The sequence below is a fragment of the Leucobacter sp. CX169 genome, assembly GCF_017161405.1.
GTDB lineage: Bacteria > Actinomycetota > Actinomycetes > Actinomycetales > Microbacteriaceae > Cx-87.
Genome location: NZ_CP071051.1, coordinates 1 through 57,391, shown reverse-complemented (window position 1 = coordinate 57,391; position 57,391 = coordinate 1). Strand labels below are relative to the sequence as shown.

At 62.4% G+C, this 57,391-nt stretch carries 55 protein-coding genes, 3 tRNA genes, 1 pseudogene and 1 riboswitch (1 of these 60 cut by a window edge); of the genes and pseudogenes, 26 read left to right on the top strand and 33 right to left on the bottom strand.

Annotated elements, in window-relative coordinates; genetic code table 11:
- Positions 1–739, bottom strand: partial view of an MFS transporter gene (locus JW030_RS00295; RefSeq protein WP_241095478.1) — the 5' portion only. Its footprint begins 641 nt before the window's first position; 739 of the gene's 1,380 nt are visible here — the first part of the coding sequence; it begins with the start codon at positions 737–739; its stop codon lies off the left edge, out of view.
- Positions 740–868: 129 nt separating this feature from the next.
- Between JW030_RS00295 and JW030_RS00290 the strand changes: the two genes are divergently transcribed.
- Entirely contained in the window at positions 869–1,861 is a 993-nt protein-coding gene (locus JW030_RS00290) for a LysR substrate-binding domain-containing protein (RefSeq protein WP_188045934.1), read from the top strand.
- Between the two features lie 142 nt (positions 1,862–2,003).
- Complete coding sequence (locus tag JW030_RS00285) at positions 2,004–3,242, top strand: YibE/F family protein (protein WP_188045935.1); 1,239 nt, start codon at positions 2,004–2,006, stop codon at positions 3,240–3,242.
- A 196-nt stretch (positions 3,243–3,438) separates the two neighbouring features.
- Here JW030_RS00285 and aztD read toward each other — a convergent pair whose 3' ends face one another.
- Genes aztD through aztB form a run of 4 tightly spaced genes read right to left on the bottom strand, consistent with a single transcriptional unit; the run spans position 3,439 to position 7,819 of the window.
- Entirely contained in the window at positions 3,439–4,653 is a 1,215-nt protein-coding gene (aztD, locus tag JW030_RS00280; RefSeq protein WP_188045962.1) for a zinc metallochaperone AztD, read from the bottom strand.
- Between the two features lie 51 nt (positions 4,654–4,704).
- Entirely contained in the window at positions 4,705–5,631 is a 927-nt protein-coding gene (aztC, locus tag JW030_RS00275; protein WP_206348591.1) for a zinc ABC transporter substrate-binding protein AztC, read from the bottom strand.
- Positions 5,628–6,893 (bottom strand): ABC transporter, encoded by a 1,266-nt coding sequence (locus JW030_RS00270; RefSeq protein ID WP_188045936.1) that lies wholly within the window; start codon positions 6,891–6,893, stop codon positions 5,628–5,630. The genes aztC and JW030_RS00270 overlap by 4 nt, the downstream gene beginning before the upstream one ends.
- Entirely contained in the window at positions 6,890–7,819 is a 930-nt protein-coding gene (gene aztB / locus JW030_RS00265) for a zinc ABC transporter permease AztB (RefSeq protein ID WP_188045937.1), read from the bottom strand. Before aztB ends, JW030_RS00270 begins: the two co-directional genes overlap by 4 nt.
- A gap of 26 nt (positions 7,820–7,845) precedes the next feature.
- Here aztB and JW030_RS00260 point away from each other — a divergent pair, with 26 nt between their 5' ends.
- The 3 genes from JW030_RS00260 (at position 7,846) to JW030_RS00250 (ending at position 10,233) form a co-directional block, all read left to right on the top strand.
- Positions 7,846–8,490 carry a metal ABC transporter ATP-binding protein gene (locus JW030_RS00260; RefSeq protein ID WP_188045938.1) on the top strand — a complete coding sequence of 215 codons (645 nt, stop codon included), beginning with the start codon at positions 7,846–7,848 and terminating at the stop codon, positions 8,488–8,490.
- Positions 8,491–8,873: 383 nt separating this feature from the next.
- A complete protein-coding gene (locus tag JW030_RS00255) occupies positions 8,874–9,353 on the top strand; it encodes a chorismate mutase (protein WP_188045939.1) in 480 nt (159 codons plus the stop codon).
- Positions 9,346–10,233, top strand: a complete 888-nt coding sequence (locus JW030_RS00250) for a hypothetical protein (RefSeq protein ID WP_188045940.1) — start codon at positions 9,346–9,348, stop codon at positions 10,231–10,233. The genes JW030_RS00255 and JW030_RS00250 overlap by 8 nt, the downstream gene beginning before the upstream one ends.
- 34 nt (positions 10,234–10,267) lie before the next feature.
- Here JW030_RS00250 and JW030_RS00245 read toward each other — a convergent pair whose 3' ends face one another.
- The 7 genes and pseudogenes from JW030_RS00245 to JW030_RS00215 all read right to left on the bottom strand — a co-directional run bounded on the left by JW030_RS00245 (position 10,268) and on the right by JW030_RS00215 (position 14,684).
- Complete coding sequence (locus JW030_RS00245) at positions 10,268–10,492, bottom strand: hypothetical protein (protein ID WP_188045941.1); 225 nt, start codon at positions 10,490–10,492, stop codon at positions 10,268–10,270.
- Positions 10,493–10,536: 44 nt separating this feature from the next.
- Entirely contained in the window at positions 10,537–11,313 is a 777-nt protein-coding gene (locus JW030_RS00240) for a tetratricopeptide repeat protein (protein WP_188045942.1), read from the bottom strand.
- 64 nt (positions 11,314–11,377) lie between these two features.
- A pseudogene (locus JW030_RS00235) lies at positions 11,378–11,521 on the bottom strand (integrase core domain-containing protein); the annotation flags it as partial.
- A 275-nt stretch (positions 11,522–11,796) separates the two neighbouring features.
- Complete coding sequence (locus JW030_RS00230; protein ID WP_188045944.1) at positions 11,797–13,038, bottom strand: hypothetical protein; 1,242 nt, start codon at positions 13,036–13,038, stop codon at positions 11,797–11,799.
- Between the two features lie 397 nt (positions 13,039–13,435).
- Positions 13,436–13,639, bottom strand: a complete 204-nt coding sequence (locus JW030_RS00225) for a DUF1643 domain-containing protein (RefSeq protein WP_206348590.1) — start codon at positions 13,637–13,639, stop codon at positions 13,436–13,438.
- Complete coding sequence (locus JW030_RS13635) at positions 13,557–13,814, bottom strand: DUF1643 domain-containing protein (protein WP_370567037.1); 258 nt, start codon at positions 13,812–13,814, stop codon at positions 13,557–13,559. Before JW030_RS13635 ends, JW030_RS00225 begins: the two co-directional genes overlap by 83 nt.
- A 522-nt stretch (positions 13,815–14,336) precedes the next feature.
- On the bottom strand, positions 14,337–14,684 hold the full coding sequence (locus JW030_RS00215) for a hypothetical protein (protein WP_188045945.1): 348 nt from the start codon (positions 14,682–14,684) through the stop codon (positions 14,337–14,339).
- 42 nt (positions 14,685–14,726) lie between these two features.
- Positions 14,727–14,843: riboswitch (SAM riboswitch) on the bottom strand.
- Between the two features lie 73 nt (positions 14,844–14,916).
- Here JW030_RS00215 and JW030_RS00210 point away from each other — a divergent pair.
- From JW030_RS00210 to JW030_RS00190, 5 genes are all read left to right on the top strand, one after another.
- A complete protein-coding gene (locus JW030_RS00210; protein WP_188045946.1) occupies positions 14,917–15,645 on the top strand; it encodes a hypothetical protein in 729 nt (242 codons plus the stop codon).
- 3 nt (positions 15,646–15,648) lie between these two features.
- On the top strand, positions 15,649–15,792 hold the full coding sequence (locus JW030_RS00205; protein ID WP_188045947.1) for a hypothetical protein: 144 nt from the start codon (positions 15,649–15,651) through the stop codon (positions 15,790–15,792).
- A gap of 229 nt (positions 15,793–16,021) precedes the next feature.
- Positions 16,022–17,179 (top strand): ImmA/IrrE family metallo-endopeptidase, encoded by a 1,158-nt coding sequence (locus JW030_RS00200; protein WP_188045948.1) that lies wholly within the window; start codon positions 16,022–16,024, stop codon positions 17,177–17,179.
- Positions 17,176–17,769 (top strand): hypothetical protein, encoded by a 594-nt coding sequence (locus tag JW030_RS00195; protein WP_188045949.1) that lies wholly within the window; start codon positions 17,176–17,178, stop codon positions 17,767–17,769. The genes JW030_RS00200 and JW030_RS00195 overlap by 4 nt, the downstream gene beginning before the upstream one ends.
- Positions 17,770–18,678: 909 nt before the next feature.
- A protein-coding gene (locus JW030_RS00190; RefSeq protein ID WP_188045950.1) for an IS3 family transposase occupies positions 18,679–19,855 on the top strand; the annotation gives its coding sequence in 2 pieces (ribosomal slippage) (positions 18,679–18,956 and positions 18,955–19,855; 1,179 coding nt in all).
- Positions 19,856–20,001: 146 nt separating this feature from the next.
- Here the strand turns inward: JW030_RS00190 and JW030_RS00185 are convergent.
- The 3 genes from JW030_RS00185 to JW030_RS00175 are packed head-to-tail and all read right to left on the bottom strand — an operon-like array spanning position 20,002 to position 23,858.
- Positions 20,002–21,252, bottom strand: a complete 1,251-nt coding sequence (locus JW030_RS00185; RefSeq protein WP_188045951.1) for a hypothetical protein — start codon at positions 21,250–21,252, stop codon at positions 20,002–20,004.
- Positions 21,253–21,269: 17 nt separating this feature from the next.
- Complete coding sequence (locus tag JW030_RS00180; protein WP_188045952.1) at positions 21,270–22,991, bottom strand: McrB family protein; 1,722 nt, start codon at positions 22,989–22,991, stop codon at positions 21,270–21,272.
- Between the two features lie 6 nt (positions 22,992–22,997).
- Positions 22,998–23,858, bottom strand: coding sequence for a Dam family site-specific DNA-(adenine-N6)-methyltransferase (locus JW030_RS00175; RefSeq protein ID WP_223159940.1), 861 nt, complete (start codon positions 23,856–23,858; stop codon positions 22,998–23,000).
- 184 nt (positions 23,859–24,042) lie between these two features.
- On the opposite strand from JW030_RS00175, the gene JW030_RS00170 reads away from it, so the two are divergent.
- The gene (locus tag JW030_RS00170; protein WP_206348588.1) at positions 24,043–25,377 is read left to right on the top strand and encodes a site-specific DNA-methyltransferase; all 1,335 of its coding nucleotides are present in this window, start codon (positions 24,043–24,045) and stop codon (positions 25,375–25,377) included.
- Here the strand turns inward: JW030_RS00170 and JW030_RS00165 are convergent.
- Entirely contained in the window at positions 25,339–26,067 is a 729-nt protein-coding gene (locus tag JW030_RS00165; protein WP_188045953.1) for a helicase associated domain-containing protein, read from the bottom strand. The two genes, JW030_RS00170 and JW030_RS00165, sit on opposite strands and share 39 nt — an antisense overlap.
- Before the next feature lie 253 nt (positions 26,068–26,320).
- Here JW030_RS00165 and JW030_RS00160 point away from each other — a divergent pair.
- The 3 genes from JW030_RS00160 to JW030_RS00150 all read left to right on the top strand — a co-directional run bounded on the left by JW030_RS00160 (position 26,321) and on the right by JW030_RS00150 (position 28,377).
- Positions 26,321–27,513, top strand: a protein-coding gene (locus JW030_RS00160; RefSeq protein ID WP_188046809.1) for an IS3 family transposase whose coding sequence is annotated in 2 segments (ribosomal slippage) — positions 26,321–26,605 and positions 26,608–27,513 — 1,191 coding nt in all. Because the reading frame shifts where the segments join, the coding sequence is not laid out codon by codon here.
- Between the two features lie 227 nt (positions 27,514–27,740).
- A complete protein-coding gene (locus JW030_RS00155; protein ID WP_188045058.1) occupies positions 27,741–28,079 on the top strand; it encodes a hypothetical protein in 339 nt (112 codons plus the stop codon).
- A 13-nt stretch (positions 28,080–28,092) separates the two neighbouring features.
- Complete coding sequence (locus tag JW030_RS00150; RefSeq protein ID WP_188045059.1) at positions 28,093–28,377, top strand: hypothetical protein; 285 nt, start codon at positions 28,093–28,095, stop codon at positions 28,375–28,377.
- Positions 28,378–28,382: 5 nt separating this feature from the next.
- Here JW030_RS00150 and JW030_RS00145 read toward each other — a convergent pair whose 3' ends face one another.
- A complete protein-coding gene (locus JW030_RS00145; RefSeq protein ID WP_206348586.1) occupies positions 28,383–28,841 on the bottom strand; it encodes a hypothetical protein in 459 nt (152 codons plus the stop codon).
- A 122-nt stretch (positions 28,842–28,963) separates the two neighbouring features.
- On the opposite strand from JW030_RS00145, the gene JW030_RS00140 reads away from it, so the two are divergent.
- Together JW030_RS00140 and JW030_RS00135 are read left to right on the top strand one after the other, a co-directional pair.
- Positions 28,964–30,052, top strand: a complete 1,089-nt coding sequence (locus tag JW030_RS00140) for a hypothetical protein (protein WP_188045061.1) — start codon at positions 28,964–28,966, stop codon at positions 30,050–30,052.
- 20 nt (positions 30,053–30,072) lie between these two features.
- Positions 30,073–31,800, top strand: coding sequence for a hypothetical protein (locus JW030_RS00135; protein WP_206348585.1), 1,728 nt, complete (start codon positions 30,073–30,075; stop codon positions 31,798–31,800).
- A 222-nt stretch (positions 31,801–32,022) separates the two neighbouring features.
- On the opposite strand, the gene JW030_RS00130 is transcribed toward JW030_RS00135, so the two are convergent.
- A tRNA-Leu gene (locus tag JW030_RS00130) sits at positions 32,023–32,106 on the bottom strand.
- Positions 32,107–32,358: 252 nt separating this feature from the next.
- Between JW030_RS00130 and JW030_RS00125 the strand changes: the two genes are divergently transcribed.
- The 7 genes from JW030_RS00125 to pknB are packed head-to-tail and all read left to right on the top strand — an operon-like array spanning position 32,359 to position 41,229.
- A complete protein-coding gene (locus JW030_RS00125; RefSeq protein ID WP_188045063.1) occupies positions 32,359–33,114 on the top strand; it encodes a DUF3662 and FHA domain-containing protein in 756 nt (251 codons plus the stop codon).
- Positions 33,111–33,653, top strand: coding sequence for an FHA domain-containing protein (locus tag JW030_RS00120; RefSeq protein WP_188045064.1), 543 nt, complete (start codon positions 33,111–33,113; stop codon positions 33,651–33,653). Before JW030_RS00125 ends, JW030_RS00120 begins: the two co-directional genes overlap by 4 nt.
- A gap of 2 nt (positions 33,654–33,655) precedes the next feature.
- Positions 33,656–34,903: a Stp1/IreP family PP2C-type Ser/Thr phosphatase gene (locus JW030_RS00115; protein WP_188045065.1), complete on the top strand. Its 1,248-nt coding sequence runs from the start codon at positions 33,656–33,658 to the stop codon at positions 34,901–34,903.
- Positions 34,893–36,296, top strand: coding sequence for an FtsW/RodA/SpoVE family cell cycle protein (locus JW030_RS00110; protein ID WP_188045066.1), 1,404 nt, complete (start codon positions 34,893–34,895; stop codon positions 36,294–36,296). The genes JW030_RS00115 and JW030_RS00110 overlap by 11 nt, the downstream gene beginning before the upstream one ends.
- Entirely contained in the window at positions 36,293–37,774 is a 1,482-nt protein-coding gene (locus tag JW030_RS00105) for a penicillin-binding protein 2 (RefSeq protein WP_188045067.1), read from the top strand. The genes JW030_RS00110 and JW030_RS00105 overlap by 4 nt, the downstream gene beginning before the upstream one ends.
- Complete coding sequence (locus JW030_RS00100; RefSeq protein WP_188045068.1) at positions 37,771–39,486, top strand: protein kinase; 1,716 nt, start codon at positions 37,771–37,773, stop codon at positions 39,484–39,486. The genes JW030_RS00105 and JW030_RS00100 overlap by 4 nt, the downstream gene beginning before the upstream one ends.
- Positions 39,487–39,531: 45 nt before the next feature.
- Complete coding sequence (gene pknB / locus JW030_RS00095) at positions 39,532–41,229, top strand: Stk1 family PASTA domain-containing Ser/Thr kinase (protein ID WP_188045069.1); 1,698 nt, start codon at positions 39,532–39,534, stop codon at positions 41,227–41,229.
- 53 nt (positions 41,230–41,282) lie between these two features.
- Here pknB and JW030_RS00090 read toward each other — a convergent pair whose 3' ends face one another.
- Genes JW030_RS00090 through JW030_RS00080 form a run of 3 tightly spaced genes read right to left on the bottom strand, consistent with a single transcriptional unit; the run spans position 41,283 to position 42,848 of the window.
- Positions 41,283–41,924, bottom strand: a complete 642-nt coding sequence (locus JW030_RS00090; protein WP_188045070.1) for an aminodeoxychorismate/anthranilate synthase component II — start codon at positions 41,922–41,924, stop codon at positions 41,283–41,285.
- On the bottom strand, positions 41,921–42,079 hold the full coding sequence (locus JW030_RS00085; protein ID WP_188045071.1) for a hypothetical protein: 159 nt from the start codon (positions 42,077–42,079) through the stop codon (positions 41,921–41,923). Before JW030_RS00085 ends, JW030_RS00090 begins: the two co-directional genes overlap by 4 nt.
- 1 nt (position 42,080) lies before the next feature.
- Positions 42,081–42,848, bottom strand: a complete 768-nt coding sequence (locus JW030_RS00080; protein ID WP_188045072.1) for a class E sortase — start codon at positions 42,846–42,848, stop codon at positions 42,081–42,083.
- Positions 42,849–42,937: 89 nt separating this feature from the next.
- On the opposite strand from JW030_RS00080, the gene JW030_RS00075 reads away from it, so the two are divergent.
- On the top strand, positions 42,938–43,216 hold the full coding sequence (locus JW030_RS00075) for a cell division protein CrgA (RefSeq protein WP_188045073.1): 279 nt from the start codon (positions 42,938–42,940) through the stop codon (positions 43,214–43,216).
- A gap of 234 nt (positions 43,217–43,450) precedes the next feature.
- On the opposite strand, the gene JW030_RS00070 is transcribed toward JW030_RS00075, so the two are convergent.
- Entirely contained in the window at positions 43,451–44,191 is a 741-nt protein-coding gene (locus JW030_RS00070; RefSeq protein ID WP_241095476.1) for a rhomboid family intramembrane serine protease, read from the bottom strand.
- A 160-nt stretch (positions 44,192–44,351) separates the two neighbouring features.
- On the bottom strand, positions 44,352–44,861 hold the full coding sequence (locus JW030_RS00065) for a peptidylprolyl isomerase (protein WP_188045075.1): 510 nt from the start codon (positions 44,859–44,861) through the stop codon (positions 44,352–44,354).
- Between the two features lie 157 nt (positions 44,862–45,018).
- On the opposite strand from JW030_RS00065, the gene JW030_RS00060 reads away from it, so the two are divergent.
- A complete protein-coding gene (locus JW030_RS00060; RefSeq protein ID WP_188045076.1) occupies positions 45,019–45,525 on the top strand; it encodes a DNA/RNA helicase in 507 nt (168 codons plus the stop codon).
- 249 nt (positions 45,526–45,774) lie between these two features.
- On the opposite strand, the gene JW030_RS00055 is transcribed toward JW030_RS00060, so the two are convergent.
- Positions 45,775–46,218 carry an NUDIX hydrolase gene (locus JW030_RS00055; protein WP_188045077.1) on the bottom strand — a complete coding sequence of 148 codons (444 nt, stop codon included), beginning with the start codon at positions 46,216–46,218 and terminating at the stop codon, positions 45,775–45,777.
- 248 nt (positions 46,219–46,466) lie between these two features.
- On the opposite strand from JW030_RS00055, the gene JW030_RS13630 reads away from it, so the two are divergent.
- Entirely contained in the window at positions 46,467–46,958 is a 492-nt protein-coding gene (locus JW030_RS13630; RefSeq protein WP_371813487.1) for an ATP-binding cassette domain-containing protein, read from the top strand.
- Positions 46,959–47,062: 104 nt separating this feature from the next.
- On the opposite strand, the gene JW030_RS00045 is transcribed toward JW030_RS13630, so the two are convergent.
- From JW030_RS00045 to dnaA, 9 genes are all read right to left on the bottom strand, one after another.
- Positions 47,063–47,135, bottom strand: a tRNA-Ala gene (locus JW030_RS00045).
- Positions 47,136–47,182: 47 nt separating this feature from the next.
- Positions 47,183–47,256: transfer RNA gene (locus JW030_RS00040), tRNA-Ile, on the bottom strand.
- Positions 47,257–47,317: 61 nt separating this feature from the next.
- Positions 47,318–47,728, bottom strand: coding sequence for a DUF3566 domain-containing protein (locus JW030_RS00035; RefSeq protein WP_188045079.1), 411 nt, complete (start codon positions 47,726–47,728; stop codon positions 47,318–47,320).
- Positions 47,721–50,273: a DNA gyrase subunit A gene (gyrA, locus tag JW030_RS00030; RefSeq protein WP_188045247.1), complete on the bottom strand. Its 2,553-nt coding sequence runs from the start codon at positions 50,271–50,273 to the stop codon at positions 47,721–47,723. The genes JW030_RS00035 and gyrA overlap by 8 nt, the downstream gene beginning before the upstream one ends.
- Positions 50,274–50,295: 22 nt before the next feature.
- Positions 50,296–52,296, bottom strand: a complete 2,001-nt coding sequence (gene gyrB, locus JW030_RS00025) for a DNA topoisomerase (ATP-hydrolyzing) subunit B (RefSeq protein ID WP_188045080.1) — start codon at positions 52,294–52,296, stop codon at positions 50,296–50,298.
- 201 nt (positions 52,297–52,497) lie between these two features.
- The gene (locus tag JW030_RS00020; protein ID WP_241095475.1) at positions 52,498–52,995 is read right to left on the bottom strand and encodes a DUF721 domain-containing protein; all 498 of its coding nucleotides are present in this window, start codon (positions 52,993–52,995) and stop codon (positions 52,498–52,500) included.
- Positions 52,992–54,359 carry a DNA replication/repair protein RecF gene (recF, locus tag JW030_RS00015; protein ID WP_188045081.1) on the bottom strand — a complete coding sequence of 456 codons (1,368 nt, stop codon included), beginning with the start codon at positions 54,357–54,359 and terminating at the stop codon, positions 52,992–52,994. Before recF ends, JW030_RS00020 begins: the two co-directional genes overlap by 4 nt.
- 8 nt (positions 54,360–54,367) lie before the next feature.
- Positions 54,368–55,510, bottom strand: coding sequence for a DNA polymerase III subunit beta (gene dnaN, locus JW030_RS00010; protein WP_188045082.1), 1,143 nt, complete (start codon positions 55,508–55,510; stop codon positions 54,368–54,370).
- 404 nt (positions 55,511–55,914) lie between these two features.
- Positions 55,915–57,366 (bottom strand): chromosomal replication initiator protein DnaA, encoded by a 1,452-nt coding sequence (gene dnaA, locus JW030_RS00005; RefSeq protein ID WP_188045083.1) that lies wholly within the window; start codon positions 57,364–57,366, stop codon positions 55,915–55,917.
- Positions 57,367–57,391 lie beyond the last annotated feature (25 nt).

The following is a 57,391-nucleotide window of genomic DNA, read 5'->3' as shown; positions in this document are numbered from 1 at the left end:
CAAGCAACACGAGGTGCCAGTGGCTTTTGAAAAGCGACACGATCGGAACACTGGCCTGCTTGCCGCGCTTGGCGATCTCCGCAAACACCGGGCTCTCGTCGACCGAACGGCGCACGACGAAGCCGACAACAATGAGCACGACGCTGAGCAGGAACGGCACGCGCCATCCCCACTCGAGGTAGGCCTCACCCGGTGAGATGACACCGGTCATTAGGGCCGTCATGCCCGATGCGAGCAGGAAGCCGAGCGGGACTCCAAGCTGCGGCCAGGATCCTGCGCGACCGCGACGGTTCGCCGGGGCGTGCTCAACGGCCATGAGGACCGCGCCGCCCCATTCGCCGCCGGCCGAGAGACCCTGAAGGATGCGCAGGAAGAGCAGCAGGATCGGTGCGGTGACGCCGATCTGCGAGTAGGTGGGCAGCAGGCCGATCAGCGTCGTCGCCACACCCATCAGTACGAGCGTGAGGACCAGCATTGCGCGCCGTCCAATGATGTCGCCGAAGTGTCCGGCGAGGAATGCTCCGAGTGGGCGGAACAGGAACGAGATGCCGACCGTCGCAAATGAGAGCAGCAGCCCGATCTCTTCGCCCGCAGGCTGGAAGAAGAGCTGCGCGAACACGAGGCTCGCGCTCATCGCGTAGATGAAGAAGTCGTACCACTCGATCGTCGTGCCGATGATTGTCGCGAAGGCGATCCGGCGCTGAGAGTTTGGTTTCCCGGGGGAAAGTGAAGCGGTCATCGTTGTCCCTAACGTCATTGTTGCCCCTCCAGCACACGGGGATTGGGAAGCTGTTCGTGTCAATACTGAGGGGCCCATCTCTACATGTAAATCACAGTAATATGAAGATGTACTTTGGCTAAACTGAAGATGTTTCCGCGAGAAGAGGTGGCCGTGTCCGACGTGAGTCTGAGGCAGCTTGAACTGTTCGCGGCGCTCCCGAATTTCACCACGCTCAGTGCAGCCGCGGCCCATCTGCATATCTCGGAATCCGCGCTGTCACAGGCCGTCACCGCCATTGAACGTGCAGTCGGCGAGCAATTGTGCGTGCGCCGCAAGGCGCGTGGGCTCACCCTCACCCCGACTGGCCAGCAATTCGCCGCGCAGGCCCGCCAGATTGTCACGGACACGCGAGAGCTGCTGCTCGGCATGGGACAAGGAGACGAGCTCCGGGGCCCGGTGAAACTCGGCTGCTACTCGACGTTCGCCACGAGCGTGGTGCCCGAGCTACTCGAGGGCTTTCCCCAGCGCCACCCGGGAGTGCAGCTCGAGGTCATGGTGGGCACGAATGAAGAGCTCCTTTCTGCCCTCGAGGCGGGTCACCTCGATGTCGCCCTCCTACTCGACGTGTCTCTGCCGGTCGGGTACCGCCGGCGCAAGATCTACGCCACCGAGCTCGAGGTCCATCTGCATCCGGAGCATCCCCTCGCATCCGCTGACACCGTTGATCTCTCGGACCTTGCCGACGAGCCGTTCATCCAGTTCTATGCGACGCCCGGCACGGTCAACGTCATCGACGCGTTCGCTGCGCGCGGTCTCGAACCCAAGATCGCTGTCAGCGTGTCCGAGATCGGACTGGTCGAGGCGCTCGTGGGCCGGGGCCTCGGCTACGGTCTCCTGATGTCACGGCCCAACCGGCTTTCGACCGGCCCCGAGGGGCGTCCCTTTGTCATTCGACCCCTCGACCCACCAGTCACGATCACCCACATGGTGGGGATTTGGCCTGAGGACATGAACCTCACGCCCCGCGCATCGGCGCTGCTCGATTTCGCGGTGGAAAAGCTCGGCGGCTTTGGTCGAGCAGGCGCCTCGGTTACGCCCGATCTGCCGTTCGATCGCGCAAACGCAGCATCATCGAGCTGATCGCCGAGCGTCAGTAGGGGGTCGTCGCCAGAGGCGAGGTCATTCTCGGCGACGGGAACGCCCGCGCGAAGAAGTCGTGACGATCTGCGGCTGGCAGACCGAGCAGCCCGCGGTGAGCAACGAGCTTCATTAGATTGGTTGTATGAGCGACGCTGAATCTGTTTCCATCTCTCGCCGTTGGATTCTCCCGGTCACTCTTTCGGCAATTGTTGGGGTCATCCTGCTGGCGACAGTCGCGTCGATGCTCTTACTGTGGCCTCAATCTGGCCAGGTCTCGCCGGCTGCGCATTCCAGTGGCGCTGAGGGAACTATCGTCACGGCCCGGGTCTCCTCCTCAGAACCAGTCGCCTGCGCCGACGACGGAATGCCGCAGGCGGAAGTGACCGCACCTGAAGGTGGTGCCGAGTGCACGGTTGTGCGCGCCACCCTCCCCGTCGGAGAGACAGTCACGTTCACACTTGATGACCGGCAAAGTGCCCAGCGCCCACCTCACGAGGGCGACACCGTGAAGCTCGTCGAGTACGCGCCGCAATCCATGCCGGACGCGAAGCCGACGTACGCGTTTTACGATTACCCGCGTGGTGCTCCGATGGTGTTCGTCGCGCTCGCATTCGTGGCCATTGTGATTGCCGTGGGTAGGTGGCGAGGAGCGCTTTCACTCGTCGGTGTCGCAATCGCAATTGCGCTCCTCGTCACCTTTGTGCTCCCGGCCATTCTGGCTGGCAAGCCACCTGTCCTCGTTGCATCAGTCGGATCCATAGGGATCATGATTGTTGTGCTGTACCTCGCGCACGGCGTCTCACATCGCACGACTGCGGCGTTGTTCGGCTCCGTCTTCGGGATTCTGTTCACTGCAGTTGCCGGGCTGTGGGTGACCAGATGGCTCAGATTCACCGGGATCGGGTCAACGGAGGACACCATCCTCATGGTCGCGATACCCGGTCTCAGGATGAGTGACCTCCTCACCGCAACCATTGTGATTGCGGGCTTGGGGGTGCTGAACGACATCACCGTCTCTCAAGCGTCTGCCGTCTGGGAGATGCGCGCACTGAATCCCCATCTCTCCAAACGCCGCATCTACGCCTCGGCGATGCGAGTGGGCAGAGATCACATTGCATCGAGTATTTACACGCTGGTGTTCGCCTACACCGGATCAATGCTTGTCGTGCTCTTGCTGCTCTACACCTACCCCAGAGATCTTCTGGAGCTCATCACGAGCGAACAAATTGCGCAGGAGGTCATCCGTACACTCATCGGAGCGACCGGGCTCGTTCTCGCAATGCCGGTGACGACAGCGTTCTCAGTGCTCTTCAGCAAGGCCCCTTCGCACATAGACCTCGAAGCCGATTCGCCGCCAGCGGCTCTGCGTCACGGTCACTAACGAGCTGCTTTCCTTTCCGCGGCTCTCAGTTCCACGCAATCGATCCGAGACTCGGCAGTTTCTTCTCGACGGGCGAGCGCTCCTGTGACGCCCTACGCGCGATTGCGGCCCGGTACACCAGCGCAAGCTGATGTACCGGGCCGCAAGTCTCTTTCTATTGCTGCAATAGTCCCATCCCGCACTCGGCAGGTATTCCTCAGTGCGCGCCGAGCGTCACCGCGATCTCATTCGGCACCTGATCAAGGGCAACAGACGCCGTAATCTTCCCAGTTGTGAGATCCACCGCGTGAACGGTGTGTGTTGCCGGTTCAGTCACATACGCGGTCTCGCCGTTCGCGACGATCGCCGGGTGCGCATCCTGCCAGTCGACCGGGCCATCCCACGGGTCGATCACGGGGAACTCGTCCATGATGTCGCCCGTTGTCGGATCAAGCACGTGTATGGAGCCATCGGTCGAGAGGATGTACGCCAGATCATTGGGTCCACGCACTACATCGCGGAACGTGTAGCGCACGTTCTCGGGCAGCTCCACCACTTCGAAGCTCTTGGCTTCGGTGTCAATCAGCGCGACAGATCCCAACAGGTACCCCTCGGCATCAGGATCGGACTTGTAGTCTCCCACCACAATGGGGCTGGTCTCCGAGACGAATGCGTTCCCCATGCGCCCGAACTCATCAGGGGCGTCGAACTTCTCAAATGCCCCGTCCTGGTAGAGGAGTGCACCGTCCTCGCACCCAAACACCACGGCCTCGTCGGCCGCGGTTCCCTCGCCATGGATCCCGGGGCACGCATCGCTCGAAGCGATCTCGTCCCAGTGGTCCCCGTGTGACTCGAGCGCGTGCGCCCCGCTCCGTGATGTCTCGTCCCCGACAGTGGTCACGAGTGTGCCGTCCGTGAGCACGATTGACACCCCGTGATGGGAAGAATCGGCGGTGTAGGTTGTGGCCTCCGGCAGCGCGTCCCCGACCTCGGCGAGCGCCGCAGTGTTCAGTACGGTCGTGACTCCGGTGCCGTCGTCGAAGAGCACCGTGTTGCCGGCGTGCCGCACCACGTGCCCCGCGGCCGTCGCGGGCACCACGAGGTCGGTGAGTGCAGGCGTCACGGTGTCGAGCAATTGGAACCCCGCGGTGGTGGTCACGACCACGTGGCGGCCGTCACCCGCAGGGTTCAGGCGAGTGAAGTCCTCCGTACTGAACTCGTCAACCACCTCGAGAGTTTTCGCATCGAGCAGGGCGATTCCGCCCTCGTACGAGATGGCGACTCGCCCCTCGGCGTCGTGCGCGTCACTCGTCGTGACGTCAGTGGCGACTGCTCCGGGAGCTTCGCCTGAGGTTGTGCTGCAGCCCGCAGCGAGCAGGGCAACTCCTGCAGCGGCTGCGATGGCGCCCAGACGGGCGTTTCTTCGTGTCATCTTCATTGCGCTTCTTTCTGTTGTGTGGTTCTCGTACTGCGGATGTCGGGGCTATGGGGACGGCCGGGGGTACAGGCCAGTGGAGATACGATCGGTGTTCGCGCGCATCATTTCGAGGTAGCTCTCCGCGCCCTCGCCGGGCGCGGTCAGGGACTCGGTGAACAGTTCGACGACCTGTACCTCGAGGTCCGCCTCACTGGCAAGCACCTGCATGAGACGGTCCGGCTGGGATGATTCGGCGAAGATCGTAGGTACGCTGGCGGTCTCGATCGCCGCACTCAGATCGCGCAGATCAGCGGCACTCGGAGCCGCCAGCGTCGTGCCGCCGGGAATCACTGCCCCAATCACCCGAAAGTCAAAGCGATCGGCGAGATAACCAAACACGTGGTGGTTGGTCACGAGGGCGCGGTGATCGCCCAGAATCTGTGAGAAGGCCGCACTCATCTCAGACTCAAGCTCGATGAGCTGGTCGCGATACCCCTCCGCCCTCTCGGCCAGTCGCACCGAATCGATGCCGGGGATCTTCTCCGCGGTGTTTTCCAACGCATCGACCACATCGATCATCCGCCCAGGGTCGGTCCAGAAGTGGGGGTCAGGTGTGCCCGCCGCATCTCCGGTCGCGTAGGGCAGCACGTCAATGACGTCGCCCGCGACGAGCATCGGAGTGCCCGCGTCTGTCACCCGGTCGAGGTGTTGCTGCAATCCTTCTTCGAGCCCGAGCCCGTTCGACACCACGAGGTCGGCACGATCCAGAAGCGCCGCGTCCTGCGCGGACAGCTCGAAGGAGTGCGGGTCGGCGTTCGGGCGCATGAGCGTCGTCACGGTGGCTTGATCGCCCAGCACCTCTTCGACCACATCTCCAAGAATGTTCGTGGTGACAACAACCTGCGGCCCTTCGCTAGTTCCCTGCGAAGCGCAGCCGACGCCCCCAAACAACACCAGGCAGACCGCTGCGACCATGGCGGTGCGCCGACTCATCGACCGACCTCCACGAGGTGATCTGGCCGGACACCGGTGTCAAGCACTCGCGCAATGCGAGCATCGTCGGCGAAGTCGATCTCGTACACGACCCCCTCGGCAGGAGCATTCACGTACGCCCGATCCGCATCGACTGTCACGGTCACCAGCGCGGCCAATTCAGGATCGCCGGCCAGGCCGGATAGCGTCTCGTTGAGCAGCGGGTCCGTTGCGGCGAGCAACTCGCCAGTCTCCGCGGCGTGCACCCGCATAATCCCATCGGAACCGACAGTGACGACGTGCCCGGCGTCGTCATCCACCGCCGCCGCCGCCAGCAGGTCCACGTCGCTCGGTATCCAGAGCCAGCTTTTCGCTCGCGTGTCGAGCAGCCAAACACCGGGGTCCTCACCGATGCCCGCCACCGTCGGTCGCCCCTTGCGGGCGGTGAACTCTGTCGCGGGAACGGCAGCGTTCGCGGGGTATTCGATCCGCTCGATGGTTGTGTTCCCGCTACCGTCTTGCGTCGCCAACACTGCACCGTCTGCGCAGCCGACGACCACACCAACCCGGGTCGTGATGCTGCCCGCAGGATCAACGCAGGCAACTGATTGGTCTTCAGTCTCCGTATCGTCCTCGCCGTCCGCACCGACAAGGTGCAGCTGATCTGCTCGGGATCCCGAGCTCGCGCCGGTGACGAGTGCGCCGTGCTCGAGGGGCACTACTAGGCCGTTCTGCGCACCGGTATCGAGGCGCAACGTTTCGACAATGTCTCCCTGTGCAAGGGCCGCGTTGTCGAGCAACACGGCCTCGCCCGAAGTCGGGAAGAACAGGCCAGTGGAACCCGCGGTCGAGAGTAAACCGGTCGAGACCTGTGCGGTGCCGAGACCCGGTACCACGCCGATCGTGCGCGCCTCGGCGCGATAGTAGTGGAAGTGATCGACGTGATCCCAGGTCCAGACCCCGCTGTCGAGAATCTCCACGCCGTCGTCGTTTGCCGCGAACACATATCGGCCGTCCGTGGTCACCTCGGAGGGCGACGTCACGCGGTCGAGCGTGGAGGCCTGATTTCGCAGGAGGTCGAGCATCGACGTGTTGCCGGCGAGGTCGATCGCCACGAGATGCAGTTGCGGTTCCGCGACCTCCACGGCTTCAGCTACCGCACCGTGGTCAGCCGAGCGAACGGGAGATGCATCATCGGTTGGCAGCGCCTGTGGTTCGGCGCAGCCAACGAGGGCCAGAATCAGGAGCACAGCAAGGGTGGCGAGGGGCGTACGACCGGTCATGAACTGCTTTCGGGCTCGGAGATGAGTGGAGGAATGGAGTCTGGGGCTGGCGGTGAGACAGGCGTCTGAGCGGAGGGGCGTACGGAGCCACATAACTCGGCAACCCCCGATGAGGCTGCTGCGAGCGCGATTGCCGCGATCGCGATGGAGGCCCCCGCGGCAGTGCCCAAATGCCACGATCCGATGAGCCCCAGCGCGACCGCGACGATGCCGAATCCCACCGCCAGCACCATGCGTGCGGGGATACGGCGGGTCCACGGGCCGGCTGCAACCGCGGGCGCCAGCAGCAGCCCGACAACGAGCAACGATCCGACCGCCTGAAACGAGGCGACGACGGCGAGGGTGACGAGCCCGACAAGGGCGAGCTGCGCGAAGCGCGGGCGTAGGCCGAGAGTCTGGGCGATACGTGCATCGAAAGCAACGGCGACGAAGCTGCGGTGCAGGGTCGTCGCGATGAACGCGGTCACCACCGCGGCGAGGGCAAGCGCCACGATGTCCGGGATGGTGAGCGCGAGGATGTCGCCGAACAGCATCGCCGTCGCGTCGGTCGCGAAAGTTCTGGAGTGGGACACGATGATCACGCCGAGGGACAGCATCGCCACAAACAGGAGTCCGATGCTGGTGTCGGCGGAGAGTCGGCCTCGGCGCTGCAGCAGTCCGATCATCGCGCTCATGACAATGGCGCTGGTTGCTCCTCCGAGCATTACCGGGGCCCCGACCACCGTGGCGAGCGCGACCCCTGGCAGCATGCCGTGACCGATGGCTTCACCCAGAAATGCCATTCCTCGGATCACGACCCAGGTTCCGACGATCCCGCAGATGACGGCGGCAAGCGCCCCGCCGAGCAGCGCGCGCAGCACAAACTCCGTAGCGAACGGTTCGAGGAGAGAAGGCACTCGCCCACCATATATGCAAATGGGAATCATTCTCAACAAGGCGTAGACTGGCCCCGATGACAAAGACACTCGCTCTGCAAGCACACCACCTCGACTACGCCTTCGGTGAGCTCCGCGTACTGCACGACGTGAGCATCGCTCTGCCACGCGGCACCGTGACGGCGATCCTTGGCCCCAATGGCTCGGGGAAATCCACGCTCCTCGAGATCCTCGCGGGGGTGCGTCACCCACTCGCGGGGCGCGTTTTCTCCACCGGCCCGATCGCCCTCGTCGTGCAGCGCACCACCACCCCCGAGCTACTCCCGCTGACCGTGTTCGACGTCGTCAGCATGAGCACCTGGTCCAGCGCGCGCCCCTGGGGGCGGGGCATGCGGCGCGCCGTGCGTCTCCAAGCCGTCGAGGACGCGCTGACGCGGGTGGATCTGTCAGCCTTCGCGGGGCGCGCATTCACCGCACTCTCCGGGGGCCAGCGGCAGCGCGTGCTTCTGGCTCAGGCGCTCGCACGACACGCCCCGATCCTGCTGCTCGATGAACCATCGACCGGGCTCGACGCCGAAAGCCGCGATCGCACGCGGGCGATCCTTGCTGAGGAGGCCGCACGCGGCGTAGCAGTCGCGGTCGTCACCCACGATGCTGAAACGACCAATATCGCCGACGCGGTCGTCACGCTCGGGGACAGTTCCCGGTCTTTTCGTGACTGAAGGAGGCAACACGCGCCTGAGCTCACCGCCAGCCTTCGACCGGCCCCGCACCGAACTTCGGCGGAGCGTCCACCATCCAGCAGTTCAGGCAGGATCCCGCTCATTTTGGTAAAAAATGCCGTCGCAACCCAACGCACGCACGTGGAAACGCAAAAACCCCAGATCATTTATCTGATCTGGGGTTTTTGTACTCGTGGGGTGTTTCACGAAATCCGGAAGCCCTTGTACCGTAAGGGATCCCTGGCACCCGTTCGCGCAGTTTTCCAGGTTAAGCGCCGAAATTTTCCAGCTTCACAATCAATGATGTGCGGTTCTGTTCTGGCCGAACTTTTGCTGGACAGCTTTCCTGCCCAGCCCCCGCAATGCATAGATACGATGAGCCCATGAGCATGCAACCAACCTCGAGCCAAACCTTGAATGACTTGCGTGAACTTGTTGATTCTGTAGACGAGCGGATTGTCGCACTGCTCGCCGAACGAGAGCATTTAGTACGCGCGGCTGGTCATTTAGAGAACAACGAAGCTGCTGTCTTGAATCCAGAACGCGTCGACCGGATTATTGCCAGGGTCCGTAACTTTGCCAAAGTTATGGGGACATCCCCTGCAATAGCGGAAAGCGCATTCCAAGCCATGCTCACCGAATTCACCGCGATCGAGCTTGACGCGCTACGCGCAGGACGCACCATCACACCTGTGGAGCTTGCTAAAGAACTCGGCCACCTCCCTGAGGCGCGACCCGGTCTAAAAGTCCGTAACTACTTGCGCACGAAATACCCGGACCATGAGAAGGGGATGGCCTGGTTCCTCACTCCGACTCAGGCAGACGCAGTCCGCGCTTACTTCAACACTCGGCAAGATGGATGATCCCGTGAATAGCTCAACACCCCAGGGCGACCTGTACCGGCACGTCAACCCAGAGAATCCCCTTGCCCCTTCGCGCAATGTGGATGGTGCAGTTCAAGGAGTGTCCCGTGACGAAGTGACCGGTCACATTACTTCTCATGCGATTTTTGTTCCTGTCGACGAGCCAGAAGCGGAGCACTTCGAAGAAGAGTGTGACCATCAATGCAGCCACGATGCCGACAACGACGGCGACACCGCCGAACTTGATGCAGCCATGCTCGCGATCGCTACAGCCCTCATCGCCACTGGTGTACTTGTGTATGCCGCGTACAGGTCTGCGCCGTCCGCGAAGCGCTGGTTTCAGGCAACCGTACTTCCGAAGTTTGATTCGCTTCGGCAATGGGGAACCAGGATTTCAAAGAAACTGACTGCGAAAGATCGGCAAGTTGCTTCAGTCGTCCCTGCAGAGATTGTCGTGCCGAGACCGGAGAGAGTCGAACAAATTGTCTTCGACAAGTACGACGAAGTGTCGACGGAGCTCCGTAGCGACATGAGCGTTGGAGAGGCGCAGGAGCGCATGCTGTTGATGCGGCTCGCTGAGGCTCTCATCGAAGAGCAGAAGCGCGCCCTCAGCACGGCGAATATCCAAGAGCCAGAAGCTTTGGAAGCCGCCAAGGAAGCCATCTCGAAGATCTCACCACAGCAAGCGGCGGCAATGCTCACGGCAATGCGGGCATCGAGTTCGAGCGCCCTCGATCAGGACCTGCGAGCTGACCTTTCTATCGCTATCGGTGACGGGGAGCGAGAACCTTCCTTTGTGCCACTGCGGCGGCAGCCTGACACGCGTGCGCTGCCGCGCGAAACCGGTCCGGGCAAGCCACGCGATTCAGACACCGATTAGATGCACCACTCGAGATGCAGTTCGAGTTCACCGCTCATGAGCCGGAGCAGACTCTGGCGGTCAGCGCCTCACGGAGGTCGTCGCCTTCGCCGTCGGCAAAACCGATCAGCTCCGCCGCCAGCTCAACCATTCCGCGCAGATACTCGGGATTGTCCGCCGGGTTAGTGCCACCCCAGAGGAACGACATCTCGCTCTTGAGCCGAGCAGTTAGCTCCTCGGCTGGGTTGGAATCAGTCTTGTTCGGCAGCGCAGTGGACATGTTGACCTCCAGGTGGAGCCGCGCGGTGCGATTCTCGCCTGTAGCTATTCGCGGTCGTCCTCCGCCACAGACAGGGTCATTTCCATTACCGCTACGTTCGATCGCTGCTCCTTGGCTAGAAACCAGTCGAAGAAGGCTTCTTCGCCCATGATTTCTTGCAACGTAGGCAGCGCCCCGACATCGCCGCAACGAGACGCCATTGTCAGCCAGAGGATCGCGGACTGCTCTTTCGACGACTGCTGAAGACTGGCAGCGAATTCCCGCATGACGAGGGTGTCGCCGTTTGCCGCACGCTGCAGAAGTTCGTGCAGTGGGATCAGCTCGCTCTTCCCAGCGCTTGATCCCAGAGAGGTCCAGTGAAGCGCCTCGGGGATGTCCGCATCGTCAATGCATTGAACTGCGAGTCCGAGCATTGCGTCTGGATCGCCGGCCTCCGCGGCCTTGCGATTCCAGAACAGCCCCTGCTCCGCGTTTCCTTCTCGACGGTAGTGAATCGACAGGTTGAACATCCCTACGGAGCTGCCCGCATCGGCTGCTTGACGCCACCATCGGACCGCCGGGTCATCTGGGCCGCGGTCCTCGACCAAAAGTCCGACGTCGAGCATCGCAGGCACGTAGCCGGCGGCCGCGGCCGCGCTGAGCAGCTCCAGGCTCACTGCAGTCCTTCCGGACTCTTTGGCCACCAACCCCAGGAGGTGCATCCGGGACGGATCTGCATCATCGTCCACCTGGGCAGTAGGGGCGCCTTCGTTGGGTTTGACCTCAACCGGTTCAATGGGTGCAACCGTCCTTGTGCTGAATAAGTTTTTGAACCACCCCATGAGCGCCCCTTTCATAAACTACTCAAACACTACTGTCAAGTGTCGTGTTTAGTGGAGGGTTTTTCTAGCGGGTTTGAATCAAAACGGGAGCCAGGTTCATAGCCTGGTGAGTGGCTTCAAACTCGGCAGGGGTGACATGGTTGAGCTCGCCGTGGAGGCGACGCTCGTTGTACCAGTCCACCCATTCAGCTGTTGCGATCTCGACATCACCGCCGGCCAAGTGAGTATTCGCTTCCAATGGAGCAAAGTGCGGTGTGGGTGAGGGCCATCTCGTCGAGATACGATTCGTGTGCTTCAGAGCCACCGTTGGCGTCAATGAACGTCACCTCGGATCTTCCGTCGAGCATTAAGCTGTCCGAGCCGCCTGTATTCGATGCTAGAGCGGCCGAGGTTCGACCTCGACGTAATCACCCGCCGCGCGAAGACCCATCTTGGCGAACTCGCCGGAATGCGGGCCCATGGACCATGAGCCCGCACTACAAGCTATCCCTCAGCGATGCCCTGGGGCTTCGGTTCCAGCCGCCAACGCCTCACTGGGCGCCCGGGAACGAACCGCCACTCTGCAGCGCACCGCTTGCAGATGATACGCACATCATGTTCACGGAAGCCCGGGACGTTGTCGTGCTCTTCGAGGATCCTGCCCTCGCCACAAGGGCACTTGTACTCGTGGAGCTCGACGTCGCCAGCGCCAGCGCCCCACCCTCGATGTTTGTGCCTGCCCCCGTCGATCGGCTCGGTACGAATGCCCAGGGACTCGGGCGACGTGCGCGCCCAGTCGAGCACGGCCTTATGCGCCTCGTCGAGGTACGCAGTGTCGGCAGCGAGCTCATCGAGCATCCGCACTAGGTCTTCGGGCTCGAGCGCGACGCCGTGGTCGCCATCGTTGACTCCGGCGCGGTAGTCATATGCGAGCGACTCCCGCGAACCGGCCTTGCCGCGCCCCGAGCCGGAGACCTGGGCGACCAACCACTCGTGGAACGGGCTTGTCAGCGGCTCTGCGCTGTCGTCAACGCCGTCCCAGCGAGCGGGAGCCGCCCCGGTATCGCGGTAGCGTTCGAGGGCATGTTGCAGGAACAGATACCCAGGCGGGCGATGGTGATGCGCCCGGATCGTGGATCCCGAGCCTCGCACGTTGCGGCGCATACGGCGTGCGTACTCGACTTGCAACGGCTCCAGCCCGAGGTGGGCGTTCCTGCCATACTCGCCGATAGCGCTCTCCACCACGGGGATGCCGAGCGCCGCCGCCGCCCAGATCGCGGTGCCGTTGCCGATATGGGAGAACTCTCCGAGATATTCACCGAGGAACTCCTCGACGGTGTGCTTGAGGTTGTAGCTGTACGCGTCCTCATGGGGTTGTGACGTTGGCGCGAACATCCGCAGTACCTCAGCGGTGAGCACCACGACCAGATAGTCGTCTTCGCTCGCGCATTGCAGAGGACGCTCATCTGCATCCCAGAGACCAGTTTCACCGAGGTGCGAGACGCGCTCTTCGGTTTGGAACTCGTCGCCGGAGTCGTCCGTGTCCCATACGGGCTCTGACAGCACCGGATGCTCAATAAGCACCGAGATTACAGCTCTGGAACTGATCCTCTCCCCGAGGATGCCCTGCGCCAACGGATGCTGCATCAGGCGCAGAGCCGCGGTGTACTTCATGCCGGAGAACAAGCTCCATGCGCGCGCATCGCGCTGAAGCTCTCGATCCTGATCGTGATTCAGGTTGAACATAGTCATCTCTTTCCAGGCGCGAAGTCCGTCTACTGACCGACTCCCTTGCTCGGCACCCCACGCCTGCCTCGCGAACGCCCTGAAAAGGAGAGTACGGAACAGGTACTGCTGATTCTGGATCGGCCACCGTTGTCCTCGGCGTCGGAATCACGTGGGAATCACGACTTGGAGACGGGCAGTCCAGACCGCCCGAGAAAAGAGTACCGCAAGTCTCAATCTTGTCCAGCGAGGGAGAGGAAAGCCCTGCTGGGGCAGAGAAAGCTGCTGTCAGATGACAGCCGTCTGCTGCAGCCTGCGCAGATACGCGTCGATGTTGAACGGTTGCAGATCCAGGTATGCGCCGCGTGACGGATGCCTCGGATGACGGCCTGCCAGGAGCCCTCCGATCGACTGCCAGTCACACGACGACGCATCCGTGATCTCCACGATGCTGCAGATACGGTCTGATCGTGATCAGCCCGCCCCAGGCTGCCAGCAGCGTGAGCTTACGACCGCCGATGAACTCGGCGATGAATTGTTCATTCGCTGCTTTCAGCTCCGGAACGTGCACGACGTCCATCCCTGTGGGGTCGGTTGACCGCTGCGGGTAGAGGTTTAGCATCCCCCAAACTGTCGTGGTCGTTGAGCTCCGCGTATCGGGCGACCCGGGTAACCGTGCGGTCTAGCTTTTCCGGTGTAGCGGTGCTCGGGTTCACTCCCATGCACACCAGAGGATTCGTTCCAACGGTGCCCAGCAGGAACCGCGCGGAGTCGTCTGGAGTATTTGCGTAGAGCATCGTCACCGTCACTGCTGTACCCAGCCTCGCGCCTCGCGTGGTGATGTATCTACTCCGACAATCATGCTCCTATAGTCGCACGCGGCCGGAGCGGTTTCTCACCTCAAGATGCGGGCATGGCTCGAGGAGAGCAAGACGCGGCACGGGGTACGAAGCCCATCGAACTGGGTTACTCCCGGTCATTAGAATCGCGCACTGAGCCCCTAGCGACCATACCGCGGATTCCTCGGATGCCAGGCCTTCCACAGACGTCCGAGCGCTGGGTGCTGAACCTATATGCGCAGCTCGGCGGCGTCCAGAGCGAGCGGCGGCTCGCTCTGAGCAGATGGGATCACCCGCTCGACAGTTTCATCGTTGAGCTCGATGAAGAGCAGCATTTCACCCGGTATCGAGCGCTGACGCTGACCCGTACTGGACAACAGCCATTCACTGTCAAAGCATCGAATACGCACAAGGGGTTGGAGCATGTTTCCCGTGCTCAGCGGCACGACCTACGCTGGTCATCTCACTCCGCTATGAGCATCACCTCCAGCTAATCGTCCGCGATCCAAGCACCTCCCGTGCCTCGCGATACTGCTGCGGCGTAACGCCGCGACTGATGTATTGCCGGGCTTTCGCCGGGTAGCCGCCACCTTCGGGAATGCCTCCCGACTCGAGCTCCTGTTCTCGACGGTAACGAATCTCGTTTGCCGGGTGCACGAAGCCGTGCGGCTCGTACTGGTACAGGTTCCAGCACCAGGCGATCGCATCGGCCTTGGCGAATCCGGCCCACTCACCCTCGGTGATGAGTTCCGCGCCTCCTGCGGCCGCGTACGCGGCCTCGATCTTGTCTCGACCACTCTGCTCACGCGCAACTGGATCAGAATTCATGAATACAGACATAGGGACAAGCCCCTCTCCGGGGCTCTGCCCCATCGATACTTGCGCCGCGAGACTTCGCGGGCCCGTTCTTCCCCTGGGACACCCGGGAATCGATGGATTCGGGTTGTCGCGTGACCGGCCAGGTACCTACGGTCACGACTCTTGAACGTGAACATGACGATAGCACACACCCCCTTTCCTGTCCCGGATAGTCTTGGCCAGAGCATTCCAGGAGGACAACGTGGTCGAGAACGAAACAAATGCCCAAAGGTTTCTTACCGCCTTTGCAGACATCGAAGAGATACTTGCCCGCCAGCAGGGTAGGCGGGATGACCGAAATGACTGGGCCCCGTTCAGCGACTTGGTTTCAAATTCGGACACTCTACTTCTCAGCCAGAAGGATCAATTGAGGGCCTTCGCGAAGCTTCGAAACGCGATCAGCCACAAGGGCTACCTCAATGGGGCGCCTATCGCTGATCCTCGCGAAGACACAGTTGACGCCATCACCAAGCTCCACAGGCACCTGGAGAGACCGCCGCTCCTCATCGATGCGCTGAGGGATTACGGGCAACCCCGAATTTTCCTGCCGGACGACGACATCGGAGAATTTCTCGAGCTGGTCACCATCATGGATTTCTCACAAGCTCCCGTGCGGGCAGATAGCGGTCACAGGCTGATAACCACGAACGCGGTAGCCCGCTGGTTCGCCTCGAACCTTATTGAGCACGGCGGGGTCGTCGAGAGCACGCCTATCGAGAAAGTGCTCGCTTTTGCCGAGACCGGTGATCGGGTACTGGGCGTCATCCCGACGACGACGACAGTTCAGGCGATCAATCTTCTTTCTGGCCAGGCGGAGGCAGGCCTCGAGCCACCGGCAGCCCTGCTCCTGCTTGGAAAGGTGGGCCAATCCCCGCAACGGATATGCTCCCGCGCCGACCTGGCCGTGCTTTACGCGCAAATGCAGGCCTGACCTGTGCGGTCCGTTCTCGCCACCTCGATCACCGAAACACACCTTGGCAAGTCGTTCGAGACGCTCGCCGGCGCGCAGCTTGGCGCCCTCACCGGGGTAAGAGTCCTGCTCGAGTTCGAAGGCGGCGAGACCGTGAGACTTGGGTAATGGTTGCAACCAACAATGCGCAGCCCACCCGATGGAGCCCTTGACTCTACGCCCAAGCTGGCAGAGTCAATGACTCAGCCTCCGCATACGGTGACCCATGGCTAGCTCGAAGTCCCGCGACAATGACATAGGTCTCCGTATACGTCAGATCAAAACGTCAATTGGCCAGAGAGTCACACCAGCACGATCAAGATGTTGCGGATTTCGCAACTTACTGAGACAATTGGGTATGTCCACGTCGAAAGAGGTGCCTGTTGGCGCGCGCATCAAGCGACGTCTCGAGCAGTTACAGCTAACACAAGAAGATCTTGTGCGGTCACTCCAGGCTGCAGGGGCCTCGGCATTTGATAAGTCGAAGCTGAGTAAATCCCTGAGTGGCGATCGCCAATTTACTTCTGAGGAAATCGCGCTGATCGCAGACGCACTCGCTCTTGAGGCGTACTTCATCATTACAGGGTCACATCCCGCATATGAGCCCCGGGTGGCAGCTCGCCACGAGTTTGTAGATGGTGAGCATGTTGCCGATTGGGAGGATTGCTTACGGCGAGTGAGGGCAGTTTCTTCTGCCTACACTCAGGCAGAACTCGTGGGCAATGGCCGACTCGAACGGGCACGCATCGCGCTGGGGGCACCAACGGGCACACCGCAAGATTATGCGCCGGGACGCGTGCTGGCCGCAGAACTTCGCAAGCTTTGGTGCAACTCTGAGTACAGAGACATTGTGCTGGATTTGCCCGCATTTCTTGAGGGCGAACTTGGCATTGACGTAGCAATTGTCGACGGTATCGAGACCAATCGAGCTCAGGCACAGGCATTTGAGGTGCTCGGGAATTCTGTGATTGTAACCGTGCAAACGGGTAGTTGGTACTCCGCGGTATACGCAGTCATGCACGAAGTCGGGCATTTGCTTTTCGATGACCTTTTCCAACACGATCCCGATCATGACCTGGACACACGCGATTCAGAAACCTTCGCGAATGGATTTGCTGCCGACTTCCTGATGCCAAAGGCTTCGATGATCGACTTCACAACAAGCGATCCGAGAACTTTTGCACGAGCTGCATGGGAACACGGTGTTGGTGCCGACGCTGTGGCCCGGCGAGCAAACTCAACAAAGAATTCTCTCCAAGTCCACCTCTCACAGGTTGAATTGAATGGATTATTCACTGAGATGTACGGGCAACATGCGGTAGAGAACCGAAGGGGTTTCTGGCGGACCCCACGATTCCCTGATCGCCTTGTCTCGGCGCATACAGAGGGAGTGGAATCCCGCCGACTAGCACCGGACTGTCTCGCATGGATGCTGGGAGTGCCTGTGGAAGAGCTGCAGCCTGCAATGACCGTCTCTGATGAGGAAGCTGCTGCCGACTTCCTTGCGCTTCTGTGAGCGCCACCCCTCCGCGACGATTCTTTGTTGCAGACACAGGGCTACTCTGGAATTTTGCAGTCATAGATCGCCTGGATCTTCTCGAGTCATTTGTTACTCGAACCGGACGTCCTCCAGTGTGGGCAGAAAAAGTCCGTTCAGAAATTGAATTCAACATCCCTGACCATCTCAATCGCTGCGAAGAGATTTTTGGAGATGCATTGGTGCCAGAGGGTGAGGAGGAAGCCCTGGTGTTTGACGTCCAGACCAACTTCTTCATGAGTAGCGAAGATAGTCGAGCTCAGCATCTTGGTGAGTCGCAGTCCATCGCCATTTGCTCGCAGAGGTTTGAGGCGGAGATTGTCTTCATGTTGACGGAAGACCGACGCGTTCGAGATTTTTGCACGGCAACGCAAACTCCTGATTCACGCCATTTGCGCTTAGTCACACCACAAGTTTGGCAAGGAATGGTAACAAGAACCTTCCTCGAGGCCGCGGCATCTGAAGGCACCATCACATCAGACGCAAAGAACGCCTACTACGCACAGTTACGGGATGCAGAGCGCCCACTCATCGATCCGCCACCGAAGCTTCAGTGGCCTCGTCAATGATTCAGGGTGGAAGAACCGCTGACAGACGCCTACGGGATGTACTTGCGGCATGGCCGCGCGGTGATCAAGTCGCAGTTTCCGCCTCTACGTATGCCAGCGGAGAGCGCTCACTCTCGTAGGTACGCAATCGCGGACCCAGGTCGCTTTGTGCAGATTGGAGACTTGAAACCATCTTCGCCGAAAGCAATCCGGGAATACCTTCCGTTCTCGCAGCCTCGATCCACGAGGCGCATGTCGGAAAGTCGTTCGAGACGCCGGACGGCGCGCAGCTCGGCGTCCTCTCGGGAGTCAAAGTCCTGCTCGAGTTCGGAGACGGCAAAACTCTGAAGCTTGCGCTCGATGATCTAGTGAAAGTCGCGCGCGAAGACTCCCAGCCTTCCCCGTGGTGCCTTTCGCCCTACGCCCTACCCCGCACCCCTGCTGAGGCTGCAGCCGCACTGGCCGCGATCCCTGCGCAGATCGCCGTCGAGCAGGAAACGGTCCGCCAACAACTCGCTGAAGGAAAGCGCCTCGTCGTCAACGCGATCGCCGGGGCGGAGACAGTCGTTCACGAAGCGACATGCAACGCCATCGAGTATCAAGCGAACCGGGAGCTGGCGTGGGGTGAGGTGCGGGCGGAGCTAGCCAGTGCACTGAGAAGCGCGCGATGGAGGGCGCAGGCAGTCGATGCGGCGCCTGCCCGGATGCCAAGAATGGTGGCTCCAGGGAAGCTGGAGAGGTTGGGTGAGTACCGAAGCTGCCGCAGGTGCTTGTCGCCGAGCAAGACTGTCAAACTTGGCCCAGAAGACTGACGCCTTTCTGGAGTCCACAGCCATCGAAACGCTGACAATATGGCTGTGACCTGCTGCGGTGATCTCGGACAGTGGGCCCTCTTAAGCTGAGGGCGCTACTGAAAGAGAGATCTGCAGCATGACCGCATCACGACGACGCTTCACCCAGGAGTTCAAGGACGAGCTGTGTCTGGAGGTGATCTCCACATCGAAGCCCATCAAGGACGTCGCCGTCGCGTATGGCGTCGGACCGGAGACGCTGCGGAACTGGTTGATCAAGTACCGCGAGAAGAATGGCGGCACTGAGACCGAGCTGACGCTCACTGAACGGGCCCGACTGAAAGAGCTCGAGCGGGAGAATCAGGAACTACGGGCAGAGACTGCGTTCCTAAAAAAGCAACGGCTTACTTTGCGAGGGAGCAGCGGTAGTGAGCCGGTACGAGTACATCGATTCCCAGAAGAACGACCCGGCCGAGACGAACCCGGTCTGGAAGATGTGCCTGTGGTTGACCGTGTCGGCCTCGGGCTTCTACGACTGGTTGAAGCGCCCGCAGTCGGCCACCGCGGCCCGCAGGGTGGCGTTGACAGCCCGGGTTCAGCACTTCTTCGAAGAGTCCGACGGTACTTACGGGTACCGACGCATCCACGCCGATCTTTGGGGCGAGGGCACCGAGTGCTCGGCGGAGCTGGTGCGGCAGATCATGCGCAGTGAGGCCCTGGTCGCTTGTCAGCCGCGCCCGTTCCGGGTCACGACCGACGGTGATGATGCGGCGAACCTGCCGGACCTGCTCAAGCGGGACTTCACCGCAGATCGGCCCGGAGTGAAATTCGTCGGCGACATCACCTATATCCACACGTGGCAGGGGTTCATCTACCTCGCCACGGTCATCGACTGCTACTCAAAGAGAGTGGTCGGCTGGTCCATCGCTGATCACATGCGCACCGAGTTGGTCGCTGACGCGCTCAAGAATGCCGCCGCGACGACCCTGATCGAGCCAGACGCGATCTGGCATTCAGACCGCGGCTCCGTCTATACCTCGGCCGACTTCAGGGCTTTGGTGGCGAGTCTGGGGATGCGCTCATCGATGGGCAAGACGGGCGTGTGCTGGGACAACAGCATGGCGGAATCATTCTTCTCGATGCTCAAGAACGAGCGCGTCTACCGCACCGTGTACGCGACCAAGGCACAAGCGCGCAGCGACGTCATCCGCTACATCGAGGGGTTCTACAACAGTCGACGCCGGCACTCCGCGCTCGGCTATCGTCGACCCAACGAAGTCCACTATGGTTATCAGCAGCCAGCCTTGGCAGCGTAGAAGAATCCACTAATTCCGCTGTCCGAAATCACCGCAGCAGCTCACTGACGCTAAGCAGACGAAAGCCATTAGCGAGCATTGAGTTGCAAGTGAACTTTCTCGTCGATGCTAGGCCCAGCCACACGCTCGTGACGGTCTAGGGAATGCTACGCCGCCAAGGAAGGTTGACTTCGGGTCTGCGCTTCCTCAATTAGCGCGCGAATCAGGTCCGCACGGGAGGCGTCACCTTCTCCGCGCCTGTACTTGAACAGGGACAACCCAACGGTCACAAGATGGGTGGGCCTGCCGCGGAAACCTTGTAGTTCGTACCACTTCGGAGCGTCGTCTGTCGGATAGACCAGTACCGAAAGTGGGGAATTCAGGGCGGCCGCAGTCGCAAGCGCTTGGAATACATGCTCCCTCTGCGGGGCTCCCGACATCGCTGCGTACTTAGCTTCGAATGTCGCGGCGATTCCTCCATGACTCCATGAAAGTGCTCCGTCCGGTTCGACACTTTGCGCGACCCTTCCAGTGCCCAGCTTCAGGAGTGCATGGGATCGCTTCGGTTCAAACGTCAGGTCGCTGCGTTGCATGGTGAGCTTTTGTAGCGTCCGCTCAAGTAGCGTCTCGAGAAGTGGCCAGGGTTCAACAGCAACTTCGAGGCCGTTGGAGTGACCGGGGTCTCCTACTACCGATCGATTGCGCAAGATCGGTGCCGCGATGTCCCAGGTCGAACGATAGCTCCCCCACTGCGTCGGCAGGAGCCGGCCACCTACTGAAGGATTTACAAATGCAGGCAGAGGATGTCCGGGAATAATCGCCGACTGCAGGCGCCGAAGCCTGGACGAGGCTTCACCCCCTGCCGCCGACCTGCCCAGCACTCCGGCAACGATTGACAACCCCCGTGTGAAATCATTGTCAGGACTCAACTCGTCCCGCGTGACCGGGAAAAGTGCTGGGTCTGAGGCTACATTTCGCATCCATTGGGTCACGTTGAGGCGCCCATTCAGGCGTCGCGTTCGCTGAGTTCGTCTTTCATACACCTGAATCGGGCCATCGGCCCGAAGTGCTCGCTCCAGGCGCCTGGCGTACTCAATCGCAATGGCTGCAGTGAGATCATCTTTCCGTGCAGTGGACTGTGATCGCTGCGAACCAGAAACCGTAAGTCGCGTCTCTGCGGACAGCAGATGCACTACCGCAGTGGTCCAATCCGAAGCCGCAATCTTCGGCGCCACTTCAACAACGCCTCCTCCTGGCAAAGCGAATGAACCAATGAGATTCTGGAAAGAGACGCTGTCGCCCGCTTCAGAGAACTGCGCGAGACGCGGCCGAAGCGTCGCGGCAACTTGCTGCGCCCCCGCCGCGAGCTTTCCGCGCAGTTCCGGATCAAATTGCTGTCCCTCGTACTCGCGAAACAAGTACCGACTAGTCACTATTAGCTCGCTTGACGAAACAATTCGGCATGCATTTCTTCAACCGAGCGTTTCGAGACCTCCCGTAGATGCAACCGTGCTGACGCGTAGGTACCAAGTGAGGGGTCTGCCCCCTTCCAGTGCGCGACTATAGCGGCACCCGAGGCAGGCGCCTGGGATGTACCTGCACGCAAGATTGCAGCAAGAGCCCCGTCGTCGTCCTGAAGTGCAAGTTTCAAGGTTGCAACTAGACGGTAATCAAATGCGGACGCAAGGCTCGAGATTGCTTCATCTCTACTCGCCCCATCAACCGACCAAAAATTTGATTGCCCGAGCCTGAAGTCCGAGCCCAGCACGGCGTCAATTCTGTCGTTAATAGCTCGAAGAAGTTTGACTGCAAGTGATGAGACATGCTCCGGCGTCCAATCCGCGAAGTCATCCTCGAGCTCTGTCTCCTCAACTACCCGCAGTCGCTGAGCCAACACCTCGTAGTCGGGTGGCACCTCGACAATTGAGAACCGTCTACGCAATGCGGCGTCAAGTGGCGCAACAGAGCGGTCAGAAGAATTCATCGCCGCCACAATCCAGAGGTTCTTTGGCAGCGTGAACTTGGCAGGCACTCGAGAGGATTGCCCATCGGCGTATTCTGCAGGTACCTCAATCCCAAGTTGCGAAAAGGGCAAGCTGATATGAGCGCGATCCCGCTTGTCCTTGTCGAGTAACGCCAGGGTGTCTCCCAAGATAGCTGCCGCGTTTCCGCGGTTGAACTCATCCAACACAAGCAATGCGCGATTTCCTGGCTTGCTTGCGAATTTGGCGAGGTTCACCAATGGGCCTGGGGTGGCACGTACGGCCACGCCACCCTTGACCGGTTCAGGAAGCAGTCCTACAACTAGGTTTTCGTAGGTATACGAAGGGTGTAAAACGACGACACTGGCCTTGCCAAGCAGGACGTCAGTATCTTCACTCCATGCATCGTGAGCCTGATCCGGGTCAAAGGAGAGACCGCCAGAACTATGCTCCACAAACTGGGTGAGTTGCTCAAGCCTCACGGTCTTGCCAGTGCCAGGTGGGCCAACAAGAAGTAGGTTCGGATTGTCCTGTAAGTGTTCAATCAGAGCCATAACCTCGGGCTCGGCAGCTGCTCCGCCACCAACGTCCAACGAAACGCATCCTCGTTTTGCGTTCAACTTCAAGGCCGTTTCGCGCACAGCATCAGGAAGGTTCTGTGAAGACGACCACTCCATACCTGGGGGAGGATTTCCTAAATATGCGCGAATATGAAGACGCGTGGATTCGTCTCGCAATTTAACTGCCACAAGAATTGGTTCCAGGGCCTGTGCGTCAAGTTTGTCCCACTCACGATCCGCTTCAACAACGGAAGGAGCGCTCGGGTTTCCAGGGATTGCTTCCCCGGCGGACCCGCTTGGCTGGGTCGATAACTTCCACGGAGCGGGCGCTTTGTCTTTCGGCCAGGCGACGTGATAACGGTCTGCTGAATAGGAAATGAAGCCCGCGGCGTTTCCGCCTGGCCAAACATATTCGATGTCGCGTCGAGCGTCTTTCTGCGCCGCAACACCGAACTTGCGCTTGAGTAGTTCTGAACACTCACCTCCTACCTGGAGGTAGTCCTTCGTGTACCTACTATTTCCGGCACCTTCATCTGAGAATCGACCAAAGGTGCTCCGAAACGCACTGGCATTGAATTGCCAGACCCAAATTGCATCAACTGCTTGTGCGACCACGGACGCCTACCTTCCAATAACAATGGCCTCCGGAGAGTGGTGTGACTCCACTTCTCGCTTGCTCTGAGCAGCCAATGAACGATGTGTCGTAAAGCTGACAATATCGGCGAAATCAAAAATTGCACGAACTCCCGCCGTGTCCCGATTCGACATGATCCATTTGATGCCTCGACTCGTGAGAAGTTCACAGATACCCGCAAGTTCCTCAAGGTCAGATTGCTCAAACGTCTTGGCGGTGTACTTGTTGAACTTCGCTGTGGGCTCTTTCTCAGTTCCTGGAAGCGAAAATACGGGCAAATAGGGAGGGTCGAGGTACACAAAGTCCCCTGCTTCTACACGTTCAAGGGCCGTCCTGAAATCCTCTTTGCGAATCTCAGTATTTACGAGCGAGTTCCGCAAAGACTCCATCGTTTCTGCGTCGAAACCTTTGAACTGCCGATCACCCCATGGTGCATTCATGGCCCCTGTTTTTGAGTTCTCTCGCCACAGATGGTTCCACGAGGTCCCGTTTAGGTAAAGGAACCGCGCAGCGCTCTCAAGAAGCTCGGTCGGCACCTGTGCCCGCACCTCGTAGAAGTACTCCTTTGAATCTCGTTCCTTGTGAAAATCAAGCAGTGGCTCAAGCTCGTCCTGATGGTCACGCATTGCGACCCAGGCGTTCACGAGGTGCCTGTTCAGGTCGGCCAGGTTTGCAGTCCCCCGAACGCGGTCTTGGACCGCAAAAAACACAGCCCCGCCCCCGAGGAAGGGTTCATGGTAGCTGCCGAAAGAGGGGGGAATGTGTGGGAGAATTCGAGGCAGAAGTCTCGACTTACCGCCGACCCAACGTACGAATGGCTTGCGGGCTCGAAGCGGGGCTGTTGCCAGGTTGTCAAAAATAGCTATCTCCGTCGCGCCAGACCGCCAGTGTCACTGGCGGATGTCATCCTATTCTCCATGGAACCACTGACAAGGGTGCTGTGTGCAAAGCGGCTGAGTCGCGTCTAGTGCGCAGTGCAGCCAGAGTATTTGTGTGGGCGGCGGCGTACTCCCTTCAACAACGAGACCGCGCATGACTAGCGAAGTGAAGAAACCAATGAACCAAGGCGTCGAACTAACTTGGCCAAACAAGCACCTGACACTTCGCGCGTCGGGGGTCACCTCATACGACTGGGTGCAGCCCTCGGACAGAAGGCTCTCTAAGCCCGTCAAGTACGAGCTGTTCGGCAACGCCCCACTTGACAGGCATTCGAATGCAATTGTTGTCGGCGACGGATTCGATGCGATCGAGGCATTGCAGAACTCGAACGTATTCGATGACGGTATCCGCCTCGTCTACATCGACCCGCCGTTCAACACCCAAAAGACGTTCAACCAGTACGGGGACTCCCTGGCGCGGCCCATGTGGTTAAGTATGATTCGTGACCGCCTCCTTGCCCTGAAGCCACTGCTCCGTGAGGATGCATCAGTTTGGGTCCACCTCGATGATTCCGAAGTTCATCGAGCACGAATGGTGCTGGATGAGGTGTTTGGCGAAGACTCATTCGTAGCGTCAGTGATTTGGCAGAAACGAACCACTCGCGATTCTCGTGCCGCGTTTAGCTCGAATCATGACACGATTCTTGTATATGCGCCCTCGGGCCCCCGCAGATGGAAGACGAGCAGGAACTTACTCGCAAAAGACGAGGAGAACCTGCGCAATCGAGACAACGACCCTCGCGGACCATGGTCAGACGCGCCCTTCACCGCCCCGGGGTACCGCCGTGCCCAGCAGTATGACATTGTGACACCAGCAGGCACTGTTGTTCGCCCCCCAAGAGGCCGCTCTTGGTACGCAACAGAACGCACTTATGCTGACTTGCTCGCCGATGACAGAATCTGGTTTCCCAAGAGCGGCGCTGGGATGCCTCGCCTCAAGTTGTTCCCGAGTCAGCTACGTGGACTCGTGCCTTTCACCGTATGGGGCTCTGCAGACGTTGGGACTAACGATGACGCAAAGAGGCACCTACTTGAACTGTTCCCGGAAAATACTGTCTTTGACACACCAAAGCCAGAAGAACTTTTGGAACGCATTATCCACATAGCTTCAAACCCGACCGACCTAGTTGTTGATCTTTTCGCTGGATCGGGTACGACAGCTGCGACTGCGCACAAGATGGCCCGACGGTGGGTGACCGTAGAGCGAAACACTCAAACTGTTTTGGACTTCACCTTGCCGAGGCTCAATGCTGTTATCAATGGGGTCGATTCTGGTGGAATCACAGATCAAGTCTCGTGGACAGGGGGCGGAACCTTCGAGGTACTTCACGTGTCCCCACGATTTGGTGTTCTCCCCGACACCCATAGGGCTTCAAATCTTCGTAGCGGTCTATTGAAGTTCGCTCCTTCCAACGTCGGTGCCGCCTAGCTTCATCACTTCGTGCGGGTCGTGGCCGACTGATTGAAGTTGCATTGCAGCCCGAGTTCCGTCCGATACCTCGATTTCGACCCAGAAATCCCGAAACCAGCGTTCATACGAGCCAGCGAACGTCGGCACCGCCCACGCAGTCTCACCTGTCGGCTGCCCTCCCTCTCCATCGATCAGTGACATCTGGTTCGGTGTGAGTTTGCCGTCCTGCGCAGCTTGGCGTTGCCTCTGACACCAGTGCGCGATCGCGCGCTCGTGTTCCCAGCCTGAGCGCACTCGGGGGTCTCTGCCGTACGCCTCGCGGAAGGCGCCGAGTTCCTGTACGCGCGCGTCCCAGCTGGATCGCCTTGGCCGCCACCGCCAGCCGGGGATCTGTTGCAGTGCCGCGACTTGGTAGTCGCAGAGCGCGCCACGGCGTTGGTTTTTCACCCACATCGCGCTCGTCTCGTCGGTCGGGAGGATGCCGTGCGCCATGACGTGGAGGTAGACGATGACGCAGCGGCGCAGCCAGCGCACTTCAGGGGTATCCGGTGGCGCTATTCCTGATCCGGCTTCCCGCGTGAGGTGGATCTGGGCGTCGAGGAATTTCAGCGTGCGCATCTGGTTGCGGGTCACGCTGCCTTCGACTTGCGCCCATTTTTCAGGGTTTTCTTTCCTCCACGTTCCGAAGGTAACCATGCTGTCGTTCATGCGTACTTCCTTCCATTGAGCGGGCACTACAGGGCTTGTAAGCAGAAAGTGCAGACACCGTAAGCAGAACGCTCGAACGCCCGCACCAGGAAGTGCAGGTGGCGTGCGCGGCAGGTGCTGGCTTCCCGGCCGACCGGTTTCTAGCGTCTGGGGCATGAACACCACACTTCGCCCCGCCGCGCCGGGGTCTGATGCAGGAACTGGTGACATCAAACATGGCTAGCCGAGAGGGCTGGCCTGGAAGGATGTCATCATGCCCAAGCCGTTCCCCAAGGAGTTCCGCGACGACGTCGTCCGGGTCGCGCAGAACCGCGACCCAGACGTCTCCCTCGCGCAGATCGCGAAGGACTTCGGCGTCCATGTCGGAACTCTCGACAAGTGGATGCGTCAAGCCCGCATCGAAGCCGGCGAACAGCCGGGTGAGACGAAGCAGGATTCCGCCGAGCTGCGCGAGCTCCGTAAGCGCAATCGCCTCCTCGAGCAGGAGGTCGAGGTGCTGCGTCGCGCGACCGCGTATCTGTCCCAGGCTCATCTGCCGGGAAAATGATGTACCCGCTCGTGAGCGAGCTCGCCGCCGACGGAATCCCTGTCGTGGTGTCGTGCCGGGTCTTGAAGCTCGCTCGCCAGCCCTACTACCGCTGGCTACGTGATCCTGTGACAAGCCGGGAGCTCGAGGAGGCGTATCGGGCGAACGCGCTGTTCGACGCGCACCGCGACGACCCGGAGTTCGGGTATCGGCTCCTCGCCGACGAGGCCCGCGAGGAGGGCCAGGCGATGTCGGATCGGACCGCGTGGCGGATCGCATCATCGAATGGCTGGTGGAGTGTGTTCGGGAAGAAGCGGAGCAAGAACGGCAAGAAGTCTGGCCCCGCCGTTCACGACGATCTCTGCGTCGTCATCGACGAGCACGGGCGTGAGCGTCACCGGTTCGTGGCGTCCCGGCCGAACCAGCTCTGGCTGACCGACATTACGGAACACAAAACGAGCGAAGGTCGGCTCTATCTTTGCGCGGTCAAAGACGCCTTCAGCGGTCGGATCGTGGGTTACTCGATCGACTCGAGAATGAAGGCATCACTCGCGGTCCGAGCTGTCCGCAACGCCGTCCGGATGCGCGGAAACGTGAACGGCTGTATCGTCCATTCAGACAGAGGATCGCAATTCCGAAGCAGGAAACTGCGCCGCGAACTTGCCGTCCATAATCTCGTCGGATCGATGGGCAGAGTCGCTTCCTGCGGCGACAACGCGGCAATGGAATCGTTCTTCAGCCTGCTGCAGAAAAACGTCCTGAACCGACGTTCCTGGGCCACGCGCGAACAGCTACGCATCGCGATCGTGACCTGGATCGAGCGGACCTATCACCGCAGGCGTCGCCAGGTCCGTCTGGGCCGTTTGACGCCGATCGAGTTCGAGACCATCATGAACAACGACCTGGCCCTCGCGGCCTAACTAGAACTGTCACCAGTTCCTGCATCAGACCCCCGGTATCCGCCGCCGCGCCGACCTCCAAGGCGCCCGACACCCTCCGACTGGGCCCACACCACCCGGACTCGGTCTACTGCCCGGACACCGCGCTTCTCGAGCTCACCGATGCCGAGGAGGGGTGGCTGTGGCGGGCGAACCACTTCGATGAGGAGCAGCCCATCACTGGCGGGCTCTCGCAGGCCCGGGAGCTGGTGCATTCGATCGACGGCGACTATTGGCCGTGGACGGTAATCAGCGCCGGCATGACAGGCGTCTGGTTCCAGGTCCTCGGGACCACGGCCGCCTGCGTGCTCGAACTCGGGCTGCCTGGCCGCACACGCATGGTCGCGCGCACCGGCGCCACGCAGTCTCGAATGATCATGTTGCCTGAGCAGTGCCAGTACTGGACCCGAAGCTGCCGCACCGAGGAACAGTTCACTACCGCCGAGGCGTGCACGGTCGGTGTCGCCCATCTGCGTGGCAGGCCGCTGCCCGCCGGGCTGCATTTGCGACCCGTCTACCTGACTACCCCCGACAGCCGTACCCCGTGAAAGGCCAGAACAAATGACTCTTCGATTCACCTGCACCATGACCGTGGACGTGTTCGTCCTGGACGAAGGGAGTCTGTACTTGGCCGCGGTTGCGGCCTGCATTCCGAACACCGAGGCCCGGCAACTCATCGTCGCCGGCACGGCGCTCGAATCACCCCAGGCGGCGCTCGAAAGCCTGCTCCAACCGCGAGACCTGTTCCAACAGATCCCCGGCGTACGGGTCGTGGGCGGCATCACTATCAAGGTTACCGAGCCGGAGCGATCCACGTCGCGTCCACTCGAGAGCCCCGGATCATGAGGTTGCTACCAGCGCGGTGGGACTTTATGTCTCGCGGGGCAGGTGCACGTCTCCATGGCGTACCGCAGCTGCCAGTTCTCGTGCTTGCGCAGTTTCTCCTCTTCGAAGTCGACTCCGACGCTCTCCTGCACGATCCTGCTGGCATTGTTCACGAGGCTTGTGATCATCATCATGTCTGCGACTTGCATCATCGTCTCGCCGCGAAGCATGCGCCGCATTCGGTCCACGCTGACCCCGGGATGCCCAGCCTCGGGCGACGCGAACCACGCGACGTCACGCTGATGGCTCCCCAAATACTCACGCACTTCGTTGGCGAGCAGATGCTGCATCAATGCCGCCTGAAATCTCGGATCGGCGATTGAAACGCCTTCGGCCGGCCGAAGATGAGCCTTAATCGACCCGAACTGTTTCGGTGCGTCGGTCAGCGCCCTCGGTTCAAACGTGAACCCCTTCCGTGTCGCCAACCCAGCTCTCCTCCACAACAGTGATGCCGATTTTGCTGCTGATGAAGTGAGTATACGTCTGGCGAACTGGTTTTTATTCCGCAGACACGCCTGTTTGTCGGCCACCGCCCATTACTGCAGGCGTGAAGACCTCAACGATTATTCAGACCCCGCCCGCAACGTCCGACGAGCACATGCTGTTCGCCCCGCATCCCGAATTGGCGACGCATCGAAAGCAGCTGCTTGAGAACCTCGGAACGTTTCGCAACCCTACCGCGAAGACCGCGAAGGCGTTGCGCGGAATCCGTTACTACGACCTTCCGCCGGAGGTGATGAATCACATGCGGACGCGAAGCCCAAAGGTGAGCCCGGAGACTTGGGGCCGCATCCGACAGTTTGTGGAGGACGCAGTATCTGTTACCGCGCCGCAGCTGCCGTACGCCGCCGGCCTCGTTCAGTCGACCGCGGCCGCCTACGTCGAGTGGGTCGTGATGGAGAAGCATCTCCCACTCGACGGGAAGATCATTTGGTCGCGCCAGATGATCGACCTGTATGTGACCGACGAAATGTCCCACCTCAAGCCAGGCACCCGACGAAACTATCGCGCGTACCTGGACCGGGTCAGCAAGATCCTGTGCCCGGAAGAACATGCTTACGAATACACGCCCCAAAACCGGAAGAGTTCTGTGGCACCGTACTCAGCGGCCGAAATGGACCGGTTCCGAAACTGGGCCGCAAACCAGAGCAACCCACTCAAGCGGCGTCGCGGAGTCGCGATGCTCGCCCTGTGTGCTGGGGCGGGGCTTTCCTCAAGCGAAGTCGCCCAGATCACCTCAGCACACGTAGATGTCTCGAACTCCGGCATTGTGATCGATGTGCCAGGGAAGCGGACCCGTCGTGTCCCGCTCTTGCCCGACTGGGACGAATGGATGCTGGCCGTCACCGAGGACTGCACCAAGGGTGAGCGCCTCTGGGGGCCCATCGCTCGCAAGGACTACTCGAACCTGCTCTCCACTTTCGTTGAGAACGCGGAGGGGAAGGGGAACGGCCCGCGAAGCGATCGACTGCGCAACACCTGGCTGGTGTGGCATCTCCAGAACCGCACCCCCATGAAGGACCTGCTGTACGCCGCAGGTGTAAGGAAGATGGAACAGCTGCCCCGGCTGCTGGAACACTGCGAGTTTCTCCCCGCCAGCGACTATGTCGCTGTCCTCCGTGGGGAGGCAATCTGATGGGGCGCTCAACGACCACCGTGGACGATGCCCTGCGGGAAGTATTCGAGCTCGGCCAGACTGAGCTCGACGCTGCGATGACGATCAAGGGCAACATGCCGAACGCTCTCTTTGGCCGGTTCTTGCGCGTCATTGATTCCTCAGGCGCACTCGAGCGCCTCGATGAATGGCGAACCGCAGATGCTGCTGGCTCTGCCGGCCGCAAAGCCCAATTGTCCTATCGAACAGTACTGATGGCGTTCCTACTCAACAGCTACTGGGGTCTCGGGTACAGCTATCAGGAGCTCGCGCGAACGATCACCCATCGCCTCAGTGCCGAGCAGGCTGAACGCCTCGGGTTCGATCGAAGCCAGGGTGATGTCGACGATTGGTATCACCGGGCCTGGCGCACCATGCAGCGCGTCCTCGGACACATCGATCCCTGGCATCAGACCGGGCACCTGGGCACCCGCCTCACCGGCGCCGAAAACGAGAAGGCCCGCAACAAGTACGACCTCGATCGCGAACATCGTGCACACGAGCTGAGCGCGCTGCTCGTTCGCGCCAGCGTGGAGATGCTGCCCAAGAAATACCTCTCGGAATACCGTGGGGATGTAGCCCTCGACTCCACCTTCATGCGAGTCCTCGGGTTCAACAACCCCAACGACTACTCCAAGAAAGCCTTGAAGGAGCGAGCCCACCTCCCGAAACGGGACATGCTCAACGGTGACTACCAGTGTGGTTGGTACACGCGAAAAGGTGACCACGACGGCAGCGAGAACGTTTCAAAGTCAATTCCTGGATATGAAGCAGACACCACCGTACTGATCGACACCAAGGACGGCGCGTTCGCGTTCCCGCTCATCACAGGGCTCTCGTTTCACCGTCCGGGTGAAATCAAGAATGGCCCGCGTGGAACGATCGAGCAGCATGCCGCGTTCACCGACAAACGAGGCCTCGTGGTCGTCGACCGAGCCTTCAACGGACTCAGGCCCCACCAGTTCCAGGAAACAGTTCGCCACCATCGGTTCGAGACGGTTTACGACTACAAGAGCAACGAACTCGGCAACCAAGGCTCCGTGCCAGGGAAGCCCATCATCATCGTCGATGGCGTCCCGTACGTGAACCGCATGCCCGAGAACTACATCATGATCTCCCGCTGGCACGCCCAAGGGAAGGAGAACCCCGCTACTGGTGTGCCGTTTACTGAAGCAGAACGCGATGCGATCCATGAAGCCCGCGCCCCCTATCGCCTCAAGGCGAAGGGACGCATCGGTGCTGACGGTTACCAACGCTTCGACTACCCCAACCCGCGCAGCTATTTCGCGTTCGACCCCGTCACTGGACGAGCGACCCAAGACAATCCCACCGGCAGCGTGACCATCGGCCTCGATGAACAGGTCATCAAGCAGCTCCAGAAATACCCATGGAAGTCGAAAGAATGGCGTGCCCGCTATGGGCAGCGCAACCAGGTCGAGATGAGCAACCGGCTCCTCAAGGACCACCGCACCGAGAACCTCGGCGACCCAAAAGCTCGCACCGGCCGAGGCTTCGCCTACAACTACCTCGCAGCAATCATGGCAACCGTGTCTTCCAACATTCGCCGCATCATTGTCGGCATCACCAAGCTCCACACCACCGACGCCAACGGCGAGCCAAAGAAGCGAGCACGCAAACGACGCGACAGCACCGGTCAACGACTCACCCATGCGGCAACGCCGACCAGCACCAACGAAGCGGTGATGCCACCAGATGACACCGGGGAGTAACCCTCCCCGCCCCTGAACTGAATATCTCAAACGACGAATAGCCCGAAAGGGTTATTTGTCGTTGTTGCGTGCCGCCAGAAACTGACGGCTGACGACTCCAACGGGCCTCAGCCAACCACCAACGCCTCCCAGGAAACGAAAAAGGTCCGGATCAATGATCTGATCCGAACCTTTTAGCTATTTCATGAAACCTAGCCAAACAATTTCATGAAACCGCCCTCGTGCGCGAAGGGGGACTTGAACCCCCACGCCCTTGCGGGCACTGGCACCTGAAGCCAGCGCGTCTGCCAATTCCGCCACTCGCGCGAGTTTGCTCTCTCGATGGTTTCCCACTTCGACAACCAGATGAGCGTATCAGCGAAACCCCCGCGACACCAAAGTGAGCATGCACCCCCGGCGCGTATCCCCCGCGAATCCGCCGAAAAGCAGCGAGGGTTCAGCCGACCGCCCCCGCGGCCCAGTAGCATTCATACTCAAACTGCGATCTTGTTTGCCGCATCCGCGACGAGTAAGCGCAGCACGACGGAGACGCCACCGGCGCGACCAGAGGAGCAGACAGTGGGAATCCTAGACAGCGTTGAGCGCGGGCTTGAACGCGCCGTCAACGGTGCCTTCGCTCGCACCTTTCGCTCCGGCGTGCAACCGGTGGAGATCGCTGCCGCGCTCAAGCGCGAGCTCGAGATCGGCTCGGTGATCGTCGACCGCGACCGCGTGCTGGCCCCGAACCGCTTCCTCGTCCGCCTCTCCCCCGACGACGCCACGCGGCTGTCGGGCATGGGCACTCCGCTCGAGGAAGAGCTCATCGCGGTCGTGCGCAAACACGCGGCCCGCCAGGGGTACCAGCTCATCGGCGACGCCGACGTCGAGCTGCGCCCCGATCCTGCCCTCGCCAAGGGCGTGCTCGAGATCGACGCGACCAGCGTCGAGGGCACCGTCGCCTGGACCGCGGTGCTCGATGTCGACGGCAAGCGGCACGAACTGCGTCGCGGCACCACCACCATCGGACGCGGTAGCGACGCCGATATTCGCATCGGCGACACCGGTGCCTCGCGCAAGCACCTCGAGATTATCTGGGACGGCGCTCACGGCATTGCCCGCGACCTCGGCTCGACGAACGGCTCGAAGATCAACGGCCAGCGATTCCGCGAGGCCGCCCTCACCCCCGATATCGTGATCACCATCGGCCAAAGCACGCTGCGGTTCAAGCTGGTTCCCCAGCGCGCTCCGCAGCGGCAGCGGCCAACAGCACCTCCCACGGCGCAGCTGCCGGGTGCTGAGGCGAAGATCGACGAAGATTTCTGGAGGGGCCTGTGAGCGAACTGACCCTACTCATCCTGCGACTGGGCTTCCTGGTCACGCTGTGGCTGTTCATCTTCGCCATTGTCTATGCGCTCCGCAGCGACCTGTTCGGGGCCCCGGCCCGCAGGCTCCGCGGCGAAGGCCCGAACCCTCCGGCAAGCACGCCGCCGTCGGCACCGAAGGCGGCCGCACTGCAGGCCGCACCGGTTGCAGGGGTCATCACTCCGGGCGCGGGTGCAATGCCCTCAGCAGGATCCTCCGGCCCCGCGCGCACCCTCATGATCACCTCGGGCGTCGCGGCGGGCACCTCGCTCCCCCTCGACGAGGACCTCATCACGATCGGCCGCTCCCCAGACTCCACCCTCGTCATCGTCGACGAGTACACCTCGACGTATCACGCACGGCTCACCCGCGATAGCGCCGGATGGACCCTGACAGATCTCGACTCGACCAACGGCACCCGCGTTGACGGCGTGCGAATGGACGACCCGATTCGGCTCGCGACGTTCGTCCCGGTGACTATCGGGACGACGACCTTTGAGCTGAGGCCGTAGGCGTGACGATCTCGTACGCAACCGCCATCGGATCCCACGTCGGGATGGTGCGATCGAACAACCAGGACTCGGCGTTCGCCGGCTCCCGGCTCTTCCTCGTTGCCGATGGCATGGGCGGTCACGCGGGCGGCGATGTCGCCTCCGCGCTGACCACCCAGGCGCTCGCCGAGGTTGATGGGCTCGAGTTCCCTGACCCGAAGTCCGCGACCGACACGTTGCGCACCCGACTGCTCGCCGCAAACCGCAAGCTCTCCGAGACCGTGTACGACCGGCCCGAGCTCTCGGGGCTCGGCACGACATTCACCGGCATTGTGACCCTCGACAACCAGCTCGCGGTCGCTCACATCGGCGACTCCCGCCTGTACCTGCTGCGTGGCGGCGAGCTGAAGCAGATCACCAAGGATCACACCTTCGTGCAACGCCTCGTCGACAGCGGGCGCATCACCGAGGAAGAGGCGAAGACGCACCCGCGCCGCTCCGTCCTCATGCGCGTGCTCGGCGACGTCGATTCCTCCCCCGAGATCGACACGATGGTGCTCGATACCCGCCCCGGCGACGTCTGGCTGCTCTGCTCGGACGGCCTCTGCGGCTACGTCGAGGACGACGAGATGGAGCTCATCCTCCGCCGTCGCGCGAACCTGCAGGGCGCCGTCGACGCCCTCATCGACAAGAGCCTCTCGCACGGTGCCCCCGACAACGTCACGGTCGTCCTCATTGAGGCTTCGGCGCAGCCGCAGCAAGACCTCGGCCCCCGTTTCGCGGGCTCGGCCGCGGCCCCCATCGCCCACGCTGAGCGCCGGCAGACCACCGCGATTCGCCTGCCGGGCTGGCGCCGGTCTGGCCGCCGCACGCAGCCGGTCGCCGAGAGCCACTTTGAGCCCCGCGTCGACGAGTATCTCGACGAGCTCATCGCCGAGACAAAGCGGCGCAATCGCCGTCGCCGGGCGATGTGGCTCGTCGGGCTCGGCCTCGCCATCGCCGCCCTGGCTGGCGGCGTGCTGCTCGGGTACCAGTGGACCCAGACCCGCTACTTCGTCGGCACTGACGGCGAAACCGTCATTATCTACCGCGGCGTGCAGCAGAACATCGGTGGCCTTTCGCTGAACTCCGAGGCGGAAGACACCGGCATCCCGGTCGATTCCCTCGGCGGCTACGAGCAGCGCCAGGTCGAGCGCACGCTCAACGCGTCCTCCCTCGACGAGGCTCGTGACATCGTGCTGCGGCTGGGGGTGAACGCGGATGACGAGTGAGCCGAAAAACGCTGAGGCGGGCTACGAAAAGGCGCGCACCGGCGAGACCGTGCTGCAGCGCATCACCGCGATCCGTGCACCCCGCATCCTGCGCCGCCTCGAGCTCGCGCTCATCATCTTCGCCCTCGCGGTCGGCATTGGCGCCGTCATCATTGTCGACCTCACCGTGCTCGGTCACGTCTCGACCACGCTGCTCGGCCTCGGCATCGGTCTCGTCGTCGCGATCATTGGCCTCCACGTCGTCGTGCGCGTGGTCGCCCCCGACGCCGACCCGCTGATCATCCCGATCGCCACCTTCCTCAACGGCATCGGCATCGCGCAGATCTACCGCATCGACCTCGCCGTAGGGCTCACCGGCTGGGAGGCGACGAGCGTTCGGCAGATCGTCTGGACCATCGTCGCCGTCGTCGCGGCCGCCGCCGTCCTCCTGATCATCAAGAACCACCTGGTGCTCTTTCGCTACACCTACCTCACCGGCCTCGTCGCGGTGATCCTGCTGTTGCTGCCGATGCTGCCCGGGATCGGCCGCGAGGAGTTCGGCGCCCGCGTCTGGATCTCGATCGGCCCCTTCTCGTTCCAGCCCGGCGAGATCGCCAAGATCCTGCTCGCGATCTTCTTCGCCGGTTACCTCGTGCGCAACCGCGACGCCCTCTCGATGGTGGGCAAGAAGTTCGCGGGGATCACCTTCCCGCGCGCCCGCGACCTCGGCCCGCTGCTCGTGTTCTGGCTGGCCGCGATGAGCGTGCTCGTGTTCCAGCGCGACCTCGGCACCTCGCTGCTCTACTTCGGCCTCTTCCTGTCGATGCTCTACATCGCGACCGGCCGCACCGGCTGGGTCGTCCTGGGCGGCGGCCTCTTCGTCGCCGGCGGCCTCATCGCCAGCCAGACGCTCGACTACGTGAACCGCCGCTTCACGAACTGGCTCGACCCGTTCCACGACGCGCAGGGCGCGAGCTATCAGCTCGTGCAGGGCCTCTTCGGCCTCGCAAACGGCGGCATGAGCGGCACCGGGCTCGGCCAGGGCTTCCCCGACGACACCCCCCTCTCGCAAAGCGACTACATCATCCCGAGCCTCGGCGAAGAACTCGGGCTCATCGGCCTCTTCGTGATTCTCGCGGCGTACCTCCTCTTCGTCGGGCGCGGCCTGCGCATCGGCTTCGCCGGTCAGGATGACTTCGGCAAGCTGCTCGCAGCCGGCCTCGCGTTCACGGTGGCGCTGCAGGTCTTCATCGTCATCGGCGGCGTCACGCGCGTCATCCCGCTGACCGGCCTCACCGCCCCGTTCCTCGCGGCGGGCGGCTCCTCGCTGATCTCGAACTGGATCATCGCGGCGCTCCTCCTGCGCCTGTCCAACGCCGTCCGCAACCGACCGAAGCTGGTGATTCGCGCATGAATAAGCAACTGAAGCGCGTCACTCGCGTCATTTTCCTCATGTTCATTGTGCTCTGCTTCTCGACGACCATGATTCAGGTCGTGCAGGCCGACGAGCTACGTGCGAACCCGCTCAACCAGCGCACCGCCAAGAACAGCTTCAACATCGAGCGCGGCACCATTCTGGTGGACGGCAATCCCGTCGCCGTGTCCGAACCGACCGGCGACACGTACCAGTTCACGCGCACCTACCCGGGCGGCGCGATGTATGCGCCCGTCACCGGCTATTACTCACGCAACCAGGGCATGACCGGCATCGAGGGCGCGCTGAACCAGGAGCTCTCGGGCATCGGCAACGCGCAGTTCTTCACCCGGATCATGCGCATTCTCACCGGCGAGGACCCCCAGGGCAGCTCGGTCGAGCTCACTCTGAACCCCGCCGCGCAGCAGGCCGCGTATGAGGCCATGGCGGGCCTCGAGGGCGCCGTCGTTGCCCTCGATCCGAAGACCGGCAAGGTCCTCGCGATGGTCTCGACCCCGAGCTTTGATCCGTCGCTGCTCTCGTCGAACAACGACGCGCAGATCATCGAGAACTACGGGCTGCTCGAGCAGGATCCTGCCCAGCCGCTCGTCAACCGGGCCATCGGGGGCGATCTGTACCACCCGGGCTCGACCTACAAGCTCCTCGTGGCCGCGGCCGCGATCGAGAGCGGCGCCGCGACCCCGGCCTCGACCTTCGATAACCCGGCTCAGCTGCAGCTGCCCCAGTCGAGCGCGATCATGCAGAACGCCTCTCGGACCGTGTGTGGACCCGGCGACAAGGCCACGCTCGAGACCGCGATCATCCAGTCCTGCAACATCCCCATCGCGGAGCTCGCGATGGAGATGCCCCGCGACGAGGTGCCGAAGATGGCGCGTGCGTTCGGGTTCGAGCAGGACTTGCAGATCCCCCTCAAGGTCTCGCCCAGCGTCGCGCCGGCGCCCCTCGACCAGGCACAGGTCGCACTGTCGTCCATTGGCCAGCTCGATGTGCGCGCGACGCCCCTGCAGATGGCCATGGTGGCTGCGGGCATCGCGAACGGCGGCGAGCTGATGAAGCCGCAGCTGGTCAATCAGATCATCGCGCCGAACCTCAGTGTCGAGCGCGAGTTCACGCCAGAGGTGCTCGGAAACCCCATCTCCGAAGAAACCGCTCAGACAATGACCGGCATGATGGAGAAGGTAGTTTCAGACCCGAGCGGCACCGGCGTCCCGGCCGGCATCGACGGGGTTCGCGTTGCCGGCAAGACCGGCACCGCCGAGAACGGCACAGCCGCGGACGGGTCTGATCTGCCCTTCACCCTCTGGTACACCGGGTTCGCGCCGGTGGAAGATCCCCAGATTGCGATCGCGGTCGTCGTGGCAAACGGCGGCGGCGAGGCGCACAACTACTTGGCGAGCTCATACGAGCTGCCGACAGCTATCGGAAAACGAGTCATGGAAGCGGTGCTAGGCCAATGAGACCTACGGCAGGAGTCACGTTCGGCGGACGGTACGAGCTGAGTTCACGGATTGCCGTGGGCGGCATGGGCGAGGTCTGGAAGGCGACAGACAGCGTCATTGGGCGTACCGTCGCTATCAAGATCCTCAAGGACGAGTACATGGGTGACCCGGGCTTCCTCGAGCGCTTCCGCGCCGAGGCCCGTCACGCCGCGCTCGTCAACCACGAGGGCATCGCCAACGTCTTCGATTACGGCGAGGAGCAGGGCTCCGCGTACATCGTGATGGAGCTCGTCCCCGGCGAGCCCCTCTCGACCATCATCGACCGCGAAAACATCCTGCCGCCCGACCGCGTCCTCGGCATCGTCGCCCAGACCGCGACCGCGCTGCAAGCCGCGCACGACGCCGGCCTCGTCCACCGCGACATCAAGCCCGGCAATCTGCTCATCACGCCCGAGGGTCGGGTGAAGATCACCGACTTCGGCATCGCCCGTATCGCCGACCAGGTCCCGCTCACCGCCACCGGCCAGGTCATGGGTACGGTGCAGTACCTCGCGCCCGAGCAGGCCAGCGGTCACACGGCGACGCCGTCCACCGACATCTACTCGTTGGGCGTCGTCGCGTACGAGTGCCTTGCCGGCCGCCGCCCCTTCACGGGCGAGTCACAGGTCGCGATCGCCATGGCACAGATCAACGACACCCCGCCGGATCTGCCCGACAGCATTCCCGAGCCCGTGCGGTTCCTGGTGTACGCGTGCCTCGCCAAGGACGCGAACGAGCGCCCGGCGACCGCCGCGAAGCTCGCGCAGGCCGCAGCGGCGCTGCATCGCGGCGACGTCCGCACCGCGGGCGCCTACGTGCCGCAGGTCCTCGGTACCGTCGTGCCCGACGCGGCAACGACCATGCTGCCGCAGACCACCCTGAACGACGCTGCGACGACGGCGATCCCGCGGACCTCCGTCATCGCCGGCCAGGACGAGCCGCACTTGGCCGACCTCGGCGACGAGGTGGAGCCGGGCAAGAAGAAGCGCAGCCCGTGGACGTGGCCGCTGATCACGCTGATCGCGATCCTCGTGATCGTCGGCGCCGGCACCGTCTTTGCCATGATGAACGGCAACAACGACGAGCCGAAGCCCACGCCCACGACTTCCACGACCAAGCCGCCGACCACGACCAAGCCGCCGGCCGAGACCGGTGCCGAGGTTTCGGCCGCGGACCTCGTCGGAAAGAACATCGATGAGGCCACCGGGATCCTGACGGGCATGGGCTTCACCGATGTGCGTCGCGCCGAGGGTGCACCCGCGGCGGACGACGCCGTCGGACTGGTGACCGCGGTGACGCCGACCGGCAAGAAGGTCGCGTTCGACCAGCCGATCACGCTGACGTACAACATCGCTTTTGGCCAGCCTGCCGCTCCTGCCGCCGCAAGCGGCCCGACCGAGGTGAACTCGGGCCAGCCGTTCGCCATGAACCTGGCGCCGAGCACCTGCCCCGCGGGGCTCACGTTCCAGGGCTACGAGGTGTCCGTGACGGGCGACGGCTCGCTGGCAAGTGTGTCGGGCTCGACCGCCAACATCAACGCGAACACGATCGCCGTCGGCGACCCCGACGGAATCATCACGGTCACGTACACGTTCACCTGCACGGGCAGCAACGTGACCCGCGTCTCGCCGGCCTCTGCGGCCGCGACCATCACGGTCAAGGCGCCGCTCGCGCCGGTAATTACTCCCTAATTCCGCAGTTACACTCAGAAGACATTGGAACGAAAGGTGAGCGGCATGACGGAAACGACCGGAGTCGGGGAACAGCGGATCCTCGCCGGACGCTATGCCGTCGGTGAGTTCATCGGGCAGGGTGGCATGTCCACCGTGTACCGGGGAACTGATACCCGGCTCGGCCGACAGGTCGCCATCAAGATCATGAAGGCGAACCTCTCGGGGGACGTCCAGTTCCGAGACCGCTTCCGCCAGGAGGCGCAGTCCGCCTCACGCATGGCGCACCCCACGGTCGTGCGAGTCTTCGACGCGGGCGACGACCTCATCCAGACGAGCGACGGGCCGCAGAAGCTGCCTTTCATCGTGATGGAGTACATCGAGGGCAAGAACGTCCGCCAGCTGATGAGTGAGGGCGAGCTCTCCCAGGCAGAGGCGTGCCGCATCATAGACTCGGTGCTCACCGCACTCGAGTACTCACACCGGGCGGGTATCGTCCATCGTGACATCAAACCGGCCAACATTATGGTCACCAAGACCGGCCAGGTGAAGGTGATGGACTTCGGCATCGCGCGAGCCGTGTCCGAGACCTCCTCCACCGTGCAGCAGACGACGGCCATTCTCGGCACCGCGGCGTACTTCTCGCCCGAGCAGGCCAAGGGCGACACCGTCGACGCGCGCACCGACCTGTACTCGGCCGGCGTCGTGCTCTTCGAAATGCTTGCCGGCAGCGTGCCGTTCCGCGGCGATACCGCGGTCGCAGTCGCCTACCAGCACGTGAGCGAGCGCCCGGAGCCCCCGAGCGACCGCAACCCTGACGTTTCGCCCGAGCTCAACCAGGTCGTGTTGCACGCCCTGGCCAAGGATCGCACGCGCCGATTCCAGTCCGCCGCGGAGTTCCGCGACGCAGTCCGCCTCGCCGCAGAGGGCACGATGCCCAAGCTGAGCTCGAACAATGGCGAGTCGCCGCTGCTCTTCTCGGGGGGCGAGGAGGTCTCGGAGTCTGACCTTGCACTGCGCCAGCTGTCCGAGAACGCCAACACGGTCCGTACGCAGAGCCGCCCGCCGGTGATGTGGACCTGGGCCGCCATTCTCACCGTGGCCGCCGTGATTGGCGCCGTGATCTTCTGGCTGGTCACGCTCGCGCCGACCCAGTTCACCCCGTCCGATGCGCGCACGGTTCCCGATCTCATCGGCGTACAGCAGGCGGATGCGACGAGCGCGCTGCGTGACCTCGATCTCGTCCCGCTGCCCGTGCTGCAGGAGAACGACGACGTCCCCGCCGGCGCCGTGATCAGCACCGACCCGGAATCGGGAACTCACGTCACCACGAACGAGACGATCAAGATCTTCGTCTCGACCGGCCCCGCTGCACCTGAGGTCCCGGACCTCGCCGACATGACTCTGAGTGATGCCACGGCGGCGCTCGAGGCGCTGGGCCTGAAGCTGGGACTCGTGAACCAGGTCGACAGCCCAGACGCGCCCGCCGACATAGTCCTTTCGTCGGTCCCGGAGGCCGGCAAGAAGCTCGGTTCGGGTGAGTCGGTCGACCTGAGCGTGGCGACCGGCAATGTCGCTGTTCCGAACGTCGTCGGACAGAGCATGGACGCGGCCCGCAGCCTGATCGAGGCACAGCGCCTCTCGGTGCGCATGCTGCCACGCGATAGCTGCCCGCAGGAGCCGAACCTGCCCGTCATCGAGCAGTCGCTCCTGGGCGCAGCCCCGCAGGCGTCGCAGGTCGAACTGAGTTACTGCGCGGGCTAGCGAGTCTCAGCGCTGGCAGGATCCTGCCGGTCTGAGCCTCGCGCAGCCCGTGCCTAGCCCTCGCGCGCCAGCAGCGGGCTGAGGGTGGCGGCCGTCTCGGCGGCGTTTGCTACGCCGGCCCGCACGAGCCAATTGCCGAGCATGCGGTACCCGCCCTCGGTCAGCACCGACTCGGGGTGATACTGCACGCCGTAGATCGGGAGCTCGCGGTGGCGCAGCGCCATCACGATTCCGGTCGCCGTCTCGGCAGTAATCTCGAGCACTTCCGGAACGGTGTCGCGGACCACGGCGAGGGAGTGGTACCTGGTCGCGTCGAACGGGCTTGCGATGCCCGTGAAGAACGAGTCGCCGGTGTGCGTCACCCGCGACACCTTGCCGTGCATGAGTTCCTCAGCGTGGGTCACCGTGGCGCCCAGCGCCTCAGCGATCGCCTGGTGACCCAGGCACACCCCGAGCAGCGGAACGCCAGTGCGGAGGGCGATGCCGACCATCGCGATTGAGACGCCCGCCTCTGCCGGGGTCCCGGGGCCGGGCGAGATGAGCACACCGTCGACCTCAGCCACGAGCTGCTCGAGCTCGGCGGCGGACACGTCGTCGTTGCGAATCACCCGCGTCTCAGCACCGAGTTGCTGCAGGTACCCGTTGAGGGTGTAAACGAAGCTGTCGTAGTTGTCGATAACGAGAATCTGAGTCATTGCGTAATGGTCGCTTCCTCCGAGGGCAAGATGCTTGCAACCCACGGGTAGACAAATGTGATGAGAGCGAAGACGAGCCCCGCGGCCGCGGCCGCGAGCACGAAGACGCGGAACCAGGCAGGTCCCGGGAAGAATCGCCAGAGCAGTGAAAACACGTTAGGCCCCCTGACTAATGAGTTCGGTGTACTCCGCCGGGACACCGTCCGCAGCGGGCTGGAAACTCTCGAGCACGGCATAGCTGATCGCGCGCTCGGTGTTGCCCGAGAGTTTCGGGTGGCACGTCGTGAGGGTCAAGATCTGGTCCTCGCCCGCAACCCCGTCGAGCCACGGGAACGGCGACAGGACCTCGCCGGCGCTGGGCAAGACGTATTCGATGTCGCGGAAGCGATAGGTGTACCAGCCGTCGACGGTCTCAATGAAGAGCGGGTCGCCGATGCGCAGGTTCATGATGTCGCGAAAGGGCGTCGTCGCTGGCCCTGAGCGGTGAGCTGCGAAGCCCACGTTCCCTCCGGGCTGCCCGGGCATTTGGGTCTCGGTGTAGCGGCCAATGCCGAGCTCTGGATCGTTCAGCACCTGACTCATGCTGGTGCCCTCTGCGAGTCGATACGCAAAGTCTCGTCCGAATGCGGGGACGCGCAGCACGCCGAACGCTTCTCCCTCTGGCACAACTGCGGTGATCGGGATCACTCCCGGATCCGCGGGCGGCGGCGCCGGGTGCGCTCGCCACTGCGCGCTCAGTTCGTCGGCGATCGCCGCGTTCTGACCCGCCACGACCGTGGTCGTGTACCAGGGCTGCCAGACGAGGTAGCCGAGCGTCGCGACGCCCCCGATGAGCAGCAGCTCGCCGATCACCGTCAACGGGCTCAGGTGCGCGCGACGGCGCTTGCGCTGCGCGCGCCTGGGCTCGGTTGAGGCCTCATTCATGTCGCCATTCTAGGGCCGGGTGGAATGCGCTGTCCGTGGGAGAACCGTGTGCATGTCGCAACGCTCACCGAACCGCTAGACTCTTGCGCATGGCAGCAGCTTCGAAGGACGTCAGCAAGCGTAAGAAGTCAGACGCGATCGCAGAACAGCGCGCGGAACAGCACTCCGGCGCCGAACAGGCACCGAACCCCGCGTGGTTCAAGCCGGTCATGTTCGGATTCATGCTCGCTGGTCTCATCTGGATCGTTCTGTACTACATCACGAGCGCTTCCCTGTCGCTGCCGATTCCGGCGCTGCAGCAGGGCAACATCTTCGTCGGTTTCGGCCTGGTCCTCGTCGGCTTCCTCATGACGACGCGCTGGCGCTAGCCACACAGACTCGAACGGCCCGCTGATCCGATTGGATCAGCGGGCCGTTGTCATTGTGCGGCCTGCCCGAGAGTGCGGCTACGCGGACGAGCCTGTGGATGACGCTGGGGACAAATCGGCGGGATCCTGCAAAATCTCCCGTAATTCCGCGGGAGAACCCCTGTGAGTTACACCGGTGTGATTTCCCACAGGGTGTGCACAAACCTGTGGATAACTTTCCACCGGGCAAAATACCTACGTGAGAGCCGAAACCGGCCAGATCAGATAGTAGGCGGCGGCCACCACAACGAGTACGAGCGCGATGCCGGTAACCGCGGCAATTCGGGCGGCGCGGCGGCGCGGCCCACGCAGGCTCACGTACACACCCATCACGGCCGCGCCGACGACGATGCCGCCCAGGTGGGCCTGCCACGAGATCGCGGTGCCGGGCAAGAAGCCGATGCCGACGTTGATCGCGATCATCACGAAGAGGGTGCGTGCATTGATGTTCGCGGCCCGCAGCGCGACCAGGGTCGCGGCGAGTACGCCAAAGATGGCGCCCGACGCGCCAACAGTGGGCGTGCGCAGTGCTTCGAGCGAGGTGTAGCCCCAGAGCAGCACGGCCGCCGAGCCACCGATGCCTGCGAGCACGTACAGCACGGCAAAGTTGACCCGCCCCACCGCGCGCTCAAGCTCACGCCCGAAAAGCCAGAGCGTGTAGAGATTGAACAGGATGTGGAAGATGGACCCGGTCGAGTGGGTGAACATCGCGGTAACCATGCGCCACGGCTCGAACTGGCCGGGGAGGGAATACACCGGGGCGTACCAGAGCGCGGGGGTGACCGAGGGAATGAGGAGCTGCGCCGCATAGACGAGTACGCACAGACCCATGATCGCGTAGGTCACGACGGGGGTGCCCGTGTCAGCCATCATCCGGCTGCTCGCGCGCACCTTCCGCTTCAGTTGAGTTCCCGCGCCGGGGAGCGTGTCGCGCATGCACTGCGGACACAGCACCCCGACGGCGGAAGCGGTTTGGCAGTCCGGGCAGATCGTGCGACCACACCGCTGGCAGAGCGTAAAGCTGTGCACCTGGGGGTGGCGGTAACACACGTCATTCGGGCCGTACTCGGCCCGTTCTCCGAACTGCGTCACCGGGCTAGGCCTGGGTGATCGTGACGCCGGTGATGACGACGTCCTCGACCGGACGGTCCATGCCGCCGGTGGGGACGGCTTCGATCGCGTCAACAACCGCGCGCGACGCCTCGTCGGCGACCTCACCGAAGATGGTGTGCTTGCCGTTCAGGTGCGGGGTCTGCACCGTGGTGATGAAGAACTGCGAGCCATTGGTGCCTGCGAGGCGGCCAGTCAGGTCGGGGCGCTTGCCGGCGTTCGCCATGGCGAGCAGGTAGGGCTTGTTGAAAACGAGCTCGGGGTGGATCTCGTCGTCGAAGGTGTAGCCGGGGCCGCCGGTGCCGGTGCCCGTGGGGTCGCCGCCCTGCAGCATGAACTGCTGAATGATGCGGTGGAAGATGACCCCGTCGTAGAAGCCCTTTTCGGCCAGGTCGACGAAGTTCTTGACAGTCTTGGGAGCGTGATCCCCAAACAGGTTGATGACGATGTCACCGTGGTTGGTCTGGACGGTCGCTACTGCAGTGTGAGTGGTCATCGTGCAAGTCTACGGGCGCACCCTCTGTGAGTCCCATTGGTTCTTCCTGGGCATTCGTTGGGGTTCCCTGTCGGTTCGCGCAGTTGCTCTCGCCTTGCAGGTGAATCGGTGTAGCGTGGGAAAACACACCGGTCCGGTAGAACCAGCGGAGGATCCCATGGCCCTTTCTCGCAAGCGTCAACGCGAACTCAAGCAGCTGCGGTCACTCGCCGAGAGCGTGCTCGATCAGCAGAAGGAAGTACTGGGCCACGCCGGCACAGTGCTCCACGAAGCAACACGTCAGGCGCGCCACCTCGGCGACGAGGTCGTTGCACCTCGGGTCGGTTCAGCGCTCGACACTGTCCGTCCCTCGGTGGATCGCGGTATCTTTGCCGCCCGCCAGGCCGCAGGTCAGGTGCGCCGAGTCGCGACTCCGGTCGTCGCCGCGGCACTCGCCAACGCGGTGCAGAAGCTCGATCAGATCGAACAGCACGAGACGGCCAGCGAGCTGCGCCGCTTCGGAGAGCGCAAGGGACTGCTCGCGCCGCAGCACAAGAAGCGCGGTTTCGGGAGCGTCGTCGCCCTCGGCCTCGGCGTCGTCGCCGCAGCCGGCGTCGGGTACGCAATCTGGCAGGCGTTCCGCACCGACGACGAACTCTGGATTGCCCCCGAGAACGACAGCTAGCGTTCAGCGCGGCGTTGCAGGACAGGATCCTGCCTGCTGCGCGCCTGAGCGACATGAGCGGGAGTTCGGCTATTGGCCGGGCTCCCGCCGCTGTTGTACCGTACCCGGGCCGGCATCGTCGGGGTGAGCTGCGCACTTCCCGGCGCATTCTTACTTCCCGGAGCGATCTCCGGCGGGTTCCGACTCCGGCAACGCCAATCTCGCCGAGAAGTGCGCCCCACGGCCCCGAGGCCCCCGCGTACCCGAGGCCTAGGCGGGTGTGCTGGGACGCGGCACGCGCAGCCCGGCGTGTTCGAGCCCGACGCGCACGAGCGACAGTGTGCGCAGCTCGTGCAGCCGATCGAGCGGGACCCATCGCGCCTCGTCCGACGACCCATCGACCTCGTGCTGCAGGGGCGCGTCCTCGACCTCTGCGCGGTAAATGATGCGGACGGTGTGCAGCTCAGGGTCCGAGCCGTCCTTGATCTCCTCGCGCACGAGCACCCGCGAATCGACGCCGAGCAGCTGACCCAGCCGGGCGCGCAGGCCGGTCTCTTCCCAGATTTCCCGCACCGCGGCGTCGCGGGGGTCTTCTCCGGGCTCGAGCCCGCCGCCAGGAAGGGTCCATCCGTGCATGCGACCGCGGCGCCAGTGTGTGAGCAGTAGCTCATCCTCGCGCACAATGACGGCGTATGCCGCGACCCGCGTCTCCATCCCCCGAGCCTAGTGGCGCAAGCGGGTCGGGTGGGCGGCAAAATGTCGGTGGCTGCTGTCAGGATCATGCCGTGCAGGTGGCCGACTCACCCCCACGTCGCTTCGTGCTGCCCCGCCCCAGAGTTATCCACAAGCTGTGCACATTTCTGTGGAGAATCACATCCGTGTAATTTCTTGTCATCCGCGAGTTCCCGGGGAACTCTTCCCGCTGCTGACGCGACGAGCCCAGGCTTCGAGTGGGTTGACCGGTGTGGATAACCGTTGGACGAGGAGACGTTCCGGTGGGTGCAGTCACCTCGGTTGCTGACGTACACGGACTCACGAGATCCTTCGGGAAGTTTCCTCCCGTGCACGGCTTCGATCTGCGCGTCCAGGCGGGTGAGGTGCATTGCTTTCTGGGTCCGAATGGGTCGGGAGAGTCCACCACCATTCGCGTGCTGTTCGGGCGGCTTCGCGCCGACTCAGGCACGGTGAATCCTCCGTCGCCCGAGCGACTCTTCCTGCGCCTGTACGAGGCGAAGGAGAGGTCGTGCCTATTGGTGCCGCGTCGACGGGGGCTGGCAGGCCACGCTGTTCCCGCTGCGCGGCTCGCGCGGGGCCCTGCAGGCGCCGGAATGGACGCTCTAGGTGAATCCCCCTGGGTTGGGTGCTGCAGACGCTGCCAGCGGGCGAAAATCGCTGGTGGCCGCGACTTCTCAGCCTGGTGCGTCGCGTTCGTCGTTGTCGGGAAGGTGCTTTGACTCCCTGGCGACATCGATTGGACGGGTTGCAGCGGCGCGACATTGCGGTGTGACCGAGCGGAAAATGGAAAACCCCCAGTTCGGCGAGGAACTGGGGGTAACCGTGGAGCCTGGGAGAATCGAACTCCCGACATCCTGCTTGCAAAGCAGGCGCTCTACCAACTGAGCTAAGGCCCCGATCAAACTGCGATCCGGGGTGGATCTGTTTCTCTTGCGAGAAACGGTGGGGATACCGGGATTTGAACCTGGGACCTCTTCATTATCAGTGAAGCGCTCTAACCAACTGAGCTATACCCCCCTACCGAGAAATAACTCTACCTAACCTGCGGCAGAATTAAAAATCGGCATGGGATCCCGGGCTAGTTGCTCGTGAATCCGAGCTGGAAACCGCCGAGAACCCGCACCAGCAGGTTGTACACGAGCGAGGCGATGGCGCCGAGCGCGGTGCCCACAATCGTGTTCAAAATGCCGACGACGATCGCGAATCCGAAGACCTGCGGGAAGCCGATGATCTGCATCAGGTTGATGTCGTCGCCGCCGACGATGTCCATGAAGATCTCGTTGACCTTCGACAGAGCCCCCGTCTGCAGCAGCACGGTGTAGATCAACACTGTCGCGACGATGCTGACGATCGCGAGGCACAGCGACACCAGGAAAGAGAACTTCACGGCCGACCAGAAGTCGACATAGACGAGCTTCAGGCGTACCTGCTTCGCCGGCGCTTTCTTGCGGGTCTTGCGGGCGAGCTTGTCTGCAACAGTGTTACTCATTCACGTCTTCCTTGTTCTCCGCGGTGCCCTCTGCGTCCGACTCCCCTGCAGGATCGGTTTCAAGGTTGCGTTCCGAGTTTCGGGCGATCCCAATAATACGGTCGGCGTCTGGGAATCGCGCAAACACGACGCCCATGGTGTTCCGGCCCTTGGCAGGAACCTCGGCGACGTCCGAGCGTACGACCTTGCCACTCGCCAGAATCGCGAGCACTTCGTCGCCCTCGTCGACGATGAGGCCGCCCACGAGATCGCCGCGAGCCTCGTCGAGCTTTGCCACCTTGATGCCGTAGCCGCCGCGCTGCTGCACGCGGTACTCGTCAATCGAGGTGCGCTTCGCGTAGCCGCCCTCGGTGACCACAAAGACGTACCCGCCGTCGCGCAGCACCGAGGCCGACAGGAGGCTGTCGCCCTCGCGGAAGTTCATGCCCCGCACGCCGCTCGTCGAGCGACCCAGCGGGCGCAGTGCTTCGTCCGACGCGGTGAACCGAACCGACATTCCCCGGGTCGAGACCAGCAGCACGTCGCTCGACGCCTCGGTGATGAGCGCCGAGACGAGCTCGTCGCCCTCGCGCAGCTTGATCGCGATGATGCCGCCCGTGCGGTTGGTGTCGTACTCCTCGAGACGCGTCTTCTTCACAAGCCCGTCACGGGTCGCGAGGATGAGGAAGCGGTCCGGATCGAAGTCACGGACGTCGATGATCTGCGTGATCGTCTCCTCGGGCGCGAGCGCGAGCAGGTTCGCGACGTGCTGGCCCTTTGCGTCCCGGCCGCCTTCCGGCGCCTCATATGTCTTCGCACGGTACATCCGGCCGGTGTTCGTGAAGAACAGCAGCCAGTGGTGCGTCGTGGTGACGAAGAAGTGCTCGACGATGTCATCGGCGCGCAGCTGCGCACCCTTGACACCCTTGCCGCCGCGGTGCTGCGTGCGGTAGTTGTCGATGCGCGTGCGCTTGATGTAGCCCCCGCGAGTGACGGTGACTACCATCTCCTCTTCCGGGATCAGGTCTTCCATCGACATGTCGCCGTCGTAACCGAGCAGGATGTTCGTGCGTCGCTCGTCGCCGAACTTGTCGACGATCTCGGCCAGCTCGTCGATGATGATCGTGCGCTGCTGCTCGGGCGAGGCGAGGATCCCCTCGAACTCCGCGATCATGGCCTCGAGCTTTGACGCGAGATCCATGATCTTCTGGCGCTCGAGTGCGGCGAGGCGCCGCAGCTGCAGGGCGAGGATGGCGTCGGCCTGAATCTGGTCCACCGAGAGCAGCTTCATAAGGCCCTCGCGCGCCTCGTCGACGGTAGGCGAGCGCCGGATCAGGGCGATCACCGCGTCGAGAGCATCGAGTGCCTTGAGGTAGCCACGCTGGATGTGAGCCTCGGCTTCGGCCTTCTTGAGACGGAAGGCGGTGCGTCGGACAATAACCTCGATCTGGTGCTTGACCCAGGCGGTAATAAAACCGTCCACCGGCAGGGTGCGAGGCACCCCGTCGACGATCGCGAGCATGTTCGCGCCGAAGTTCTCCTGCAGCTGCGTGTGCTTGTACAGGTTGTTCAGCACCACCTTGGCAACCGCGTCACGCTTAAGCACGATGACGAGGCGCTGACCGGTACGACCACTCGTCTCGTCGCGGATGTCCGCAATGCCTTGCACGCGGCCCTCCTTGACGAGGTCCGCGATCTTGATAGCGAGGTTGTCGGGGTTCACCTGGTACGGCAGTTCCGTCACCACGAGGCAGGTGCGGTTCTGCAGCTCCTCGATGTTGACGATGGCGCGCATCGTGACCGATCCGCGACCGGTGCGCTGCATGTCGTGGATCCCCTTGGTGCCGAGAATTTGCGCACCGGTCGGGAAGTCAGGCCCCTTGATGCGAGCCATGAGCGCTTCGAGGAGCTCCTCGCGCGTCGCCTCGGGGTGTTCGAGCGCCCAGCGGGCGCCGTCGGCAACCTCGCGCAGGTTGTGCGGGGGGATGTTCGTGGCCATGCCGACCGCGATACCCGCTGAACCGTTCACCAGCAGGTTCGGGAAGCGAGCGGGCAGGATCGAGGGTTCCTGCGTGCGACCGTCGTAGTTCTCCTGGAAATCGACGGTGTCCTCGTCGATGTCCCGCACCATCTCCATCGCGAGTGGCGCCATCTTGGTCTCGGTGTACCGCGGAGCAGCGGCGCCGTCGTTGCCGGGAGAGCCAAAGTTTCCCTGCCCGAGTGCGAGCGGGTAGCGCAGGCTCCACGGCTGGACGAGGCGCACCAGCGCGTCATAAATGGCCGAGTCGCCGTGCGGGTGGTACTGGCCCATAACGTCGCCGACCACGCGTTGGCACTTGGAAAATGCCCGGTCAGGACGATATCCGCCATCGAACATTGCGTAGATCACGCGGCGGTGGACGGGCTTCAGTCCGTCACGCACGTCGGGGAGGGCACGTCCCACGATCACGCTCATGGCGTAGTCGAGGTACGAGCGCTGCATCTCAAGACGCAGGTCAACCTGGTCAATACGGCCGTGAACGGCGTCGCCCGCCTGGGTCTCGTCAGTCTGGTTTTCGCCGTCCATCAGGCTCTCCGAGTCGGGGGTATTAGATGTCAAGGAAACGCACGTCCTTCGCGTTCTGCTGAATAAAGGTTCGTCGGGCCTCGACGTCCTCGCCCATCAGGGTCGAGAACGTCTCATCGGCCTGCGCCGCATCGTCCATGGTGACCTGCAGAAGCGTCCGCGTTTCCGGGCTCATGGTGGTCTCCCACAGCTCCTGGTAGTTCATCTCGCCGAGGCCCTTGTAGCGCTGGATCCCGTTGTCCTTGGGAATGCGGCGGCCGGCGGCCGCGCCAGCGGCAAGCTGGGCGTCACGCTCGGCATCGCTGAACACGTATTCGTGCTCGGCGTTGGTCCACTTGAGGCGGTACAGCGGCGGCTGCGCAAGGTACACGTAGCCGAGCTCGATGAGGGGACGCATGTACCGGAAGAGCAGCGTGAGCAGCAGAGTCGTAATGTGCTGTCCGTCGACGTCGGCATCGGCCATCAGAACGATCTTGTGATAGCGCGCCTTGTCGGTGTTGAACTCCTCGCCGATGCCCGCGCCGAACGCGGTGATCATCGCCTGGACCTCAGCATTGCCGAGCGCTCGGTCGAGACGCGCCTTTTCGACGTTCAGGATCTTTCCGCGCAGCGGCAGGATCGCCTGCGTCGCGGGGTTGCGGCCCTGAACGGCGGAACCACCGGCCGAGTCGCCCTCCACGATGAAGATCTCTGAGATCGAGGGATCCTTCGACGAGCAGTCCTTGAGCTTGCCCGGCATGCCGCCGCCTTCGAGAAGCCCCTTGCGCCGCGCAGTCTCACGGGCCTTGCGCGCCGCGAGACGCGCGGTCGCCGCCTGCAGCGCCTTCCGGATGATCTCCTTCGCCGCGTTCGGGTTGCGCTCGAACCAGTCCCCCAGGTGATCGCCGACGACCTTCTGGACGAACGCCTTCGCCTCGGTGTTGCCGAGCTTCGTCTTGGTTTGACCCTCGAACTGTGGTTCCCCCAGCTTGATGGACACGACGGCGGTCAGGCCCTCGCGCACATCGTCGCCCGATAGGTTCTCATCCTTTTCCTTGAGGATGTTCTTCTCCCGCGCGTACTTGTTCACCAGCGTGGTGAGTGCCGCGCGGAAGCCCTCTTCGTGGGTGCCACCCTCGTGGGTGTTGATCGTGTTGGCGTAGGTGTGCACGCTCTCGGTGTAGGCCGTGGTCCACTGCATCGCCATTTCCAGCGAGATGCGACGTTCCTTGTCCTCTGATTCAAAAGCGATGATCTCATCGTGCACGAGATCGGCACGCTTTGCCGAGTTCAGGTATTGCACGTAGTCCTGGATGCCGTTCTCGTACATGAACGAGTGGTGCGGCTGCGGCGCAGGCTGTTCCTCGCCGTGCTCGTCGATGATGGGATCCTGTGCGCGCTCGTCCATGAGGTTAATGCGCAGGCCCTTGTTCAAGAAGGCCATCTGCTGGAAGCGGGTCTTGAGCGTCGCGTAGTCGAACTCGATCGACTCAAAAATGGCTGCACTCGGCCAGAAAGAAATCGTGGTGCCCGTGTCATCGCTCGGCTCCCCCTGGGCGAGCGGCGCGTCCGGGACGCTGTCCGTGAAGCTCATGTTCCACGTGAAACCTTCGCGCTGAACCGCGACATTGAAGCGGCTCGACAAGGCGTTTACGACAGAAGACCCCACGCCGTGCAGGCCACCGGAGACCGCGTATCCGCCGCCGCCGAACTTTCCACCTGCGTGCAGGATCGTCAATACGACCTCAACCGTGGACTTTCCCTCAGTCGGGTGCATCGCCACCGGGATGCCGCGACCGTTATCGATGACGCGTACGCCACCGTCGGCCAGGATCGTGACGTCGATGGTGTCGCAGTATCCGGCCAACGCCTCGTCTACCGAGTTGTCGACAATCTCGTACACCAGGTGGTGCAGGCCGCGGGGACCAGTGGAACCGATGTACATACCGGGGCGCTTGCGCACCGCCTCAAGGCCCTCAAGAACCTGGATGTCGCCGGCACCATACTCGTTCTTCGTCTCGGTGCCTTCGGGTTCAGCAGTCATCTCGTGGGTTCCTCATCCGCTCCGCGACGCAGACGGCTTCCGCATGGAGGCGCCTGTCATCAAGCATTGTGTGTTCGGAGCATCACCCGGCAGCTGCACGGAGTCACACTCAATACACCACCCTATCAATTCGGGGGCGCGAAAACCTCGATTTTCGCCCGCTCCGGGCCGAAAAGACGGGGAAATGACGGAACAGCTCGGCTACCCGTAGGTATCGCGCGGACCGCGTCCTTGAACTGATCTGGGTCCGTGTTTCCAAGAGGGCGCACCGGGCCTGATGAAACGAATCTCGCGCACCTGGGCCTCCGGGTGCTCGCGCAACATGCGCGTGATGATCTCGCCACGCAGTCGCCGCAGCTCGGTCGCCCACGCGGTTGAGTCACACTGCACCTGGAGCACGCCATTCTCAATTCGCGTCACCTGCGCGTGGCCGGCCATAGCCTCACCGACCAGCTGCGGCCACTGATCAATCAGGCGGGCCTGCGCGAGCTCGAGCGTCCAGCCCATCGTCGCGGCCTCTCCCGTGATGATGTCCCCCAGCGGGCGCGGGTCGCGGCCAGACGCAAACGGCTGCGACGCGGTGCGGAGCATCTGCTTGCGTGCACGGGCCTCTTTGGTGAGGGGAATCCCCCGCCAAATTGACTTCGCCCGCCGGTAGCTCTCCGTCGCGAACCCCGGGTCACCAGCGGGACGAGTCACGGCAATTCACCACTTTTAGCCTGATCAGAGGCCTCTTCTTGAGGAAGTATCAGCGTCGAATCGTGCGCGATATCTGCCTCATTTGCCCCTATCTGGGGCGAAGAATCGCTCGACTGAGTTGTGTCAGCGCGATTCTCCGGTGAATTTTGGGCCATTTCGGATTGTGCGCGCCCGTCTGCGTCTTGACGAACCACTCCGGCCTCAACGCGAGCAATACGCCACGGAACGTCCACAGGGACATCTGCCTGCACCGCTGCGGTCACGATCACCTGCTCAAAATCACGAACCGCGGCCATGAGTCGACTGCGGCGGCGCTCATCCAACTCCGCGAACACATCGTCCAGAATCACGACTGGATCTCCGTGGCGGGCCTCCGCGCGGAACAATCGCGCCGTAGCGAGACGAAGTGCCAGCGCGAACGACCAGGACTCCCCGTGACTGGCATACCCCTTCACGGGGAGGCCATTCAGCTCGAGAACGAGATCATCGCGATGCGGACCCACCAATGTCAGGCCACGATCGAGTTCCGCAGTGCGCACCGCATCGAGTGCCCTCCGAAATGCAGCTGAGATTGTTTCACGTGAAACACTCCCCGCAATTCCTGCAGCTCCCACTCCCCCAGCGAGAGCTGTTTCACGTGAAACATCGGCACCCTTGGACAGTGCGGCCTCTATTGAGCTCGCGATATGCATTGTGGGGCGGTGATCGTTTTCGACGAGCGCGGCGTATCCCAACGCAAGTGGTTCAGCGAGATCGCGGACGAATCGTGCGCGTTCTGCGACTATTCGACTCCCGAGGTCGATGAGCCGTTCGTCCCAGACGTCCAGCGTCGCGCGCACGGCATCCTTCTTCCCCGTGGATCGCGCGGACTTCAGGAGCGCCGTGCGCTGCCGCACAACGCGTTCGTAATCAGCGATGACGCCCGCCGCTGCCGGAATTCGGGCAACGAGCCCCTCGTCGAGGAACCTCCTGCGAATGCCTGGATCTCCCCGAACCAGCGACAGATCCTCGGGCGCGAACACGACCGACGAAAAGTACTGTGTGATCTCTCTGGGTTTCGTGCCGTTTCGGTTGATCTGGGCGCGATTAGGCCGGTCCCGGTTGAGCTGCAGCTCTAGCAGAGCATCGCGATCGGTAAGCTGCACCCGCATCCGCATCACGGCAGAGTCCGCGCCAGCGCGAATGAGCGGTGCGTCGCTCGTCACGCGGTGAGAGCTCAAACCGGCAAAATAAGCGATCGCCTCGACGAGGTTCGTCTTCCCTTGCCCGTTGCGCCCCAACAGCAGGTTCGCCCCAGGCGACAGCTCGAGCTCAGCGGCTTCGTAGTTGCGATAGTCCGAGAGCGTGAGATGTACGACCCGCACTGGACTCCTTAGCGGAGCAACAGGTTTGGCTGCAGCAGGTACCGGAAGCTCTCGTCAGACGCCTCATCCTTGCTTTGCTGGCTCGTAATGAGCACGGGCCCAGGCTTAGATGGGTTGTCAGTGCGGGTAAATGCGATTCTCGCGAACTCAGAGTGTGTCGAGCGTAGCCCGTCAAGCAGGAACTGCGGCTTAAGAGAAACGGTCATCTCCTCGCCGGCAAGATGCGCATCGATCGTCTCGGATGCCTGCGCAGTCTCAGAACCGGCGGCTTCAAGGGTGACACTCCCCTCACGGAAGCTGAAGCGCAGTGCGGCCTCGCGCTCGAGGACGAGTCCGACACGATTCGTCGCCTCAATGAGATCCGCAGTGTTCACCACGGCGTAGTTATCTACGGTCTCAGGGAAGAGTCGGCGAACAGGCGGGTAATTGCCCTTGATAAGCAGCGAAGTCACGGTCTTGTTGCCCCCGGTGAACGCGATGAGCTCGCGCTCGTCGTTGCGCACGATCGAGACCTGCACCTGTCCACTGGAGGCGAAGGTCTTTCCCACCTCGGTGACAATCTTGGACGGGACGAGGGCCGTGAGCTCTTCTCCGCCGTTGGAGTTCTCCCAGTCGATTCCGCGAATAGCGACGCGATAGCGGTCCGTAGCGGTGAGCGTCAGTGAATTCTGGGTGACCTCGAACTGCACACCCGTGATGACGGGGGTCACGTCGTCCTTGGACGCGGCGGCGCCGACCTGCGAGACCGCATCTGCAAAGGCGTCTGCGGGCACCAGGCCCGAGACGGTATCTACGCGGGGAATCTGCGGATACTCCTCCACGGGCATCGACGGGAGGCTGAATGATGCGGAACCGCACTTGACCGTTACCCGGCCATCCAACAACGTGATGATGACGTCTGCTTGCGGCAAGCGGTTTGCAATATCACCGAGCAAACGGCCCGATACCAGCGCGCGACCCGGCTCCTGAACATCAGCGGTGACGACCGTGCGTGACGACACTTCGTAGTCGAATGAGGAGATGGTAATCTCGCCGGCACTCGCCTCGATCAGCGCCCCACTGAGCAGCGGCTGCGTCGGACGCTGCGGGAGCAACTTCACTGCAAACGAGACCGCCTCGCTGAAAACATCGCGGTTGACGTTGAAACGCATACGCTGCTCCTCGTTCTGGTCAGTGGGTACGTGAATGGGGTCACAAATTGTGACCAGTCCTCACGGCTTCACAATCTTTGCATACTCCCGGAGGAAGGGGCACCCAACTTCTTGTCAGGGCCCTCGGCACTGGGTGTGATCGAGCGCCCCCTAAATTACAGAAATCTTGTTAACAGTGTTAACGCCTGTGGAAACTGTGGATAACTCTGCCGAGGCCAGTCGGCGACTGGGAACCACACGCTTGTGACTTGTGAGTGGCCTGTGCACGCGGCCACTTCCGCGGAATGATGCGGATCCGGCCGCAGGAGCTGATTGCACAGGCAGGGGGCAGTAATCCACATCTTTTGGTGACTTGTCCGGAGTTATCCACAGGGGGCCTGTGGACTGTGGACAAATCGGGGCTGTTAACGCGTGCCTTGCTTGATGCGTGTGGTGAGCTCCGTGACCTGGTTGTAGATCGAGCGACGCTCCGCGATCAGCTGCGAGATCTTCTTGTACGCGTACATCACGGTCGTGTGATCGCGACCGCCGAACAGCTGACCGATCTTTGGAAGTGACAGGTCAGTCAGGTCTCGGCATAGGTACATCGCGATCTGCCGAGCAGTCGCGATCTGTTGCGCGCGCGACGAGCCGTAGAGGTCATCGATGGAGAGCGAGAAATAATCTGCCGTGACCGTGATGATGTCACTCGGCTGAATCTCGTTGTCCTCATCCAAGGTAATGAGGTCCTTGAGCACCGTTTGCACGAGCGCCATGTCGATCGCCTGCTGGTTCAGGCTGGCGAATGCCGTCACTCGGATGAGGGTTCCCTCAAGCTCGCGAATGTTCGACGTGAACTTCGTCGCGATGAACTCAAGAATCTCATCGGGCACGTGCAGCTTCTCGCGCTGGGCCTTCTTGCGCAGGATCGCGATGCGCGTCTCGAGGTCAGGTACCTGAATGTCGGTGAGGAGGCCCCATTCGAAGCGAGACAGCATTCGCTCCTCGAATCCCGTCAAATGCTTGGGCTGCACGTCGCTCGTGATGACGACCTGCTTGTTGTGGTCGTGCAGGGTGTTGAACGTATGGAAGAACGCTTCTTGCGTCTCAGCCTTGCCCTGGAGGAACTGAATATCGTCGATCAGGAGGATGTCCACGCTCCGGTACTTCGCATGGAACTTGGCACCCTGGTTGTTGGCGATTGAGTTGATGAAGTCGTTGGTGAAATCCTCGGAGCTGACGTAGCGCACGCGCACGCCGTTGAACAGTTCCTTGGAATAGTGGCCGATTGCGTGCAGCAGGTGGGTCTTGCCGAGGCCTGAGTCGCCGTAGATAAAAAGTGGGTTGTACGCCTTTGCGGGCGCCTCGGCTACGGCGAATGCCGCTGCGTGCGCGAACCGGTTGGACTGTCCGATCACGAAACTCTCAAACCGGTACTTCTCGTTGAGCTGGCTCTCTTCGCGATTTGACGTATCCGCATGCCGCCCAAACGGCTCGACGGGAATCGGCCGCGACGGCGCCGGATCGGTGAAGGGTGAATCACTCAGTCCGCGCTGATCGCCACCGGCATCAGACTCCTCCCCCGGGACATCGAGTTCGAAGTCCGGCTGCGCATCAGGGTCCACAATGACGACAAACGTCTCGACCTCGGCGGCTTCAGGAAGCTTCGCGATCTCCGCCATGATGATCGGGCGCAAGCGCGACTCCAGGATCTGGAGGGTGAACTCGTGCTGCACGGCCAGATAGATCGCGCCTCCGCCAATTCCGCGAGGAACGGCAAGAGCCAATTGGCCAATCAGGGACGGCGGAACCGTCGGGTCGTCCGTGATTACCCGAATCACGTGCGCCCAAATGCGCCGTACGTCGTCCTCAGTCACGCCTTCTCCTGGCTCTTCACGCTCC

Bases quoted from the DNA above. Each gene is read 5' to 3' on its own strand.
- JW030_RS00225 (WP_206348590.1), bottom strand. From the start codon at position 13,639: ATGCTAAACCTCTACCCGCAGCGGTCAACCGACCCCACAGGGATGGAC.
- JW030_RS00240 (WP_188045942.1), bottom strand. From the start codon at position 11,313: ATGGGGTGGTTCAAAAACTTATTCAGCACAAGGACGGTTGCACCCATT.
- JW030_RS00200 (WP_188045948.1), top strand. From the start codon at position 16,022: ATGTCCACGTCGAAAGAGGTGCCTGTTGGCGCGCGCATCAAGCGACGT.
- JW030_RS00150 (WP_188045059.1), top strand. From the start codon at position 28,093: ATGACTCTTCGATTCACCTGCACCATGACCGTGGACGTGTTCGTCCTG.
- aztD (WP_188045962.1), bottom strand. From the start codon at position 4,653: ATGACACGAAGAAACGCCCGTCTGGGCGCCATCGCAGCCGCTGCAGGA.
- aztC (WP_206348591.1), bottom strand. From the start codon at position 5,631: ATGAGTCGGCGCACCGCCATGGTCGCAGCGGTCTGCCTGGTGTTGTTT.
- JW030_RS00255 (WP_188045939.1), top strand. From the start codon at position 8,874: ATGAGCATGCAACCAACCTCGAGCCAAACCTTGAATGACTTGCGTGAA.
- JW030_RS13635 (WP_370567037.1), bottom strand. From the start codon at position 13,814: ATGCTCTACGCAAATACTCCAGACGACTCCGCGCGGTTCCTGCTGGGC.
- gyrB (WP_188045080.1), bottom strand. From the start codon at position 52,296: ATGACTGCTGAACCCGAAGGCACCGAGACGAAGAACGAGTATGGTGCC.
- JW030_RS00060 (WP_188045076.1), top strand. From the start codon at position 45,019: ATGGCCCTTTCTCGCAAGCGTCAACGCGAACTCAAGCAGCTGCGGTCA.
- JW030_RS00080 (WP_188045072.1), bottom strand. From the start codon at position 42,848: ATGAATGAGGCCTCAACCGAGCCCAGGCGCGCGCAGCGCAAGCGCCGT.
- JW030_RS00270 (WP_188045936.1), bottom strand. From the start codon at position 6,893: ATGACCGGTCGTACGCCCCTCGCCACCCTTGCTGTGCTCCTGATTCTG.
- JW030_RS00170 (WP_206348588.1), top strand. From the start codon at position 24,043: ATGACTAGCGAAGTGAAGAAACCAATGAACCAAGGCGTCGAACTAACT.
- JW030_RS00260 (WP_188045938.1), top strand. From the start codon at position 7,846: ATGACAAAGACACTCGCTCTGCAAGCACACCACCTCGACTACGCCTTC.
- dnaN (WP_188045082.1), bottom strand. From the start codon at position 55,510: ATGCGTTTCAACGTCAACCGCGATGTTTTCAGCGAGGCGGTCTCGTTT.
- JW030_RS00105 (WP_188045067.1), top strand. From the start codon at position 36,293: ATGAATAAGCAACTGAAGCGCGTCACTCGCGTCATTTTCCTCATGTTC.
- JW030_RS00250 (WP_188045940.1), top strand. From the start codon at position 9,346: ATGGATGATCCCGTGAATAGCTCAACACCCCAGGGCGACCTGTACCGG.
- JW030_RS00215 (WP_188045945.1), bottom strand. From the start codon at position 14,684: ATGAATTCTGATCCAGTTGCGCGTGAGCAGAGTGGTCGAGACAAGATC.
- JW030_RS00075 (WP_188045073.1), top strand. From the start codon at position 42,938: ATGGCAGCAGCTTCGAAGGACGTCAGCAAGCGTAAGAAGTCAGACGCG.
- aztB (WP_188045937.1), bottom strand. From the start codon at position 7,819: ATGATTCCCATTTGCATATATGGTGGGCGAGTGCCTTCTCTCCTCGAA.
- pknB (WP_188045069.1), top strand. From the start codon at position 39,532: ATGACGGAAACGACCGGAGTCGGGGAACAGCGGATCCTCGCCGGACGC.
- JW030_RS00090 (WP_188045070.1), bottom strand. From the start codon at position 41,924: ATGACTCAGATTCTCGTTATCGACAACTACGACAGCTTCGTTTACACC.
- gyrA (WP_188045247.1), bottom strand. From the start codon at position 50,273: ATGGACGGCGAAAACCAGACTGACGAGACCCAGGCGGGCGACGCCGTT.
- JW030_RS00165 (WP_188045953.1), bottom strand. From the start codon at position 26,067: ATGAACGACAGCATGGTTACCTTCGGAACGTGGAGGAAAGAAAACCCT.
- JW030_RS00230 (WP_188045944.1), bottom strand. From the start codon at position 13,038: ATGTTCAACCTGAATCACGATCAGGATCGAGAGCTTCAGCGCGATGCG.
- JW030_RS00245 (WP_188045941.1), bottom strand. From the start codon at position 10,492: ATGTCCACTGCGCTGCCGAACAAGACTGATTCCAACCCAGCCGAGGAG.
- JW030_RS00290 (WP_188045934.1), top strand. From the start codon at position 869: ATGTTTCCGCGAGAAGAGGTGGCCGTGTCCGACGTGAGTCTGAGGCAG.
- JW030_RS00070 (WP_241095476.1), bottom strand. From the start codon at position 44,191: ATGCGCGACACGCTCCCCGGCGCGGGAACTCAACTGAAGCGGAAGGTG.
- JW030_RS00035 (WP_188045079.1), bottom strand. From the start codon at position 47,728: ATGAGTAACACTGTTGCAGACAAGCTCGCCCGCAAGACCCGCAAGAAA.
- JW030_RS00285 (WP_188045935.1), top strand. From the start codon at position 2,004: ATGAGCGACGCTGAATCTGTTTCCATCTCTCGCCGTTGGATTCTCCCG.
- JW030_RS00100 (WP_188045068.1), top strand. From the start codon at position 37,771: ATGAGACCTACGGCAGGAGTCACGTTCGGCGGACGGTACGAGCTGAGT.
- JW030_RS00110 (WP_188045066.1), top strand. From the start codon at position 34,893: ATGACGAGTGAGCCGAAAAACGCTGAGGCGGGCTACGAAAAGGCGCGC.
- JW030_RS00065 (WP_188045075.1), bottom strand. From the start codon at position 44,861: ATGACCACTCACACTGCAGTAGCGACCGTCCAGACCAACCACGGTGAC.
- JW030_RS00055 (WP_188045077.1), bottom strand. From the start codon at position 46,218: ATGGAGACGCGGGTCGCGGCATACGCCGTCATTGTGCGCGAGGATGAG.